Genomic DNA, 54,277 nt, shown 5'->3' with positions numbered 1-54,277 from the left:
ACGAGCTAAAATGAAAAAGAAGCTAAAGGAAAGCAATTAAGAACCAACATAATTAAAATGATAAAAACTCCCGAAGAGGGAGTTTTTTATTGTGAAATTATTAGAGAAATTTAAAAGCTTATTTTTATATTTGTTTAGACTAATCATCAAAATTTACACAATGAAATTCGGACAAGTTGAAGATCCTTCGCAAATAGATTTTACACTACCAAAAGACCATTCAAGAACCAAAGAAATTCTGAAAAAGAATAAGAAAGGTCTTGAAAACATATCAATTGGCTGTGCAAAGTGGAACAAAACAGACCTGAAGGGCTTCTATCCGAGAGGAACAAAAGATGAGCTTACTTACTACGCAAAACAATTCAATTCTATTGAGTTAAATGCTACCTTCTATGGAATGCCAACTCCGGAACAGATAAAAACATGGAAAGAGAAAACACCTCAGAATTTTAAATTTTTCCCAAAAATCACCAATACTGTTTCCCATTTCCGAAGACTTCTGAATATTGATGATGTAGTAACAGAATTTGCAACTACAGTATTAAATTTTGATGAAAAATTAGGAATGGTTTTTCTGCAGTTGCATGATAATTTTAAACCAAAAGATTACGAAAGACTGGAACAGTTTGTCAATAAATGGCCAAAAGAAGTTCCTTTAGCCATTGAACTCAGAAATACAGAATGGTTTACGGATGAAGAAATTTTAGATAAAACCTGTCAGCTTTTTGAGGAAAACCAAATTACCAATATTATTGTAGATACAGCCGGGAGACGAGATATGCTTCATATGAGACTGACGACTCCTCATGCTTTTGTAAGATATGTTGGAGCCAACCATGAAAGTGATTACGAAAGATTAGATGACTGGCTGGATCATCTTACACAATGGAAAAAAGAAGGATTGCAGAATTTATATTTTTTTGTGCATCAAAATGTTGAAAAAGCATCACCGCTTTTATCAGCTTATTTTATTGAAAAAATCAATAAGGAATGGAAAACCGATCTTACCGTTCCAAGAATGGCGCAAGATAATCCGCCATCTTTATTTTAAACTTTCTTTTTTAAATAATAATCCAAGATTCAAAAAAATCAGAAGAAAACAAAGAGTTACCCAAATTCCCAACTGCATACTTTCGTAATTATGGTTTTCAACTTCTTTCTTGGCTATGGCTGAGAGCTTTTCACTCTGATTGATGTAGTTCTGCACCTCAACAATCTGATCCATATTCTTATTGGGCAAAGCATGTTGAGAAAAATAAACCAGATTTTTTTTACCCAGAAAACCTACTACCCAGTATTCATCAGATTTATTCATTTTCAGATACTCAATTCTGTAAAATTCGGGACGAATCTTTCCGATATGCTGCGTTTCAACAGGCAAATTACGATCGAGATTGTTAAGATTAATCACATAAAAATCTAATGTCTGAGGAAGTTTATTGATAACCTGCAACGAAACAGAATCATTTACAATACTAACAGCTGATTTTTTCACAAACCAATAACTAAAAATTGCAATGGAAAAAATAACCGTCGCAAATCTGAAAACTTTCGCATACTGACCTACAGCCCCTTTTTTGATTTTTGACAAAAAAAGCGAAAAAATAAGTGATAGAAAAATGACAAAAATGATAAATCCCATTTGACAAAGATACTTATTAGAAAGTTTCTAATCAACATTCCATTCTCTCAAAAACTGGTCGAGGAAAGCTAGCATAAATTCGTGTCTTTCTTCGGCTATTTTTTTGCCTTCATTCGTGTTCATCAAATCTTTTAACAGCAAAAGTTTTTCGTAGAAATGATTGATGGTTGTTCCATTAGATTTTTTATATTCTTCTTTCGACATATTCAACTTTGGCTGAATATCGGGATGATACATCAGATTATTTTTAAAACCTCCAAAATTGAATGTTCTGCCGATTCCAATAGCACCAATAGCATCTATTCTATCAGCATCCTGCACAACTTTTAATTCAATTGGCAGATTTTCAGAAACTTCTCCTCTATTCTTAAAAGAAATATTTTGAATGATAAAAAGAACCTGATGAATAATTTCTTCACTCACATTCTGAGTTTCTAAAAATTCTTTGGAAATTTTTAATGCTAATGTTTCGTCACCATCATGAAATTTAGGATCCGCAATATCGTGAAGCAAGGCAGAAATTTCTACAACTTCAAGATTACAATCTTTTTCGGCAATTTTTCGGGAAAGCTTCCATACCCTTTCAATATGAAACCAGTCGTGACCGGCTTCAGCTCCCTCCAGCTTTTCTTTTACAAATTTTATTGTGCTTTGTATGATTTTGTCCATTTTAAAATTAACTTTAATGTAATTATTTAAACCACCCCGTCAAAAATTCTCACGAATTTTCACCACCTCTCCATTGGAGGGGAATTTTCACCAATTAACTTCGGATTTCATTTAAGACAATATTCCAAAGTTTTTTGTTGTAGCTTCTGAAAAAATTAATGTGCCCAATTTGACCTTTATCAGATTCCGAAGCCTTCAAAAATCTGTATTCAGGCTTTAAATTGGGATAAGTTTTCTGTAATAAGCTTTCTACTCCTTTTTCCGTAAGCCAATCATCATCTTCAGCATATAAGACCAGAACGTTCTGTATTAATCTGTGAGAATGATTTTCTGTTTCTTCAAGAAGTTTATTGGTAGATTTCCGGTTCAAAATTAAGGTTCTCCAGTCGTAAGCACAATTTTTAGGCAAACTTTCTCCCAAGCCAAACCAATTTGCGGGAAAATATCCCAATACAAAACTTGTGAGTGGTTGTATTATTCCAAACCCAATGTAAGCCTCAATTTTTGTTCTAAACCTTAAATTTCCTACATAAGCATTTTGAGTTCCCACAAAAACAAATTGTTTGAATACATCAGAATTTTTATTCATACCTAATAACAAAGCTCCCACAGAATGCCCGAGACAGAATTTTATGTAATTACTAAATTCTTTTATCACATAATCTGTCACTGCTTTAAAATCAGAATTTCCCCAGGATTTCATAGAGGCATCACAGTTTTTAATTGAGTTAGGTTTTGACATTCCGATTCCGAAATAATCATATGTCATCACCGTAAAGCCACTGTCTTTCAAAAAATGAGCAAATGAAAAATAAATCTGCTGCTTCACACCGGTTGCAGAATTGATGACTAAGAATTTCCCGTTAGACTTTTCCGGCAGAAAAAGATGTGCAGTAAGATGATTTTGCTGATCTGTGATAAGATTAATTTTACGCATGATTCAGAAATAAAAAATCCACATCAAATGTGGAAATTTTAGTTTAAAATTCTTTATGAAAATATATTTTTCAATATGCAGCAAATAAAATTACTTTACATCTTTAAGATAAGGTAAAGCTGTTTGTGCGCCTTTACCTAAAGAAACTTTAGATGAAACAAGGTTTCCGAATTTCACGCAGTCTTCAATAGCATTTTTATGACACATAGCGATAGAAAAACCCGTAGTAAAAGCATCTCCCATTCCCATTTTGTAAATCATATCATCATTTTCATTGCGGAAGTATTTCATCTCTGTTCCGTTAAAATAAAGGGTAGAATTAGTTTCGTCTCTTACAAACAGTTTATTAAAGTATTTTTCGAGCATTTTTTCTCTTTCATCTTCTCCAAATATTACAGAAAGCTCGTTTGATTTGGCAATAATAAAATCAATAGAATTTAAAATTTCATCATTAAGCCTTTTCCCCGGTGACGCGTAAAGTCCAACCATTTTACCATAAGATTTTGCCATTTTTACGGTAAACTCTACCACCTCCATCGGAATTTCAAGCTGTAGTAAAATCAAATCTGATTCTGCAATATACTTCTCTGCATCTTTTACGTTTTCAATACCGAGATAAGTATTGGCGGCAGGATCAACAACGATGGCAAAATCTCCATTACAATTGGTAACATACGCAATTCCTGTTGGAGCCTGATCTGTCTCAGAAACAAAACCTACATTTACATTTTCATTCACCAGATTTCGCATGATTTGCTGTCCCAACGGATCCACTCCTACACAGCCTACAAAATAAACATGAGCTCCCAATCTTGCTGTTCCGACAGCCTGATTGGCACCTTTACCTCCAAAAAAGTTTTCAGAATGATGAGCCATTACCGTTTCGCTGCCACACGGAATTTTATCTGTATATAAAACTAAATCAAGCGAACAGCTGCCTATGACCACGATTTTTGGTTGTTGTGATGAAAATTTCATTTCTAAATCTTAGCTTGTTAAAATATTTGGTCTAAATGTAAGTAATTTTAATTTACCAATATCTCTATAAATTCTGTAACCACCTTTACAGGGACATTTTTTTCATTAAAACCAATATAACTGGCATAAAAGCCTTCTCCGAAACCTGTTTCAAAGGCAATAATATTTCCGGGGTTTTCTTCATTGGGTTTTAAAAATGCAAATTGATCTATAGCTCCGTTTTCATCAAAAAAATGTCCGTGAAAAAATTCTTCGTAAATTCCCATGAAATCATCTCCTTTTCTTTTGAAAAGCTTTTGTTCCAAAAGATTAAGCTGCTCCTGAGTTTCAAAATCCATAAAACATCCCATTCCGCTTTCTACAGGATAACCAAAAACCTCTCCTTCGGCTAAATCTTTTGTATGCTGATTTCCTGTGGTTGCCATTTTCCATGAAGTTATTTTTTCTTCGCTGAAAACAATTTCTGTGTAAGCAACACAATTGCTTTCGCGCTCTTTGTGAAGTATAACCTGAAAATCCCCCTTTGGGAAATTGGCAGAGAACGGCTGCATATCATTCGTGATCAAAGGATCACAAGCAACCAGCTTTCCGGTAGGAAGATATATTTTTCCTACTTCAAAACTTTCCAGTAACGGGCTTTCTACAAAGTCCTTAGAGAAGAGTTTTTGTATATTTTCTAAGTGTGTCATTATTAATTCTAGGCTAGATTAAAATTATTAGTCTATCCGGTTTCAAGATTGTCACGCTGAGCATAGTCTAAGCGTTACAAGCTTTTCAGCTTCTCTTCAAGAATTGCAATTTTATCCTGAGCATCTTTTTGTTTTTTACGCTCTATTTCCACGATTTCAGGTTTTGCGTTGGCAACAAATTTTTCATTGGAAAGTTTTTTATCTACAGAAATCAAAAATCCTTTTAGATATTTTAGTTCTTCTTCTGTTTTAGCTTTTTCTTCTTCAAAGTCTAAATTTTCACTTAGAGGAATTGAAATCTCTGTTGCGCCAACCAAGAATGTAAAGCTAGGTTTATCTGTTTTGGTCGCAAAATGAATTTCATAGACATTGGCTAATTTTTTAATAACATCTTCGTTCTTAAACTCTGTAGCATTGGTAAAGATTTCTGCTCCTTCTCTTGGTGAAATTCCTTTTGTCTGGCGATAATTTCTAATTCCTGAAATCACTTCAGATGCTATTTCAAAGTTTTTAATAATTGCTTCGTCAAACGATTCTGCTTTTTTCTGCTGGGTAATCACCAACGCTTCGTTAGTTTTTCTTTCAGAAATAGCCTGCCACAATTCCTCAGTTAAGAAAGGCATGAACGGATGCAGCAACTTCATTAATTCTTCAAAGAGCTCAATTGTTTTATTGTAGACCTCTTTAGAAATCCCTTCACCATAATTTGGTTTTATTGCTTCTAGATACCATCCGCAGAAATCATCTTTAATTAGTTTTTGAATTAAATTTAAAGCATCAGAAATTCTGAATTTGCTAAATTGGTCATTAATTTCAACGATTGATTTATTCAATTGGTTTTCAAACCATTCAATGGTCTGAATCTCGGTAGAATTTGCAGATTTATCTTCATGATTCCACATATTAATTAATCGGAAAGCATTCCAGATTTTAGTTCCGAAATTTCTTCCCAAATCGCAAAGAGGCGAAGTATAAATTGGATCTTTACCTTCATCCATTCTTTGTTTTATCTGCTTTTCTGTAAGAACATTTCCTTGTTCATCAATTTGTTCAGAATCAAATTTCAGGTCATTTCCCGCAGCAGAACTCATCATAATTCCTACTCTTACGGCATCGGCTCCGTAACGTTCCATCAAATCTAGCGGATCCGGAGAATTACCAAGAGACTTAGACATTTTTCTGCCAATTTTATCCCTTACAATCCCTGTGAAATAAACATTTTTAAAAGGAACTTCTTTTCTATATTCCAATCCTGCCATGATCATTCTGGCAACCCAAAAGAAAATAATATCAGGACCTGTCACCAAGTCTGAAGTCGGATAATAATAATTGATGTCTTTATTTTCAGGATTAAAAAATTCATCATCATTTTCATCAAGTAAGCCATCAAATACAGAGATAGGCCATAACCATGAAGAGAACCAAGTATCCAGAACATCTTCGTCTTGACGAAGGTCTTCATGAGTTACTATGATTCCTTTTTCTTCTTCAAGTTTTGCAACCGCATCATATTTATCAACAGCAACGACAAAATCATTCTCTCCATCACCGTAATAGAACGCCGGAATCTGTTGTCCCCACCAAAGCTGACGGGAAATATTCCAGTCACGGATGTTTTCCATCCAGTGTTTATAGGTATTTTTAAATTTTTCAGGATAAAATTTAACCTCATCATCCATTACAACATCCAAAGCTGGTTTTGCAATTTCAGACATTTTAAGGAACCACTGTACAGAAACTTTAGGCTCAATCACCGCACCTGTTCTTTCAGAAGTTCCTACTTTATTTACATAATCTTCTGCTTTTAGTAAAAGGCCATATTCCTTCAATTCTTCAGCTATTTGCTTTCTAACTACAAACCTATCTTTTCCATTATATTTTGGATTGTCAAAAGTTATACGACCCTCATCGTCCAAAATAATTAAATCTAACGGAAATCCATGTTTTTTCCCTATTTCATAATCATTTAGATCATGAGCTGGAGTAATTTTTAAAGCACCAGTTCCAAATTCCATATCAACATACTCATCCGCAATAATTGGAATTGATCTCAAAGCTATTGGAACATTTACATATTTTCCTATTAAATGTTTATAGCGTTCATCATTTGGGTTTACTGCAATTGCAACATCACCAAAGATTGTTTCGGGACGCGTCGTTGCAACATCAAGAAATTCTTTTTCTGAACCTACAATGAAATACTTCAAGAAATATAATTTTCCGTTTTGCTCTTTAAAGATTACTTCTTCGTCAGAAATATTGGTTTTCGCTTCAGGATCCCAGTTAACCATTTTGTAACCACGATAGATCAGTCCTTTATTGTACAGATCAACAAAAGATTTGATCACCTGCTGAGAAAGTTTCGGCTCCATGGTAAAACGGGTTCTGTCCCAATCACAAGAGCATCCCAATTTTTTCAATTGCTCAAGGATTGTTCCTCCGTATTTATCCGTCCATTCCCAAGCGTGTTTTAAGAATTCCTCACGAGTAACATCAGATTTACTGATTCCTTCAGACTTCAGTTTAGCAACGACTTTGGCTTCTGTAGCAATAGAAGCGTGATCTGTTCCCGGAATCCAACAGGCATTGAAGCCCTGCATTCTTGCACGGCGGACCAGAATATCCTGAATGGTATTGTTGAGCATATGCCCCATGTGCAAAATCCCCGTCACGTTTGGCGGAGGAATTACAACAGTGTAAGGCGGCTTGTCATTTGGTTCTGAATGAAAATACTTGTTTTCCAACCAGTAATTGTACCACTTTTGTTCTGTTTCCTTTGGATTGTACTTTTCTGAAATCTGCATAAATTCTTAATTTCTTTTCTTTATGATTTGCAAAAATAGCTTAAAGTAAAAAAATGTAAGCATTAATTAAAATAATTTTTAACTTTGTTCCTCAAAATTTATCTAACAAACATATTAACATTCAAGAATATGAAAAAATTAATCGCAGGAATTGCACTATTCGGAACTTTTGCACTAGCATCTGCACAAACTATTACTTTTGACAGAACAACGTACGAATATGGTCAAATAAAACCAAATTCTGACGGAAACAGATTTTTCACAGTAACTAATACAGGTGATAAGCCTCTGATTATTTCTAACGTAAAACCTTCTTGCGGATGTACAACTCCTGAATTTAGCCAGGCTCCTATTTTACCAGGGAAATCTGCAAAAATAAAAGTAGGTTACAATACAGCTTCTCAAGGGGCTTTCAATAAAATGATTGAAGTTTTTTCTAATGATCCTGTAAACAGCAGAAGTGTAATTTACATCAAAGGTGATGTAAATCCTAATGCTCCTGATCCTAAACCATTGACTGCTGCTGAAATGAAAGCAAAAGCAAAAGCTGAGAAAAAGGCTGCTAAAACAGCAAAAAAAGTAGCTGCTAAAAATTAATTTTAAATTATTATAATATCTAAACCGTCTTGATGAGACGGTTTTTTTTGTTACTTTAGATAAAAAAATAGGAATGGATAAAAATTTTTCAGATGATTTTATGGTGAAAGAAAATTTTTCGATCAAGAAAATATCAACCCGATATGAAGGTTCGCTTACAAAAGACGAGGGTATCACCATTCTTAATGAAGAAAAACAAAAACTCAGAGAACATCAGGAAAAACTGTATGCAGACGGAAGCCAATCTCTTTTGGTGATTCTTCAGGCAATGGATGCAGCGGGAAAAGACAGCCTTATAGAACATGTTTTTGGCGGTGTAAATCCACAGGGATGCAATGTAACCAGTTTTAAAACTCCCAGTTCAAAAGAATATTCTCATGATTTTTTATGGAGACATTATTTAGCGTTACCTCAAAAAGGAATGATCGGAATTTTTAACCGTTCGCATTATGAAAGCGTTTTGGTCTGCAAAGTACATCCAGAATATAATTTAAGCGAAAAAACATGGCAATCAGTAAATGATTTCGATAAAAAATTCTGGGAAAACCGTTACGAAAGCATCCGAAATTTTGAAAAACATCTTGCTCAAAACGGAACCACCATTGTTAAAATATTTCTTCATGTTTCAAAAGACGAACAAAAGAAAAGACTTCTTGACCGAATTAATGAGCAGGAAAAAAACTGGAAATTCTCTGCTTCTGATCTTCCTGAAAGAGCTTTATTTGATGAATATATGAAGTATTACGAAGAAGCCATCAACGAAACATCAAAAGATCATGCACCTTGGTATGTAATTCCTGCTGATAATAAATGGTTTGCAAGACTTTCTGCCATACAGATCATCATTGATACTTTGAAAAAAATGGATCTGAAATTTCCTGAACTCTCGAAAGAAGATCTAAATGATCTGGAAGAGGCTAAAAAACAGTTGGAAAACGAATAAAATAAGAAAGCTGGGAGTTACTAATTGTATTTAAAACTTCCAGCTAAAAATCACGAGAAAATCTATAAGCCGGATTTTGTACTTTAAAAAAAGTGCCTGTTATTTATCTGCGTTTTACATTACTGCAAAACTTGAGCTGATTACCCCTCGGTTTTCAGGACGAGCCGCCCCTATTTTCATTACTGAAAAGAACCGATATACTTATCATTGCACCGCAAAGAGTTTACCTGGTTTCACTACAGCCGAACTGTACCTGCTTTCTGTTGCACTTGTCCTATCCTCACGGATGACGGATGTTATCCGCTTTGCTGCTCTATGGTGTCCGGACTTTCCTACCCTCAATTGAATGAGAATCAACAAGCCGATTTTCTCGTGGCTGCAAAGATATGTAAAATGTGAATAGTAATTCATATTTTGTGAATGATGAACAGTCAATTCACTTCGTTGTCAATTTTTGAAACTTTTCAATTGAATTAAAAAATAAAATTTACAATTCACTTACGAAGTAAAATCACAATTGACTAATAATTATTATCTTCGTGCAGTTATAAAATTTGTTTTGGCTTCAAAAGAAAAAGAGTTTGCGCAGCTTGTAAAAGATAATCAGGGATTGATTATCAAAGTTTCGCGTCTTTATACCAATTCTCTTGAAGACGAAGAAGATCTTTTTCAGGAAATTGTACTTCAGCTTTGGCGGAGTTATGACTCTTTTAAAGGTAATTCAAAAATTTCAACATGGATGTACCGTGTAGCGCTCAATACCGCTATTACTCTTTTCAGAAAAAAAACCAAAAGTATACAGACCAACGAGCTTGACATCAATCATCGGGATTTTGTAGAAGATGATGATGAAAAGCAACATCAAATTTCACTTCTTTACACTGTTATAAAAACTTTGCCGAATGTAGAACGAGCCATTGTGATGATGTATCTGGACGATTTGCCGTACAAAGATATTGCAGAAAATCTGGGAATTACCGAAGTTAATGCGCGGGTAAAAATGAACCGACTCAAAAAAGTCCTTAAAGAAAAAATGGAAAAACATGCCTGAATTTGATTTAGACAGCTTTAAGAAAACATGGCAGGAACAACCTGTACAGTCAAAATATGATCAAAATGAGATCCTGAAGATGCTCAATAAAAAATCGCGCAACTACATGAAGTATATTTTCTGGATCAGCGTGGCCGAATTTTTATTTTTTAGTATTTTAGGGTTATTTTATATCGTTAAAAGCAATGATTCACAAAGTTTTCTTTCAATTTTAGAAAAAATGGGAGTTCAGAAAAATATGGAACTCGAAAATAAGCTCGATAATATTTATTTATTGATCAAAATTCTAAGTCTGCTGGTAACCGGCTTTTTTGTGGTTATATTTTACCTGAATTACCGAAAGATAAAAATTGAAGAAGATCTGAAGAAATTTATCATCAGGATCATCACATTCAAAAAGACAGTAAACGCCTTTATCCTTACCAATATCGGCTTGCTTATCATCTTAATTTTAGTTTTAACTGGATTTGTATTTTATATCCTGAATACACAGCACATCAAACTAAGCGGATCGGAATTTACCGGATTTATCGTTGGGATAATTGCAAGTACAGTTTTGTGTGTAATGCTGATCTGGATTTATTATAGGCTAGTCTACGGAATCATCATGAACAGATTAGATAAAAATTTGAAACAGCTTAAAGAAATTGAATCCCAGGAAAATAAATAATCAAAAAAAGTGATTAATCAAAATTTTGAGGCGGAGTTTTATCGTCTTTTCCTCTATTCATAATAATCAATCCTAAAGACAATCCTATAACACCTGCTCCGGCAATCATCAATGCTCTTTCCAGCTTATCTGCTTCGCTGTTGCCTAAATAATTCATCAAAAAAAGAATGACAAAGGTAATTGCAGAAATGATAAGATGGTTTTTTCCAAATAGTTTCATTTGTAGATATTATTTTTAGTTAAATAAATATAATTATTTCAGACGGTAAGAAATCATTATTCCGCCACGATAAGGGAGTATTTCTCCACTTCTATTGTAGCCGTCAGGTTTTTCGTCATATCTTTTTCCTGATATTCTGTCGTACCCTTTATAAAAATCCTGCGACGAACCTACTGTTCCGTATACATCCATCCGCCAGTTTTCAGAAAGTTTAAACTGATAACCTAACGTGGCTCCAAACAAAACAGAATATCCTTTTTGGTAAAAATTTGATTTGATAAAAGTTACACCTTCCTCGTTTTTGCTTGGATAAAGCTCATCACTCCAGTAATTCCATTTTTGAAGCACAAAAGATGATGCCGCAATATTAGCACCAACAAACCACCCTTGGAAAGATTCTTTAAAATAATACCGTCCTTCCAATGATAACGAGTAATACTGAAACTCATGTCCTGCAAAAGATTTCCAGGGAGAAATTAAAACGTCGCCCTGCATCGTAAATTTATGATTCAGCTGATACTCCAAGCCTGCATTTACAATCCCGATCGGAATAAGTAAAGCATTACCTTTTATATAAAGTTTTTTTTCTGAATTATCAATATTCTGAAAATCAGATTTTTCCTGCGCCTGTGTTTTAAAAAAAGAAAGCATTGCAAAAAGCAGAATAAAAAATTGAATCTTCATTGTCTTTTATTTTATCTGGGTAAGAAGACTTTGAGCTAAACCTGAGTCTTTTCCTGTTTTTGCAGCAATATCCTTCGATAGTTCGGCAAAGTTTTTAGCCAGATCTTTGTTACCCAAACTTAAATAAATTTTTGCCAGAATATAGGTATTTTCTGAAGTCTCACCTCTCATAACCGATTTTTCTGCCCATTCTGCTGCTCTTTTGAGAGATGATATATTTTTAACATGATCAGAAAAAATCCATGCAGCTTTTAATAGTTCGTTCGTATCGAAAGCATCTGTATTTTTATAATATTCCAATGCTGCTTTTTCATATTCCTGAAAATTTGCATTTTGCTCATAATAAGCTAATTTCGTCTGATTAAGCTTCAACAAGGCTGTTTCCTTTCCAACAAGAGGTTCGGCAGTTTTCAGGAAATAATTATCGTTGATTTTTTTATTTTTTTCATCAACAGACTCTTGAACTACTTTTGCCAAAACAAGCTGATTTTTAAAATCATTATAGTTCTGCTCCGGAAAATACTGTATAATATCTGATTTTCTGTCTAAAAATATTTTATAGTTGGAATCTTCAGTTGATTTCAGAAAAAAAAGTAAAAATCCGACCTCATCTTTTGTAAGGGATTCTGTTTTAGATTTATTAGAGAAATATCTTTCAGAAGCTTTTTTAGCAAAATCAACATCAGAATTAGAATTAAGTTTCATGATGGTTATCAAAAATTCAGGATCATTTTCTCCTTTTGCGAATCTTTCTTTTAACGAACCTTTTTTATTCATTGGAGAATCTATATTTTGCGCCATAGCAACAAACATATCTTGTTCCATATATCCATAATTCTGAGAAATCAGTTCACCGTCACCATTCAAAAACAAATAGGTAGGATAAGATCTTACTCCATATTTGGCAGCAATTTCTCTTCCTTCTCCTTTTTCCATATCAATACGTGCATTCACAAAATTTTTATTGTAAAAATCTCCTACAGATTTCTGAGGAAAAACATTTCTTTCCATCATTTTACACGGACCACACCATGAAGCATACGCATCTACAAAAACAAGCTTATTTTCCTTTTTTGCTTTGGCAAGCATATCTTTAAACGGAATTTCTTCAAACTTAATTCCTTCCTGAGCTAATATAAGAACAGTAAAAAAAACAAATAATCCGGAGATTAATCTTTTCATTGTTAAGTATTTTTAAAAAGCGAAGATACTTATTTTTGGATTTATATGAATAATGAAGAAGATAAAGAATAATACAGTAAGCGAGATAAAATAAAACCTCTGAAAATCTAAAGATTTCAGAGGTTTTTTTGTACCCAGGACCGGGATCGAACCGGTACTCCTAAGAACTGGTGTTTGAGACCAGCGCGTCTACCAATTCCGCCACCTGGGCTTGTGTAAATCGGTGTGCAAATATAGAAACTTTTTTTACTATTCCAAAAACTTTTTATCAAATTTTCTTTAAAAAATAATCTCCAAACCATCGTAAGCAAGGCTGATTCCCTCAGGAAGTTCTTTATTTTCAACATCATGCAGCCCAAAATGATGACTGATATGGGTTAAAAATAATTTCTTGGGTTTCAGCTCTTCAAATAATTCTAAAATATCCGGCAGAATAAAATGTGCTGGATGAGGATCAAATTTTCGTATACAGTTTAAAATTAAAACATCCAGATTCTTCAGTTTTTCTTTTTCTATGTCAGAAATAGAGCCTGCATCGGTGATATAAGCAAGATTTTTAAATTGATATCCAAAAACTGATATCTTAAAATGGGTAACTTCAATGGGAAGTATTTCTGTATCTAATACTGTAAATTTTTTATTTTCTATCTCATGCAGATCAAAAGCCGGCGCCCCTGGATATCTTTCATCAGCAAACGCATAAGGAAAACGGTTTTTAACTTCCTCTCCTACTCTCTTCATGCAATAAATAGGCATATTTTTACCAGTTTTAAAAATCAGAGGACGCATATCATCCAATCCGATCACATGGTCATTATGCTCATGGGTAAGAAGTGTTGCATCAATATGATTTTCATGATTTAAAAGCATCTGCTGTCTGAAATCCGGTCCGCAATCAATAAGAATTTTTTTATTCTCGTCGGTTGTTATCATCACCGATGCCCTAAAGCGGGTATCTTTCGGGTTTTCTGACGTACAGACCTCGCATTGGCAACCTATCACCGGAACACCTTGCGATGTTCCTGTTCCTAAAAATTTCAACTTCATTTCTTTTGAGGTTGTTTTAATTTTGGTAAATTTACGAAAAATTTAATGTCCTAATGTATCAGAAACTAACTCCTAAACAAAAAGCATTAACAATTAACTTAGATCCTACTATTTATGGTACTTTCGCAGAAATTGGAGCTGGACAGGAAACCGTTCGACACTTTTTTAGAGCAGGAGGAGCTTCGGGTACAATTGCAAAGGCAATGTCGGCTTACGACAAAGATTTCAGTGACGCTATTTACGGAAAAGAGGTAAAAAACAGATATGTTACCCAAAACCGACTCAGAAAAATGCTTCGTTATGAAGTATCACTTATTGAGGAGAGAATTTCCAGAGACAGCAATCCCGGAAGAAAATATTTCTCTTACGCCAATACCGTTACCACCATCAATTTTGACAAAACAGTAAAAGGTCATGGCTGGGTTGGAATCCGTTTTCAGGTAAAGGAAAATGAAGATTATAACGAAATTGTTATTCATGTAAAATTTAAAGAAAATGATGCCACTTTACAGCAGGAAACTTTAGGAAATCTTGGTGTAAATCTTATTTTCGGGGCTTTTACTTATTATGACAATCCAAGAAGACTCATTGAGTCTCTTTATGATGATATCGCAACAGATAATCTGGAAATTGATATGATTGACTTCAGCGGACCGGCGTTCGCTTATGTTGATAACAGACTGATGTCTCTACAGCTCGTTAAAAACAATATGACCGATGCTGTGATTTTCAATTCTGAAGGAAACAATATGCTTCCGGCAGATATTTTATACAAAAAAAATATTTTTGCGGTAAGAGGAAGCTTCAGACCGGTAACAAAGGTAAATATTGATATGCTCCGAAATGGAATGGATATGTTCCTGAAAGATGCTATCTGTACTCATGAAGAAACCGAAATCCTGATAGAAATTACCATTTCCAATTTACGAGCAGACGGAGACATTGATGAAAGAGATTTTCTTGACCGTGTGGATGTATTGGGTAAATTGGGTTACACAGTAATCATCTCTAATTTTTCTGAATACTACAGGCTGATTGATTATTTTTCACATTATACCAACGGCGATATCGGTGTTGCAATGGGAGTAAATAATCTTCTGATGGTGTTTGATGAGAAGTATTACAAAGATCTTTCAGGAGGAATTCTGGAAGCATTCGGGAAGTTTTTCCGAAACGGAATGAGAGTTTATCTCTATCCTTATAAAGACCCTGAAACACACGAGCTTTTGGACTCTTCTAATCTGAAAGTAGAGGAAAATCTGAAAGAACTTTACAAATATTTCAAACTCAACAACCGTATTGTAGATATTAAAAATTACAATCCGCAGTTTTTGGAAATTTATTCACGAGAGATTCTCAGAAAAATCTCATGCAATATGAACGGATGGGAAAATCAGGTACCGGAAGGTGTCGCAGAAATGATTAAGGAAAGAGGAATGTTCGGCTTTAAAAATGAGCTTTCCCTTAAACAATTTTCATAAAAATTATAAAAATGTCTGAATTAAAAAAAAGACTTTCATCTATTTTGGAAAGTCCAAAACATAATACTGAAGAAAAACTTCAGAAAGTTTGTCACTTACTGGATCAGGAAATTTCTTACTTCAACTGGACGGGGTTTTATTTCAAAAACGGCGATAAAAACGAGCTGAAATTAGGTCCTTATGTAGGAGCTGAAACCGATCATACCATTATTCCGTATGGGAAAGGAATCTGCGGACAGGTAGCCGTTTCCAATGAAACATTTATAGTGCCTGACGTACATTTGCAGGACAATTATCTAAGCTGCTCTATTGATACAAAAGCGGAAATTGTAGTTCCGATTTTTAAGAATGGAGAAAATATCGGGCAGATAGACATTGATTCTCATACTTTAGATCCTTTTACAAAAGAAGATTTAGAACTGTTGGAATGGCTTTGTAATGAAGTTTCTAAGATTTTGTAATTTTCATTTCATTCTAAAAATAAATAAAGCGGCAGATAGATCATTTCAGCCGCTTTTTGTTTAATTATTTTTAAGCTGCAAAAAAAGTGATTCGATTTTTTTAATATACTGACCATAAAATCTATTGAACCACCATTTTCCAAAAATGAAAAGCAGAAAAATACTGACAATTAATGTCGTAATTAAAGTAACAGCAATTTGCAAATCAGACAACGGAACCGGTCGCGGAATAAACTCCAGAACAATCAGCAGTTCGCAAACCAAAAAAGGAGCAAAAGCGACATAAAAGGATAAGTAATACTGCTTATTCAGCTCAAGTTGAAGCATGAGATCTTTTAAACCTTCAAGAGTATTGAGGTTCATATTGGTCATATTTCGGTAAAGTTTGAAAAACTTTGTGAAAAAAAATACCGTCACAAAAATCATAGAAGCAATAAGGATTGATATGTAAAATTTAAACTTAAACGGAGCTTCACAAAAAGTAATCAGCGCAAAAGCAAAAATAAAAATACCAAGAGTAGACCAAAACTCCATTTTCATATTCTTTCTTATCTTTTCTAAAGGAAGATGAATGCGGTTTTTATCTTCCATATTGATTTCCGGAATCTTTTCAGACTGATCGTCATTCCACATATTTTTCAGTTCATCTATATTCATATCAATAATTGTTATAATATTACCCGATTTTTAATTTAAAAGTTCTTTGAGTTTATTTTTTGCACGGTTCATTTTTACCCGTACATTTCCTTCTGATATTCCCATTTGTTGGGCGATTTCTTTTCCCGAAAAATTTTCCAGGTAGTAAAATATAAATGCTTTATCAATGGGATTAAGTTTATTGATAGCAGAATACATTTTTGAAAGCTTCTCTTCTTTTTCATCATCATATTCTTCGTCTTTGATTCTATAGTCCGAAAAATCATCATTCGTTATAAAACTTCTTCTTTTCTCAGATCTCAGAAACATAATCGCAGTATTAAGAGCAATTCTGTAAAGCCAGGTAGAAAATTCGCTTTCTCCCTTAAAACCGGGGTAGGCTTTCCAAACCTGATAGGTAATTTCCTGAAAAAGATCTTCCCGATCACTCTGATCGTCCATATACATTTTAGAAATCTTATAAATGATTCCTTTATGCTTTTTAATCTTTTCTAAAAAATTCCCTTTGTTGTAAAGTCATTCTGATTGTACTCTGTAGAGTTAGTATCTGTGGAATAAAAATGTTACAAATTGTTATAAAATTAGCATAAAAGACAGCAAAGATTAAAATAACACTTCAGCTGGCTCAAAATTTGTGTTGAATGTATCACACCAAAAAATATAGATATGCCTTACATTACAAAACAAAACGACAAAAGTTTTGAACTTTACTATGAAGATTTTGGATCAGGACAGCCTATTATTCTTATCCACGGATGGCCGCTGAGCGGAAAATCCTGGGAACTTCAGATTCCTGTACTTCTTGATTTGGGTTATAGAGTCATTACCTATGACAGAAAAGGTTTCGGGAAATCTTCACCTACTTTAGATGGATATGATTACGATTCTCTTGCAGCAGATCTGCATGAATTAATTTCTCAGCTTCAACTAAAAAATGTTATTCTTTTTGGGTTTTCCATGGGTGGCGGAGAAGTTGTACGTTATCTCACCAATTATGGCTCTGAAAACATTGATAAAGTAGCATTAATCTCTTCAATCATTCCTTTGGTTCAACAGAAAGAAGACAATCCGCACGGAGTTCCACCGGAAGATTTGGCTGAAATCATGAAGAATTTAAAGCAAGACAGAGTCTCCTTTCTGGAGACATTTCACAAAAATTTCTATAATTACGGATTGCTTACTCAAACGGTAAGCCAGAAACAATTGGATTTCGACTGGAATATTGCTTCATGTGCATCACCAATAGCCACCTTAAAATGTGCGGAAAGCTGGGCAAATACAGATTTCAGACCAGAATTGGCTAATGTTACCGTGAAAACGCTTATTGTACACGGAAACAGTGACCAGATTGTTCCTATTGAAACCGCCGGTAAACAGGCTGCACAAGGAATTCCCGATAATCATTTTATGATAGTTGAAGGCGCACCTCACGGTTTAAATGTTACCCACTCTGAAATACTCAACGAAATAATTACTAAATTTTTATCATAGTTTTTTTACAGTTTATAGTTTTTATTAAGTGAGCTGCAGTATTTATACTGCGGCTTTTTATTTCAGAAAAGAATTTTTATAAGTTTTGGGCAAAAAAAAGACAAACCTTTACAGATCTGTCTCTAAAAATATATCGTTTGTTTTATTTTTATTCTACATTAACTACCTTTTCAATTTCGGGAGCGTGTTGTTTGATGGTGTTTTCTACGCCTAATTTAAGTGTAGAAAAATTAAGAGAACAGCCTGAGCAATTACCTAGAAGTTTAACAAAAACTGTTTCATCTTTCACATCAATCAGTTCAATATCTCCACCATCCTTATTAAGAAACGGACGAATGCTGTCTAATGCCTCCATCACTTTAGTTACTGTATCTTCGTGTGTTGTTTTTATTTCCATATTTGGTTTGGTTTTTCAAAAATTATATTTGAAATTACATTATTTTTTTGGTGAACAACCTGCCATAGTTGTAATTTTTACGGCTTCTGTCGGAGGAAGAAATTTATTTCTTTCAACCAGGCTTTCTACCATTTTTCTTGCAGTTTCTGTGTAAATGTCAGCAATTTTTGAGCCTTCCTGCAATGCAGCCGGTCTTCCGACATCTCCTGCTTCTCTGATGCTCTGAATTAGAGGAATTTCTCCCAAAACAGGAATTCCTAAATCATCTGCCAAATACTGAGCTCCCTGATTTCCAAAGATATAATATTTGTTGTCTGGTAATTCTTCCGGTGTGAAATACGCCATATTTTCCACTAATCCAAGAACAGGAATATTGATACTTTCCATCTGGAACATCGCAATCCCTTTTCTCACATCCGCCAAAGCAACATGTTGAGGGGTACTTACAATCACCGCTCCCGTTACGGGAACCTCCTGAATGATAGACAAATGAATATCACCAGTTCCCGGAGGAAGATCAATTAACAAGAAATCTAATTCTCCCCATGCAGCATCTCTGATCATTTGATTCAGAGCTTTTGAAGCCATGGGACCTCTCCACACTACTGCCTGATTTGCTCCTGAAAAATATCCAATAGAAAGCATTTTCACACCGTAGTTTTCAATAGGCTTCATTAAATTTTTTCCGTTAACTTCTACAGAGATTGGTTTTTGTCCTTCCGTATCAAACATTGTAGGAACTGAGGGTCCATAAATATCTGCGTCTAATAAACCTACTTTAAAGCCCATTTTCGCTAAAGTTACCGCAAGATTGGCAGAAACTGTTGACTTCCCTACTCCTCCTTTTCCAGATGCAATAGCAATGATATTCTGAATTCCAGGAATTTGCTTGCCTTTGATCTGACTTTGCTGAATTTCACTTGGTTCAGGCGAAACTATTTTAAGTTTTAAATTAATATCTTCTCCAAATTCGCTTGCGAAAGCCTGCTTCATTGCAGCTTCAAGTTTTTTCTTTTCGTGCATTGCCGGGGAATGAGCAGTCATATCAATATAGACATCATTTCCCATAATCTGAAAATTATTTACCAAATCATCTACTTCTATTTCTTTAAGGAAATTCTGAACCTTTTCTTTAGTCAACATAAAATTTAAATTGGCTACAAATTTACGCAATTTTTAATTATTTAGAATCAATAAACTTATCCATAGATAAATTCTTTTACATCCCTAAAATTTATGTATTTTAGGACGATTTTTAAATTGATATCCATGAAAAAAATAGTAATCATTCTTTTAGGATTTATTGCTCATAGTTTCTTTTCACAAAATTTTTCACAATATGTAAATCCTTTTATCGGAACAGGCGGTCATGGTCATACTTTTCCCGGTGCTATTGTGCCTTTCGGAATGGTTCAGCTTTCTCCGGATACCAGAATTGACGGAAGCTGGGACGGCTGCAGCGGTTATCATTATTCCGATTCTGTGATTTACGGTTTTTCGCATACCCATTTAAACGGAACCGGAGTTTCAGATTACGGAGATATTATGTTGATGCCAACCATGGGAAAAGCGGGTTTAACACCGAAAGAATATTCTTCTAAATTTTCTCACAAAAACGAAAAAGCCAAAGCAGGTTTTTATTCCGTTAAATTGGAAAAACACAATATTGATGTTCGTTTAACCACAACCAAAAGAGTTGGCTATCATGAGTATACATTCAATAAAGCTGGAAACGCCAATATCATTTTAGATTTAAATCACAGAGACAAATTGCTGGAAGGTGAAGTAAAAATTATCGATAGCAAAACGATTGAAGTTTTCAGAAGAAGTGAAGCTTGGGCAACCAATCAATATATTTATGCAAGAATTGAATTTTCAAAACCGATGTTTGAAACCAAATCATTGGTTGAGAGTCCATCACAACCTGGTGTTGCTAGTACAAATTATAACGGAACAAAAATTCAGATTGCATTTTCAAGCAAAGTTAAAAAAGGCGAAAAAATTCTTGTAAAAGTGGCGATTTCACCTACAGGCTATGAAGGTGCAGGAAAAAACATGCTGGCTGAAGGAAATTCAAATGATTTTGATTTAATTAAAAAACAGGCAGAAACCGAATGGAATAAAGAACTTTCAAAAATTGAAGTTAAATCTGACAACAAAGATAAACTGACGATTTTCTACACCGCACTGTACCATGTTTTTACACAACCCAACATCAATATGGATGTGGACGGAAAATACCGTGGAAGAGACAACAAATTCTACATGGCAAAAGATTTTGATTACTACACTGTTTTCTCGTTATGGGACACGTTCAGAGGTGCGCATCCTTTGATGACTTTAATCGACAGAAAAAGAACGGCAGATTTCATCAACACCTTTATTAAACAGCGCGAACAAGGCGGAAGAATTCCTGTTTGGGAACTGGCTTCCAACGAAACCGAATGCATGATTGGCTATCACGGTGTTTCTGTAATTGCAGATGCAATGGCAAAAGGAATTACAGGTTTTGATTATGAAAAAGCTTTCGAAGCTTCAAAAAATTCAGCAATGCAGGATATTTTCGGATTAAATGCTTACAAACAGAAAAACTATATCAGTATTGATGATGAGCATGAAAGTGTTTCAAAAACTTTGGAATATGCGTATGATGATTGGTGCATTGCTCAAATGGCAAAGATTTTAGGCAAAAAAGATGATTACGAATACTTCATGAAACGTTCTCAGAACTGGAAAAATCTTTACAACCCGAACAACGGTTTTATGCAGGCAAGAAAAAACGGAAACTGGTACGAGCCATTTGACCCAAGTGAAGTTAATAATAATTATACAGAAGGAAACTCGTGGCATTATTCTTACTTCGTTCCGCAGGATATCCCGGGATTAATTCAGGCTCATGGCGGTAAACAGAAATTTGAACAGTTTATTGATGCAATTTTTTCAGCATCAGACAAAACAACAGGAAGAGAACAGGTGGATATTACCGGACTGATCGGACAATACGCCCAAGGAAACGAGCCAAGTCACCACATTGCCTATCTCTATAATTTCGTAGATAAACCACAAAAAACGGAAGAAAAAATAAAATTTATTCTTGATAATTTTTACAAAAATGCTCCGGATGGTTTAATCGGAAATGAAGACTGCGGGCAAATGAGCGCCTGGTTTATTTTGAACTCTATGGGAATTTATTCCGTGACTCCGGGAAAGCCTGAATGGGAAACGGTAACGCCTTATTTTGATGAAATAAAATTACACTTAGAAGATGGAACAACAAGAATCATCACTAAAAACACTCCAAAAAGCGAGCTTAAAAAATTGGGTTTTGAAGATATAAAAACAACTAAAGAGTTAAAATACACTGAGCAGACTGCATCTCCTGTGATTGATGCCGCCAGAATTTTTGATTTTAGCACTCAGGTAAAAATTACTCCTTTAAATGAAAAAGATAAAGTATATTATATGACATTGGATGAAGACGATAAAAATGTCAGAAAAACTTTTAAGGTATATAAAGAACCTTTCATCATCAGCAAAACAACTCAGGTCTCCACTTATGCAGAAAGAAACGGTGAAAAAAGCTCAATTACAACAGCTGATTTTAACAGACGTCCTAACTATTGGGATATTATCATCAATGCAACAGCAAATCCGCAATACACCGCAGGCGGAAAATTAGCAGTTATTGACGGGATCAGAGGTGACACCAACTGGAGAAAAGGCGAATGGCAGGGATATCAAGGACAAACTTTTGAAGCAATTATAGACTTTCAATCACCACAACCCATCAACTATATTTCTTCCACTTACTTACAAGACAGCAGAGCCTGGATTTTGATGCCTAAGAAAGTAGAATATTATGCTTCAATGGACGGTAAACACTTCATTTTGCTGAAAACTTTAGAAAATAATATTGATCCTAAAGACACCCAAGTGCAGATTAAAGATTTCTCAACAGATATTTTCCCGACAGAAGCGCGGTTTCTTAAAGTGAAAGCTTATCATTTCGGAAAACTTCCGGAATGGCATCAGGGCGCTGGCGGAGATTCTTATATTTTTGTTGATGAGATTTCCGTGAAATAGCCTGCATACCCAGCAATATAAACAATCCTCCATATTTTGGAGGATTATTTTTATATATTTCCAGATTTCAATTCATTGATTAATTAACCATTCTCTCCGACCAGTTTAAGTTATCCGGCAAGTCTCTATCAGAAAACTCAATATGAATCACTCTTCTTTTATTTCCGTTGGTAGTACGGTTTGAACCGTGGAGAAGAAAAGGTTTCATCAGCATAATTCCACCTTTTTCGACATTACAGAGGGTTTCGGTTTCCACATTCCAGTCGATGGTTTCAGGTCTATAAATTCCTTTTACGTGAGACTTCGGAACAACTTTTAAAGCTCCATTATTTTCGTCTGTATCATCCAGATGAATTCTAATGGTAAAAATGTTTTCAAGAATATCTAAGGGAGGCTGTACTGCAAACTGGTTTTGCTTTGTCGTCCAAGATCCGAAATTTTCCAGTTCTAATTTCTTATCAACAGAAATCGTTAAATCCTGATGATAAGCGACATACCAATTCGATTTTTCTGGCTTGTCAAAGTAAATGCTTTTTACGACAAAATAATTTTCACCAAACACTTCTTTGATAATCGTTTTTAAATTTTCATTAAAAATCAAATCTTTCACCTCCGGAATTTCTTTTAAAAATTGCCTGATCGCAAAAAGATCTTCTGATTTTCTGAAGTTATCTTTTGAAGTATCTATATTTTGAATAGCCTCACTTATTTTTTCAATTTCTTCTTCAGAAAAGATATTATTGATTACAGCAAAACCGTTGTCAGTAAGTTCATTTTTATAAGTCTTCAGATTTATCATATTGAACATTAGTATTTAGATTTGATTGTAAATCAAATACGTTTTTTCTAAATTTATCTACTAAAGTAATCATAATTCTTAAATCGTGATTAATTTTAATTACTTTTGAAAAATGTCAAAAGATCTTAAGATTCTATGGTTTTTTTACAAGAAACTTCTTATTCCGGGAGTTTTATTTTCTTTTTTATTGTCATTTATGATTGGTTTCAACACCAGAATTTTCGGATTGAGTTTTATGTTGATATTTCCGCTTCTCCATTATTTTATTTATGAATTGAGATTCAGAAATGAATATATTTTTTATGCTAATTTCGGATTTTCCAGAATTTCCCTGTGGACAATTACAGTCATTATCTCTGTTGTTTTACAGTTCGCAACATGCTTATTATGAGTACACTTCACATCGACAGCATCACCAAGTCTTATGGTGAAAAAGACATTCTTAGAGATATTTATTTAAGCTGCGAGACAGGAAAAATTATTGGGATCTTAGGAAAAAATGGTTGCGGAAAATCTACTTTACTACAAATCATTTTTGGAACAGTAAAAGGAAACAGTCAATACATAAGGTGGAATCATCAAATCCTGCAAAAGCAATCTGACAGAAAAAATATCATTGCTCATTTACCTCAATATACTTTTCTTCCCAAGGATATAAAAATCAAAACACTCATCACTCTTTTCTGCAGTAATCAAAATAGTGGAGAGCTTTTTCAAAACGACTTAATAAAACCGTTTCTTCACAAAACTCCTAAAAATCTTTCTGGCGGAGAAGTCAGACTTATAGAAATTCTGCTCATATTGTATTCAAATGCAGAATTCATCCTACTCGATGAGCCATTTCAAAGTTTATCTCCCAAAGTAGTTTCGGAAATAAAAACAATCATCAGACAGCATACTCAGAATAAAGGATTTATAATTTCTGATCATCAATACCATGAGGTTATTGATATGGCTGATGAGCTGCATCTTCTTTCTGAAGGCTGTTTGCGACCAATAAAAGATTTATCTGATCTGAAACGATTTAATTATCTTCAAAAAAATATTTAATTTATATCTTTGGACTATAATATTCTAATGAAAATGAAATTTATCAGTAAAACAATATACTCATCTATATTTAGTATTTTTTCTATCTGTTTAATACAAGCACAGAATAAAATTCCATTTGGAGTGGTAAAAGCCGAAGAAGGATATGCGATGGTGCGGGTTCCCAAAGATGATTACCGAAAAATAGTAGACAAAATAAGGATGAAGAAAGGTGATGTGTTCGTATACGTAAAACCTGCTCCCGGAGAAACGGATTGGATCTGGATAAAATATCCTGAAAAAGATGAAATTCCGAAATCTTTTGTAAGATATGACAGTCTTACAAAGGAAGGCATGGTCAATAAAGAACGGATCACTTTCATTGATCAGCTTCCAAAATTTACTCCGTCTAAATCTAAGAACGGAAGATCAATAATATTTACAGATGACACCAATCAGAAAATCCCAACCAACCAGCGTACAAAGGTGATTATTGACGTTTATCCTTCCAGCGCAAAATTCAAAAAACAAGAAAAAGATTCAGAAGGGAATATCATCAAGATTGATAAGCAAAAAACGTGGGGAATTGGTAAAGAACTTCCTGAAGGACTTACGGAAGTGAAATCTATAAGAGTACAGCAGCCGGGAAGAGGATCAGTTTTTGTAAGAGAAGCCATCAAAAATATGTTTCAGCCTACCATGGATTTTGACAAAGCCGGAGTTTATGCTATAGATAAAGATTATATTTTTTTATATATGATCAACGGTTCCGGAGAAAACAGATATACCACCTTCTGGACGATCAAAGAAGGAAAAGTAATTACTCAGATTGTATATAATAATCCTGAATAAATCTGAAATTAATTCTTATTTTTGCCTCAGAAAGCACATCAGCTTTCGGAAAAATGGTTTTGCCTAACCGCAGATGAAAAGGGAATCGTGTGAAAATCACGAGCTGTCGCGCAACTGTAAATAACGCTAATCTTTATCATAAACCACTGTGCTCAGAGCATGGGAAGGTGATAAAGAAAGTTATCAGCCAGGAGACCTGCCAATTTTTCTTTAAACAAAAAACTTTCGCGATTTGAAGTTTTTGATTAGCAGACCTTCGGAGATTTTTATCTCTGATGATTTTCTGTTGGTTTAAACTTTCATTTTGCCTTAAATTTAATAATGAAATGACAACAGAAGAAAGAATTGAAGCCTCAGAAACCAGAATTTTCAAAGCAGTTTTCCCGAATACGACCAATCATTACGATACCCTTTTTGGAGGTACTGCCATGCAGCTGATGGATGAGGTAGCTTTCATTGCAGCTACAAGATTTGCCAGAAAACGTGTCGTAACTGTAAGCAGTGACAAAATTGACTTTAAAAAACCAATTCCTGCAGGAACAATCATTGAACTAATCGGAAAAGTTTCCCATGTTGGAACAACCAGTATGAAAGTAAACGTAGAGATTTACACCGAGCAAATGTACTCTTATGAAAGAGAAAAAGCTATAACGGGAGATTTTACCTTTGTGGCGATAGATGAGTTTAAGAAACCTATTCAGATATTATAAAAAAATTCGGAGGGTTTTTGATCCTCCGATTTTTTTCATATTACTTTAATACTTTTTCATTTTCGAGATTCGTATTCAACAACTTGTGAAAAGCCTCTCCCATTTCGTCGGATGCTCTGCATATTGCATTTTCAAGCATGTTTCTGATCTGAAGTTCTGTGACCTTAGCTTCAGTCCAGCTTTTTCCTGAGGTATGGGAATTTAGAATAAACGGCATAATTCTGTCAATAGCACAGGCAAAGATAGCATCCGGAGTCTGCTCTTCTTCAAACTCCAGCCAGAGATTAAGAAATTCCAAACGAAGAGGTTCCTCCAAAATTCCGAAAATTTTCTGCGCAGAAAGTTTTTCTCTCTCAAATTTCCCCACCATTGCAGCTTCATCAAAAATAAAGGTATCACCAGCTTCAATCTCTACTAAATCATGAATAGAAAGCATTCTAATCACTCTCAACAAATCAATATCCGCCCTGTTTTTTGCATAAGGAAAAAGAATCTGAGCCAGAATAATGATCTGCCATGAATGTTCTGCCGTATTTTCTCTACGCGCATCATCTGCATTGTAATTTCTCCGCTGAACATTTTTTAATGCATCTACAGCCAGTATAAAATCTATTTCTTTTTGAATTTTCATCCTCCAAAAATAAAATTGTTAATTTTTATTTTTTAATAATTTTTTTGGTTGTCGAAATTCCTTCTTTGTAGTTAAGTTTTAAAAAATAAGTACCTGCAGAAAGATTTCTAAGATCTATTTTATCATTATTCATTCCAACATTGCTAATAAATGTTCTTCCGCTCATATCCAAAATATCTACAGAACTGATCGTCAATTTTGTTTTAATAGTTACAAAATCGGAAGTAGGATTTGGTGAAACAAAAGCATCCCCAATTGTTTTTGCATCTGCAACACTTAAATTTTGAGGAATCAGGGTAAGAATAGCTTTGTATTTTTTTCCCTGCACCTGAGACGTTGATGTAGACGTGGGACCTGTATATTCAGTTGGAGGATTTAGCGGATCTGGATTAACATTATCGTTTCTGTTAATCAAACTTACATCGCCGGAATAGTCAACCGTCTGATAAAACGGATAAGAATTTCCGTCGTCACCTGATTTGTTTTCATCAAATGTAATAACCAGATTATCAGTACCATTGTAAGCGAAAGGAGTACTTAGTATTACTGTAACCTCATTAGCATTATAGGTTACGCTGCCGCTTGTTAAAACTTTTTGTTGCTGAGAAACAGGGATCCAACCCGCACCCGTTGCACTTACTACATTCTGAAATTGAGTAGAAGTGGTGTGACCTATCCATACATCAATCTCACCTGTATTTGAAAGAGATGTAATGGGATTCTTTACATAAAACTTCAATGCCTGAATATTCATTGGTGCCCCGATTTCGCTCGCCAGGTAAATTTGCTGTGTTAAACTGTATCCATAGTAAATAGATATAGGAGTGGATAAACCTACATTAGAATCGACTCTGGTTCCGGTTCCGATCGTAACCTGAGAAGATAACAGACCTGTAACTAGAACGCTTAAAAAAAATAAAGTTTTCTTCATTTTATTGTAATTAATTATTATTTGATCAAATGTAAGATTTTTTAATAATTTTTTCATCATAAATCGTGATTTTCACTAATTAAACCTTAATACTAAAATAATAAAACTACTAAATTAAAAATATATTAAACTGATAATCAATTAAATAAATTAAAAGCAAGAAAAATTTTACTACTTTGTATTGCATAATACCATTTTAATTACATATCTTTGTATTATAAAATCAGAATAGGTTCATCTAGCTAGGAGCTGAAATCTGGAAAATGATATAATCAATTAATAAAAACCAATTACAATGAATACCGAAAATACCAAAGCGCAAATGCGGAAAGGGATTCTGGAATTCTGTATTTTAAGCCTCATCAATTATCGAGAAATGTATGTTTCTGATCTGATTGATGAGCTCAAAAAAGGAAAACTGGATGTCGTGGAAGGAACACTCTACCCTCTTTTGACAAGATTGAAAAACGGAGAATTTCTCTCCTACAGATGGGAAGAATCAACTGGTGGCCCGCCAAGAAAATACTACCAGATTACTGAAAAAGGCAAAACTTTTCTGGCCGAACTTCAGAATACCTGGAAAGAACTGACAGATTCTGTAAATCAAATCACTCAAAAAAATTAAAAACAAAAAGCTATGAACAAGACACTCTCAATAGGACTCGCAGGTTTTTCTTTTACTATAGAAGAGCATGCATATATAAAGCTCAGCGATTATCTGAATGCTCTGAGAAGCTCTTTAGATATTTCTGAAGCAGATGAAGTAATGAACGACATAGAAATAAGAATGGTTGAAATCTTCAAAGATTCTTTAGGAAGACGCGAAGTAATCAATGATGCTGATGTAGAAAAAGTAATTGCACAGATCGGCTCACCTGAAAAGATTGAAGAGCAGGAAGAAGCATATTACTCAGAAAAAAACTCTAAAGCAAAAAGCTCAGGAACTTATTATACAGATAAAAAACAATTGTTCAGAGATCCCGAAAAACAAAAAATAGCAGGTGTATGTGCAGGTTTGGCAGCTTATTTCGGTCTGGAAATCAGTTGGATGAGATTAATTTGGGTAGGAGCATTTATATTGTTGTGGATTGCACCAGGATCATCATTTTTAGTAATAATACTTTACATTATTCTTTGGGCTGTACTGCCAAAAGCAGAAACTGCATCCGATTTTTTGAAAATGAAGGGCAAGCCGCTCAATTTTGATAATTTAAAGGAAGAATCCAGCAAAATTGTACAGTTTGCCAACGAAACCACAACAAGAGCAGGAGAAATCTATATTGAAAATAAACCTTACGTTAACAAAGCTGGAAGCGGAATCTGGAATGTTTTGAAATACATCATCGGGATTTTCTTCGCCATCATGGCAGTAAGCAGCATTATCGGGGTATTCGTAGTTTTTGGACTTTTCGGCATTGATTCTAATTTTCCGGGAGCCAATGAAATGAAATTTTATTTTGACGATAATGGTCTGTATAATGTTCTGGCTGCATTAATCATCATCGGATCTTTGATTCCTGCAATTCTATTCAGTTTACTGAGCATCAAAATTTTTTCTCCGAAAACAAAGTTGAGAAATATCGGATGGGTTTTAGGGGCTTTATTTCTTACCGTGATTGGATTGGGAACCTATTTCGGAATTAGTATGGCAAAAAGAGAGATGCTTTTTACGGGTCATAAGGAAGATACAGAAGAAATTGCCATCAACACTCAGTCTGATACCCTTTATGTAGATGTAAAACAAATTACCATCCCACAAAATTTTGTAGGCTATGATGATGATCTGTACTCTGATAAAAGCTATGTTTATAAAAAAGACTGGATCAATGTAGATATTACCAGAAAACCAGATGTTAAAACTCCTTATCTTATCATTAAAAAAGATGCGAAAGGATACAATATTCCTCTGAATGTACATATTCCTGTAGAAATCATGGACAATAAAGTAATCCTTCCTAATTATGTAAAATACCCTTACGATCATCGTTTCAGAGAATATCATATTGATTACGAATTAGTTATTCCAGAAAACTCAGTAATCATTTCATTGAAAAAGAACGAAATTAATATGAATGGTGATGCGGATGGAAATGGGATTAATGATGATGACGAGGATAATGAGCATGAAGAAGAAAGCGAAAATGTGATCAAGATTAATGGTTCTACCATAGAATACAATTCTGATGATAAAGACAGTGTGATCATCAACGGCAAGAAATATCCTAAAAGCGAAGCAAAGCATGTTATGGATACAATGAAGGCAAAAATTGGTAAAATTGAAAATGTAGATATTAAAATAAAGGACGGCAAAAAAGAACTATCTATTAAAACCAAATAATTAAACTTTAGAGAGTGCAGGAGGTGTGAATGGAGAGCAATCGTTTGAAATTCACACTCTTCTTCTCTCAAAAATTTAAAACAATTTTCAATATAGAGTGTTTTATTACAAAAAAATTCTTATATTCGTACTTTAATATCACAAATTATAAACGCAAAAAAAATTAACCCATGGTACAAGTAGTTTTAGAGATCGCAGTAAAAATCGCAGATTTTATCAGCAGTTTATTTTAAGAGCAACAATATTTCGATATATTTGTAAAGTATAACCATTCTTTGGTTATACTTTTTTGTTTTAAACCGAAAAAAAATGAGAAAACTGATTGGCAAACTGCTGCTGAAAATTCTTGGATGGAAAGTTGTGCTGCAAGGAAATGTTAATAATCTTGACCGATGCATACTTGTTGTAGCTCCACATACTCACAATATGGAATACCTGTTGGGAAACCTTGCTTATTGGTCTTTAGGAAAAAAATTAAAAATAATCATCAAAGATGACCATACCAAATCATGGTATGGATCTATCGTAAAAGGTTTGGGCGGAATAGGAATTGACAGAAGCCAAAAAAACGACTTGGTAAATTTTGTTGCCAGACAATTTGCAAAAGAAGATTTCAGTCTTGTCATTACCCCGGAAGGAACAAGAAGCTGGGTTCCGAAGTGGAGAAAAGGTTTTTACCATATGGCATTAGCAGCAAAAGTGCCGATTGTTTTGGCAGCCGGAGATTTTAAAAGAAACATCATCTATCTGGGATATCAGATTCCTTACGAAAGATTAGAATCTGCAAGTTTTGCTGAAATCATGGAGGAAATTCAGAATTATTACATCAATAATGATATTGGTCCCAAAATTCCAGCTAACTGGAATCCGAATATTATGGGAAACGAAGCAGAAGTTAGAAGTTAGAAGTTAGAAGTTAGAAGTTAGAAGTTAGAAGCAAATTTACTTTTACTTTTTACTTATCATTTATTATTCATAAAAAATGTACATACAAAATAAATCTAAAGAAGAGATTCTGGAATTTTTAAATAATTGGGGTGGTGAAATCACTTTAGCCAAAACTCTGGAAATAAAATTTACAGATATTGACCTCGAAAATGAAACACTTACTGCAACAATGCCTGTGCAGCCTAAAGTACACCAGCCTTTCGGAATTTTACACGGCGGTGCAAGCTGTGTTTTAGCCGAAACAATGGGTTCAAGCCTGTCTAATTTATTTATTGACGGCAGCAAATATTATGGGGTAGGAACCAATATTAATTCTAATCATCTCAGAAGCAAAAAAGACGGTACAGTCACTGCGGTTGCCCGATTTATCAGAAAAGGAAAAACCATGCATGTTTCGGAGATTGAAATACGCGACGAAAAAAAGCAGCTCATCAATCATACAACAATGACCAATAACATTATCAACCGGTAATTTTAATCTAAAATACTAAAGACTCAAAAATTTTTGAGTCTTTTTTTCATATTTCGCTGCAACCTTTTGATTTTTTTTCATCTTATATAAAGAAACCCTTAAATTTATAGATCATGAAAAAAATTCTATTCTTATTACTAGCTTCAATATTATTTATCAATTATTCTTGTGATAATAAGGACGAAAATATTGAAAGTAAAACGCAAATTAATTTCCAGTTAATTGGAAAAGGAGAACTAATTGGGCACGATCTGCCACAACAAAATCTTGTCATTACAAATTCTGCACAATGGACTGCTCTTCTGAACAACTTAGATAACAGTAATAATGTTTCAGGAGGATTTACGGAGACCAATATTGATTTTAATCAATACATGGTTATTGCGGCTATTGATCAAACTTATCTTAATGGTGGTCATTCAATTGACATTGTTTCAGTTGATGAAACAGCATTAAATATTGAAGTAAATGTAGAAAATTTATCTCCTGGAAACCTCACTACGGTTGTCACTCAGCCTTATCATATTGTGAAAATCCCTAAAATTGCAAAACCTGTAACATTTTATTAAATCTACTGCAACCTTGTTGTAATTCTTCATCTTAATAGAAAATAATAACCATGAGAAATTTAATTTTACCGTTTATTTTGTTGTTAACTTTTGTATTTTCTTGTAGGGAGAATGAAGCTGAAGGTCTTGAACAGAAAAACGCATCTTATGATGTATATATTGCTGGTCAAAAAAATGGCGTTGCTTGTTACTGGAAAAACGGAAACAGAACCGATTTAACTAATGGTTCAGGCATTACCGCAGTAAAAATTTTAGTTGAAAATAATGATATTTATGTTTTCGCTATCAGCAATTCCGGACCTTCAAATTATTACTTTTGGAAAAATAATGTGAAAGTTGATATTCATCAATACATTGGTCTCAACATCAATACTACAAATCAATCAGATTATTTTCATAACATAAACGATTTTCTAGTTGATCAAGGAAATGTATATTTTTTTGGAAGTATAAAAAGTCCGACTGTTCAGATACCTTCAACCTGGACTTATACAAAAGAGCTTTGTTATTGGAAAAATGGAGTTAAAACCGTGTTATTTACAGAAAATCCTCCTTTTACTCAACAGTATGTCACTACAAGAAATTTTACAATTTATAATGGGGATGTTTATATTCCTGTAAATAAAATGCTTAATAACTTTATTGACGCACCCGTTGAAGTAGGGTATTTTAAAAATAATATTTATACGGTTATTTCTCCCTTTAACGGACAGAAAAATTTCATGCATATTTCGAGCAATTCTAGTGGAGTATATTTATCAATAAATGATAAACTTTTGAATAATACTTTTTATAAAAATATTTCATCAAATAACGACCTTTACATTTCTCAAAGCGTAAAAGGAAGATTTAAAATTGATGGAAATGATATTTATGATTTTAGTAACGGTCAAAATTATTTAAAAAATGATATTCTTACTGTTTCAAACTATGCTTCTGGATTTAATAATATAGAAGACTTATATGCTCTTGACCAAAATGTTTATCAAATTAGGTCCAACTATATTAATGACAAAAAAGAAGCTTATAAAGCTTACATTAACAATACCGAAATTCAGCATATTGATATTTCAGATGGAATTTTCAATTCTATATTTGTTAAACAAAACTAAATGCAAAAACTCAACTGGCAAAAAATCTACCTCAGCTATTCCCCAAAACTTTTGGGGATTTGCCGGCGTTATGTAGCAGATCTTCAGGCTGCTGAAGATATTGTTCAGGACAGTTTTATGACTGCTATTGAGAAAAACCAACAGCTGAAAGATGAAAAGGCTGTTTTTGGATGGCTCAGAAAAATTGTCATCAACAATGCCCTGCAATACATCCGAAAAACAAGTGCAGAAAATTTTGCAGCCACAGAAATATCAGAAATTGCCGAAATAACCGATACAAATCCCGCAATGGACGAAAAAAAACACATCCTTATATATGATTTCACGAGAGAGGAGCTGTTGAAATCTATCGACAGCCTTCCTTCTCATCACAAATCTGTTTTCAATCTATATTTTATTGAAAATTATACCCATTCAGAAATTGCAAAGCTGCTTCAGATCCCTGTAAATACTTCAAAATCTCATTTATTGAGAGCTAAAAAATCTGTTCAGGATTATCTGATGAAAAACTTTGGAAACAGGGAAAACACCAAAAACAAAACCGCTCAGATTCTTGTTTTTCTTGGCTTGGGCGGACTTTTGTGGGCACAGACTTTTCAAAATAAATTTTTAGATTTTAAAATTCAGCCGCAAAAGCAGTCCGAATTTACTGGAAGTATAAGCTTGCAGAATTATTGGGGTTTCAATCAGTATTTCAAAAAAAATTTAGTTATTGCTGCAACTTGCTTAATCATGATTACAGGATCAGTATTTTTATTCAGACCCATACCTTCACACTCTTCAATAAAAACGATAACAGGCACATCTGAAAATAATATAAAACAAAATAAAACAGATAATATATTACCGGAAAAAAAAATAAAAACAGTACCGATTAATGCTGATTTAAAAGAAATTCCGGAAATACCCGTGCCTAAATCCAAAATCACAAAAAGCAGATTAGCACAAGATGATTCTGAAAAAAACAAAAAAATAATTCCTCATCTAAAAGAAGAAAATACTGCTCCTGTGATTATAGTTAAAAAAATCGTCCAGAGAGATACTATATTTGTAGAACGATAAACCACTCTGCTTTTGAAAAAACTATTATTTTTTTTATTCATACTATTTTCCATTGGCTTACAGGCTCAGAGAAAAAAAACTGATACCATCTATATTTACGAAAAAATAATCGTGTATGATACCATTTATATCGAAAAAGCCATCAGTTTACCATTTAAAGATATACAGTTTTCAACACCGCAAATAGCTGCAATAGAATTGAATGATTTGCATTTGCCAAATAATTTTCAAGATAATTCTCAAAACCTTCTTAAAAAATCCGGCAATGGTTTTCAATACGGAATTGAAGCAGGTGTTGGTCTAAAAAAAGTAAGCTGGGCAAATGACTTTTCAGATAATCCCTCTCAGTTTGGTCAAAATCTAGGAATATGGATTTCAAAAAATCTATTTCTCCCTCAATTATCCGTTTTATTTTCTGCCAATATTCAAAATTGGAATTCCAACTTTGATTTAGATGCTAATAAAGAAGAAACTTATCTGAATGGTTTTTATTTCACGAAAAATAATGAACCTTTACTATTTCAAAGATTTAAAAATCAGCATTTTGAATACCTCATCCATCTAAAACTACTGTACGAATGGAAAAAATTGCGCCCATTTGTTGGAATTGCAGTCAATAAAAACATCTACAAAATGCAATTTATGGTTCCTGAAAACGATGTACTGAATAGATTGGATGATTTCAAAAGCAAAAATATCAACTTTGGGTATACATTGGGAGTTCAATATCGTTTGTACGGTCGTTTATTTCTTAATTTCGAATATCAGCAATTCATAATCAAGAATCTTTCTCTAAAAAACTCTGCATTTGATTTTGACATATTTAAACCGAATAATACCTTTGCTGAAAGAAAATTTTTACTCGGAATTTCTTACCAGATCAGATAATTCAGAAAAGCACAAATCAAGAGAATAATATCTAAAATAATAAAACAGCCTCTTACAAAAATTGTAAAAGGCTGCTTTTTTTAGATTAATTTTGCTGTATTGATTCAGTTAACTTTGTTGTAGTGCTTGTACTTTTGTGACAAGAAAGATGACAATCTGCAGAACATAATGAAGCGCCTAAACTTGTTGGTTTTCCATAACAATCATTCGCGCGGTGACATTTAATTACACAAATTGCAGGATCATCACCAGAGCCTGCTAAACTCATATCTTTTGTAGACTTAATATGCAGAATTTCCTTACTTATATAGATCAAATGCTTTTTAGTTTTTTCACTTAGAATATTACTATCCTCTGCAATATAAGTAGCCACAGGTTTTTGACTTTTCTTATCAACAACTACCTTAAAATAGAATCCTTTTCCTTCCGTATCCTCTTTGTAAATTGTATAATATTCAATATTGTTTTTTTCCAAAACAAAGTTATCTTGTTCTGTTAGTAATGAAAATGATTTATTTTTAGGCTCTTCATTTTTTCTAAAACTACTAAAGTATTCTTTATCGTTATCTGTGTTGTTTTTTGTAGCGGCATAAGAAAATAGGCTACATAAAATTAGCATCAATAGCGTTACTGTTTTTAAAAGATTTTTTTTCATAATTGTTAAGGTTTTAGTTCTATTTTATTTTGTTTTTTAAACATTTCTATTAAACTTTTTTGAGTATCATTAACTAATTTTCTCATGTCTACAACATTACCGTTTTTATCAGCTCTTTCATAGATTTGAGTAGCATTCATTAACTCTTGCATCCTTTGTGTAGGATTATCCTCATAATTTTTTCTCAAATCATAATATTTTTTTCTAGAAGTTTCTATAAATTTAGTAGTACTAAGATCTAAAGTGATATCATTTCTATCTGTAGAAATACCCATAATACTAAAACAATGCTTATTTTCGGTGTCATAAATTTCCAAAATTAAGCCTGGTAAACCAAAAAACTTATATGGACCTTCCTGAATAGGTATTTGTTCTGTAAAATAAGCCTCATAACTTCTTCCTGCATAAGAAGTTTTTGCTAGAACAGCATTATATCCTAAGATTTCTTTTTTTGTATTAGTAATAATCCATTTAAAATCTGGTTTTTCAGAATATTTGAATTGTTTATCCATAAAATCATTAGAATAAAAAACAACTTCTCTTTTTTCTAAATCTTTACCTATAATACCTCCAAGATAATCTTCTGGTAAAGCTCTGAAATTGGTTATTTTATTGTTCTTAGTATCTGCAATCATAATAGAATCTGACAAGTATTCGCCTTCACTAAAAAATAAAGATTCTTTTTCATCAATCCGAAGAAATGCTGTCTGAGATATTATTGTGGTATCTTCAACATTTTTTTGTTTAGAATACTTATACTGAACAACTAAATTTTGTGAAAATAAACTGCTGCAACAGAAGAATAAAAAAATTATACTGATTTTCATTCTCAAATTTATATAATTTATTGTATTGATGCAGTAAGAGATTTTACTGGTTTAGAAAGCATATAACATTCAATGAAACAATCTGTAGCACAAAGCATAGTTCCTACTTGGGATGGTTGATCATCACATTTCCATTTATTATTACAGTCCGAAAAGCAGTTGGCTCTTATGTCTGTTGGTCCTCCATCACCTGAACTTTTTACACTATTAATGTGATAAGTAATGAAATCAGAAACTTGTTGAGTTGCAATATCAATGTTTATGATATTTTCTAATTTTTGGTCAGAATCCAATACTTCGATTGAATAAGAGGATATTTTACCATTTTCAGCCTCTCCTACATAAACTTTGAGCTTTTTTCTCATACCATCAGCAACCGTCCTGTACACAATTTTTTCATGCACATTAATCTCTCTTAGCTGTTCATTCTTATACAGCTCAACTCTATCTCCTGCGAAGCAAAAAGAAGTAATAAATAAAACGAATAATAATGTTAAATTTTTCATTTGAAATAATTTTTATTGGTTAACAGTTCAAAACTAAAACAAATATTTCACACTATATATGAATATTATTCCACAAAATATGTGGAACTTTTTGGACATTTTTTATATTTTTGTAAAAAATCTTGTATGGTAGGAAAAAAATTAAGAATCCTTAGAACTAAAGCAGAAATCTCTCAGCAGGACTTAGCAGATTTTATAGGTGTTGACAGAAAAACATATATTAACTGGGAAAATCAGATTAGTGATGTTAAATCGGAATACATCCCTAGATTAGCAGAAAAATTAGGTGTAGAAATTAAAGAACTCTTTGAGGATACAGCTTCTACAAATGTTAATCAGAATGTTAATGATAATACATTTAATAATAGTGTTATGATTATGATGGTTACCGACAAAAAAGTAATGACAGATGTATTAAAAGTTTTGAAAAGAGATAACAATCCTGAATAAAAATAAATTCGGATTTAAGAAAAGCATAAGTCTATGATTTACTTTCAGTTTCCTTTTGATAAAAAATTCTATTCTACCGATGAAAAATCTGAGATACATCCTATAGAATTTCATTCATTTGACAATTCGGAAATTAAAAATTTTAAAGGAAAAATCGTGGAAATCAGTCAGGAAGAATTTAATACACTCCATATAAATTCTGCCAATCTTTATGATGAAGAAATAAAATATAATGCAGAAAACAAGCAGGAATATTTGAAAAAACTTGAAAAAGTAATCCAGATCATCAAAGAAAACAAACTGCCAAAACTTGTTCTGTCGAGAAGAAAAATGATCCGTGATTTTAATTCTTTAGATCTTACCAAAAGTTTTTCAAATCTTTGCCTGAATTATCCAAATGCTTTTAAATATATGTTTTTTGACGGAAAAGATTCCTGGATGGGTGCTTTTTCAGAAGTTTTAGGGAAATTCAACAAAATAACTCAGCAGTTTGAAACGATGAGTCTTGCAGGCACTATTCCTGTGAATGAAAACTGGTCACAGAAAGAAATTGAAGAACAAAAGCCGGTTTCAGATTACATCCGCAATATTCTACAACAGTACGATGCCGAGAACACTTTACAAGAATCTGAAATCTATGATCATATTTCAGGAAATATTAAACATTTAAAAACAGATTTTAAACTGAAAATTAATCCTGAAAATCTGGACATGATCATCAGCGAACTGCACCCTACTCCGGCGGTTTGCGGTATTCCCAAAGATTTTTGTGCAGATCAGATTGAGAAAACCGAAAAATTTCCGCGCGAGCTGTATGCAGGATACATTAAGATTGAGACAGAACATCACATTCAGTTTTTTGTTAATCTGCGTTGTGCCAAGTTGTATAAAAATGCCGTTCACCTCTTTGTTGGTGGCGGAATCACCGCAGAAAGCAGCCCGGAAAAAGAATGGAACGAAACAGAACTCAAGTCGGAAGCTGTTTTAAAAAACCTTGTGGTGAATTGATTTACTCCTAGTAAAATCTGAGTTACAAAACAAATCTTCCTGAGATTATCGGGAGGATTTGTTCTTTTTATCTCATTTAAGCATTCTTCTACTTGACAAAAATACTAATTTCAAACTGCTGATTGACAGGAATACCATAAGATCTGCCGTTTTTTCAGCTTTTCACAAGGATCAATCGTAAAAGGTAAGTTTGGCAAGCTCGGCAAACCAATCGTACAGCCGTTCTCATCGATAAAACCAGATTGTGGGTCGGTGGGGATGATTGTTCCTGTACATTTTTGGGACAACCAACAAACGCCCTGGAAAAGGGCGCTTATTTACTGTTTCGTTAGCACAATATCTCTTGGGAAATTAACCGGAAAATCATTTCCCTGCATGACAGAGTTGTAATAGGGGCAACTATCATTAATGTAAGAGGGATCATAGACAAAATGCAAGGTCATTTTATAGTTAATCTCATCGAAATCTGTGATATGAAAGAGATGCGGTCTTTCTGCACATATTATCTGGATAAAATGTTATCATTTTTTTTCCGGGATATTTTAAACTGTTAAACATACCCCTAAACTCGGAATCTTCATTATTGAAATTAGTGATCCTATCTATTTCCACCACGCCGCCAGAATTTATTATTTTTCTTTCGCCAAAAATTCTATCCATATAAAGTTTACCCATTTGAGAATAATATTTTATTTTTCTCAATTCCAAATAAACTGTTTTACCATTCCAGCTCCCTTTCCATACACCTACATACTTGTCCAGTTCATTATTTGTATCTTTTATATAACCATTGTCAGGAACATCGCTTGGGCTTGTATTTAGCGGATAAATCTGTGCTTTGCAGGATAGTGTCAGCAACAATATTGTAAATAAGATTATATTTTTCATTTAATTATTTGTTTTAAAATTAAGGACATTTTTTTGTTTTTCTGTTTCCATTTTCTAAGTATATTTTAACCATTGTCAGGAACATCGCTTGGGCTTGTATTTAGCGGATAAATCTGTGCTTTGCAGGATAGTGTCAGCAACAATATTGTAAATAACCTGAGTTCGGTTTAAGCAAAGTTTAAAAATAGTTGACCGTCATTTACCTTTTTCAAGTTGAGTGACGGTTTCTTTGGAAAGAAACAATATGCTGTTAGCCCTCCCAAAATATTTATTATAAAATTGTTCACACTTCGGTGTCTGGTGTGCTCAACCTGACAATGATTTTTCAGTTCGTCATTTATGGTTTCAATGATAGCTCTTTTTCTGAGCAAAATCTTGTCTTCCATTGTCATAATATGATTTTTCATATTCTTTTTAAGCTTGGTAAAGAGCTGGATCCCATCTGCAAAAAGCATCTCCCACAAGGCTTTTGAGAGATATCCTTTATCGGCAAACAATTTTCCAAACAGTTCCCTGGTCATCTTCTTGATATGCTTTGGATTTCTATCGTCCACATTTCCTTTCGTCAAATAGAAAGATAAAAGTTCTCCTCTTTCATTGCATATCAAATGTAGTTTGAAACCGTAAAACCAACCCATTGAGGACTTTCCGCGTTCTGCCAAACCTTTGAAAACTTTATGGCTATGTATTCTTTGATTTCTACAGACTTTCAAAGTTGTACTGTCCATAAAGCTGATTCCTGTACATTTTCCCAGGCATTTCTCTTTTAAGAATAAACCAAAAACAACAAAACATCTTTGTTGAAGCTCAATAAACCTGTTATAGGAAAGCCTATTTGGAAACAGATCTTTCCAATATCCACAAACGATTTCCTGATAATAATGTTTAAACGTTTTGTGGGCTCCTAAATGAAAGCCTATCATAATTGTGATAATTTCAGAATTAGACATTTTTGAATTTCTGTTTCTTCTTTTCTTGCTGTCTCCCAAGGCTTCCAGCTTTAATTTTTTAATTTGAACATCAAACTCTTTACAGAAATCATCAATTTGTACAAAAATATTTGTAATTTGGTCTTTTAAATTCATAGCAATAAATCGTTTAAATATTTGAATGTCAGAAACTTAAATATACGAATTATTGCTATTTTTTACAAAGTTTATCTCAATTATTATCCCGAACTCAGGTTAATTTAGCAGGAAAACATTGGGGTTTATTTGGAACAAATGCAAGAAACGGAACAAGACCCCATAAAGGTTTAGATTTATTTGTAATACCAGGTTCTTCTGTATATTCTTGTGTCAAAGCAGAAGTTACAAATATTGTATATCCAGCTGCTGTGGGATATGGTATATCTTTGACATTAAAGGTTTTAGATAAAGAAACTTTTTTGGCACATAAACGAGATTATCAGTTAAAATATCCTGACAAAGAAGATAAAAAAGATTCAGGATATAATGAAGATGGGGATATATACTTATTCTATGGACATTTACGAAAAGTACTGGTAAGTAAAGGAGATGTAATAGACGATATATCAAAACCAATAGCATTAAGTGGCGTTTCAGGTGTTCAAAGTGGTGGGACTTGCGCACCACATGTACATTTTGAAATAAGAGATGCAAGTAAAAAAAGATGCAACCCTGGTTATTATGTATATTATAAATCCTATGATGACCAAAGTCAAATAGAAAGAGACATTCAAATAAAAACAGCACAAAATGGAAAAATTAATGAATTCGGTGGTAAAGAATAAAATATTATTTAATTTATTTTTTATTTTATTTTCTATAAATATTCTATGTTCTTGTAAAAAGGATGTTGATAATTATAATCCAAATTCAACTTTTGTTGAAGCAAATCAAACGATTTTTAAGGAAGTAAAAAGTCTACAAATAAATAATAATTACTCAGCAGATTCTGTAAAGAGTCTAGATGTAAATTTTCAGGATTATCATTTTAAAATTAAATATATTGAGGATAGGGCTTACATACAATATTCCTTTGGAAATAAACTGATTCAAGATTGGCAGCCGTTTAATATTAATTTTTATTATGACAGCTCTTATGAATTTGCTGAAAAAGATATTCATTTACTTTATAACTCTACAATTTCAGAAGGAGTACTATTAATCCCCAGTTTTACTGAAGAATTTCCATCTTATTTTCTATATAAATTTGACTCGAATAAAATTCAATATTTAAAAGATATTGAATTAAATACAGGTATTCAACTAAATAAAAATGGTCACTATCAAGCTGTTCAACAAAATGAGAAAATAAATGTTAGTTATGTTATTAAAAATCGAACTGAATTTAAATTTGTTGATAGAAATGATCAACAAAATATCATTAATCAAACAATTATAAAAGATGATATAAAGCTTATCAATGGTTTAAAAAGTGAAAATTCTGATAATATAATTGGTTTATGGCAACTTGATTGTTCCGTACAAAATAGTGGTATTGAAATTTATCAAAATAAAAATCGCTTTACTGGTACTTTAGCACTAGCTCCACCTGCAATTTTTATAAATGTTACCCTGGAAAAGGGTATAGAAAATAATGTTTATTATTTAAAATATGTTTCACAAGATATGTCTCCACCAATGGCTTCCGAAAATGAAATTGATGAAGAAAATATTTCAAAAAAAGAAAATATAGGAAAAATTGTTAAAAACAATGAAGAGTTCGAATTAACGTGGTATGGACTAAGCAATATCAAAACATCAAAAAAAACACATATAGTTACTCAGTTTAGTAGTTCAGAAAATGCAAAGCCTGTAAAATTAAAAAAATGTGAGAATTAGCAAGAATCACAGAAGGTTTCTGGAATGACTTTGGAGGAAGTGAGGTAAGCCGTGCGAGATGGGGACAAACCGTAGATTATTGCATAAAAGGAGAAAATATAGAAGGAGAGAAAATTGAACTAGAGAACCACCAATATTGCTTCCGACGAAGTGAAATTATATGCCAAAGCCAAACTCATTGGTTTTAATACCTCTTTAACAGATGTTACCGAAAAGAAAGACACTCAAAAACATCTTACAGTCAATAATGAAGAAGAAGTTTACCGTGCAATAATAGGAGATAAAGATGGAAGAGCAAGGCACAATCCTGTAGATTATGAGATCATAAGTTGGGTTTATGCAAACACTACTTATCCGAAAGATACAAAACTGAAAGTAAAGATCTTTGAGAATACTCCATGGTACGAATTTGATCAAAAATGTGATGAGCTGGAAGCTACAGGCACAGTAAAAGAAGATGGAACTTTGGTCACCGAAATTAATTGGAGCAAGTTAAAAGATGCCAAACAAAATAAGAAAACCAAAAATTACTATGCCAAAATCTATAATGAAGACGATGATGAGTTATTAAATGGGAAGGACAGTGATATATTGTGTTCTACAGTTCTTACGCCTCAAAGTGATTTGTTGAAAGAAGCTAGTTATGTAGGAGCTGTGACGAATGGAAGCCAGAATATAGAACAACAAAATAATGGAGCTTGTGTTTGCCAACAGAATAATTTGGTTTGGGGGGGCATCCAAATGTAACCTGTGAGTTTAGAAAAAAAGTAGTTGAAATAAGTAAAAGACAAAATTTTGACCCTAATGATTTAATGTCGGTCATGAAAGTTGAAACTTCAGGAACATTTTCTCCATCCAAAATTGAAATAAAGCCCACAAAAGAAAAAAGGAAGGATGGCACATTTAAAAGAGATTACAGAGGTCTAACAAAAGATGAAATCATGCAACTTCCCGAAAATTTTGCTGGAGCAGTTGGATTGATTCAGTTCACTCCTGTTGCCATAAGTTCTTTAAATACAAGCTATAATTTTTCTTTGACGAAAAGGAAATTAGCATTGATGTCTGCATTGGATCAATTAGATTATGTAGAAAAATATATTGAATTATGGAAAAAAACTAAAAATATAACAAGCAGAATATCTATATCTGATTTATATGTACTCGTTTTTGCCCCAAATTACTTTGGATCTAGCGATGATACTACATTATATAGAGAAGGTTCTGATTATTATAATGCAAATTCAAGTGTTGATACGGATGGTAAAAATGGTATTACCAAAAAAGAAATCGCTGCAAGGGCAATTTCTGCAAAAACTGAAGGATTTGTAAATAATGAGGTTACTTTTGAGTGTGGAAATAATGGTCAAGCTGATATTCAAATAAATGCAAAAGATATTGTAACTTATCATATCTATGAGAATGGAAGAATAGAAAAGCATATCCCCAAAACTATTAAAGAAGAATACAAACAAAAATATAAATATGTTTATCATGATAAAGATAAAAACGAACATGAAATATGTATTGTGGATTGGTTTACCGTAGATAGAAGGAATAATGGACAGAGAATTTCAACCATTCCTGCGGGTTATATAAATACATATAGCTATCCTTCAGGAGGAAACGCACAAACAGCATACTTATATTCAAATGGGGACATCTGTGTCTCGGGTACAAGGTATGGCTATAGAAAATATTCTAAAGGGCAAGGAAAAGTCCCTCTTGTTAGAATGATGGATAGTTTAAGCTATGAAAAAGGTTATATTAAAATATTTTACACATTTCAAAATTCGCAAAGGCGATATTGTAATCCTGATGCCTATGCTGGTTTTATAGGAGCATTAGCCAAATTAGGAAGAGAAGATGTTTTGTGTACGGGTATGTGTTTTGCAGATGCAACAAGCTATCCAAGTGTAACACATCCGAATGGAGATTGTGCGGATACAGCTTATTATGCTACTTTAGAGCTTGAGCAAAAGAAAGTAAATGCCTTCAAGGAATTTCATTTTGAAAAAATATACAGGGGTAGTGGAAGTTGGTATTCTAGATTAGTTGGAACTATCTATTCTTCTGGTCATGAAGATCATCTACATTCTGGAGAATTTAATTCAAACATTATTCAAACAATAGAAGAAAAATGAAAAAAATAAAATTGTTATCATTCTTATTATTTGGGTTTTTAAGTTGCCAAAAACAAGGTCAGAAAGATATGGTAGCTTCTAATACGAAGGAAATAATTAATGTTGATAAAATAAAATTTGAAACGGTTGGTTTTTCAGATAAATATGATTTGCTTCCAAAATTGAATCTTAAAGAAATTGATGAAAAAGAATTTAATCAATTAAAAAATTTTAAAAATGACCTTATTAAAAAACCATTAATAGAAGACAAGGGGAATTATTATTTTGAAGTTGGGTCTAAAACTATAAAGTTAAAAAAAAAGGAAGGAACTATATGGTACAATTACTTAGGGTTTTATACATCATTAAATATGTATGCATTTTCCTGTAATTCTGTAAGTGAAAGTTTAGGGTTTAGTGATTTTGAATTAATAAATAAATCAAATGGGAAAATATATAAAATAGTTTCACCAGGTGATGATAAAATCGAAACTCCTATTTCATCCCCCAACATAAAATACTTAGCGTATTTTTATAATCAAATTTATAGTGATAACAATAGTTTTTTAGGGATTTTAAAAATTGACTCACATAAGAATTTTCAAGAATTTTCAAGTTTTACTTCTGAAAATTTTAGAATACATCAAATTGCTTGGTCTATAGATAATTTGTTATTAGTTAAGACGTCATCTGATAATAAAAGAAATTTTAAGTATTATAAAAGTGATCTTACATTCAAAAAAAATGAGGAAGCAAATTTAATTTCAAACAAATGGTTTGGTAATTATACTGCATGGTTTAGTTATGGTGAAATAGGAGGACAGAATGTTGGTTGGGAGTTAGAAATAGAAATAAACAAAGAAAATATCATAGCTTCAGGAAATGGTTATCAAATTGGTTTTACGGATGAGTTAAATGCTTTAGAAGACGGAAACAAATTAATTCTGAAACATAAAAAAAATATAGATGGATACACTCTTGGAGAAAATATGGATACTGAATTTGTTTTAATAAACGACAATGGAAAATATTTCATTCAGTCGAAGTGGATTGACTCAGATATTCTTACGAAACCAGATCAGAAAGGGTATAAAATCAGTAAAAAATAATTGATTGAAGCATTCTGTAAAATGGCAAATTCTTTTGGTTCAAAAGCGAAACATGAGGAAGATGACTGGCATTTTGAAGTGAAGCATAATGATATTATAAGCTATCAGAAAAGTGGTTCGTTGAAAGTAGGAAAAAGTGTTCGTTTTAGTATTGGAAATAATGATTTAATTTTTAAAAATTTAGCTAGCAACGAACAAATTTACTGGAACTTGGGAGGAAAAACGTTTCAGGGGCAGTATGCAGATTATACACCCACAGTTTCTGGAGTTGTAACTGTAAAATGTTTTGTTAATTCCCAAAATGGCATTACAAAATCAGAACCCATTGTAGAAGCCAAAATAACCGAAGGCTTTTGGAATGATTTCGGAGGCAGCGAAATAAGCCGTGCAAAGTGGGGACAAACCGTAGATTATTGCATAAAAGGTGAAAATATAGAAGGGGAGAAAATTGAACTTCATATTTATGATGATGATAATCCACCTAATGACGATGATTTTGCTTACTCTAATACCGAAAATAAAAAAGATATTTTAGGAAGCAAAAATGGAGGCTACACCTATCATAGAATAGAACTTAGTGATACAATAAAGGATAGAACCACCAATTGCTTCCGACGAAGTGAAATTATATGCCAAAGCCAAACTCATTGGTTTTAATACCTCTTTAACAGATGTTACCGAAAAGAAAGACACTCAAAAACATCTTACAGTTAATAATGAAGAAGAAGTTTACCGTGCAATAATAGGAGATAAGGATGGAAGAGCAAGGCACAATCCTGTAGATTATGACATCATAAGTTGGGTATATGCCAACACAACGTATCCGAAAGATACAAAACTGAAAGTAAAGATCTTTGAGGATATCAATTGGTCAATAGATAAGGAATGTAAAGAACTTGAAGTAACCGAAACCGTAAAGGAAGATGGCACATTGGTAGCAGAAATCAATTGGGGCAAGTTAAAAGATGCCAAACAAAATAAAAAGACAAAGAAATACTATGCTGTCATTTATGATAAAGATGACAATGAATTATTGGATGGCAGTGATAGTAGCACATTATGCTCCACTGTACTTACCCCACAAAGTGACTTGTTGAAAGTAGCAAGTTATGTAGGTGCGGTTACGGTGGGAAGTGATACGGTGCAAAATGGTAATGGAGCTTGTGTTTGCCAACAGAATAATTTGGTTTGTGGTAAAAAAATTGGATGTAATGAAAGAAAAAAAGTTGTTGAGGTTGCAAATAATTTGGGAGTTGATCCTAATTGGTTAATGACGGTAATTGCGTTGGAAACAGCAGAGACTTTCAGTCCATCAATAGACAATGGAGTTGGTTATGTTGGTCTCATACAATTTGGTGTAGGAGCAGCAACAGATGTAGGAACTACACAAGAAAAACTAGTTAAAATGTTTTTTATAGAACAAATGGATTATGTTGAAAAACATTTAATGAAAAAGAAAGCTAAATTTAAAACATTGGCGGATTTGTATTTAGCAGTATTATATCCTAGTGCTTGTGGACACGGTAGTGAAAAAGACTATGTTGTATTACATGGAGCTGCTTATAGAAGTAACCCATTATTCTTTAAAGAAGAAGGAGAATGGGAATGGGCAACGAAAGTAAATAGTAGAGGTAAAACGATAAAATATAAAAAACCAACAAATCCTAATGGAAATACTTATGTTTGGGAAATAGCAATGGTAGCTCAAGAAGTGTATACTAAAGGATTAGGATTGAAAGAAAATGAATTTGGTTGTGGAGCATCTATTACTCCCGCAATACTTAATGCAAAAGATATTATAACTTATCATATCTATGAGAATGGAACAATAGAAAAGCATATCCCCAAAACTATTAAAGAAGAATACAAACAAAGATATAAATATGTTTATCATGATAAAGATAAAAACGAACATGAAATATGTATTGTGGATTGGTTTACCGTAGATAGAAGGAATAATGGATTCAAATGGGGACATCTGTGTCTCGGGTACAAGGTATGGCTATAGAAAATATTCTAAAGGGCAAGGAAAAGTCCCTCTTGTTAGAATGAAGGATAGTTTAAGCTAAATATTCTTTCTCAAGCAATTCCATAATCTTCAAATTTTCTTCTTTTTCTACATTCGGTTTATAGTACAATTCGCTTCTGTGAATGGATAGTAAATTGAATTGTTTACTGATAGTCAATGATTTATCATTTTCATCAATGCGTTCTCTACGTTCTTGTAAAGGCATCACCTCAAGTTTTTTTTAGAAAATCTTTCTCTACTTTTAGCTGTCCAATTTGGGCATAAAGTTTTTCTATGTCGATGGATTTTTCTTTTTCATTTGAAATTTCTGCCTGAAAAAAATTCCCAAAATTACTTAATGTCTGGGATTTTCAAAGACTGATTTGAGAGTGCTGTAACTCGTATTTCTTGGCGATTTCCTCTATGGTAGTGCGTTTCTTCAACGCTTCCAAAACTACTTTTGATTTGAATTCTTTACTGAATTTTCTCCTTGTTGACATAAATTATTTGATTTTAAAATTAATTTTTTTTCGTTAATTTCATATCTTAAATTACGGTCTTAATTTGGGGGAGTATTATACTCCGAAAAATATCAAAAGAAGAAAAGTATTTTGTCATTTCTATTAAAGATTACATTTACATTTCTGAATTCATTTTCAGTGCTGATGTAAAATTTTTAAAAAATCTGTCTTTGAAATCATTCTTGCGCCCAAACTTTCAAGATGATGAGTATGAGACTGGCAGTCTATTAAGGTGAAATCGTTTTTGTGTTGTTGCACGAAATGTATAAAGCCTGCTTTTGATGCATTGCTTACTTTAGAAAACATACTTTCTCCACAAAAAACATTACCAACCTGCAGGCCATAAAGTCCGCCAACAAGATTGCCTTCCATCCAGACTTCTACACTTTTTGCCAGGCCATAACGATGCAGTTGCCTGAAGGAATTCATAAGCTCCTCAGAAAGCCATGTTCCGTCCTGGTCCTTTCTTCTTATAATACTGCAATTGTATATAACTTCGTCAAAGTTTTGATTTTCAGTAATAGTAAAAATATTTCTGTTTAAAATCTTTTGCATTGATTTCGATACTTTCAGCTCATTCGGAAATAAAACAAATCTTGGATCAGGACACCACCATAGAATTTCTTCGTCAGGATTAAACCATGGAAAAATACCATTTTGATACGCAAACCAGATTCTTTCTACAGATAAATCTCCGCCGAAAGCAATAATGCCTTCATGACCGTCATATTTTGCCGGATCCGGGAATGAGATTTCGTTTTTGTTAAGTCTTACCATTCGCAGAAAAAATCCTGCCTTTTAAAAGCAGGATTTTTATTAAGATTTATTTTTTGATTAGAATGGTAAATCATCATCGTCATCATTCGCAAAAGGATTCTCGTTAGAAACCGGTGCCGCAGATTGGGAAGGCGAAGCTTGTGTAGGTTCTGATCCGTTGTCTATAACTTTTTCTACTCTCCATCCCGTAATAGAGTTGAAATATTTTGTTTCGCCTTGTGGAGAAACCCATTCTCTACCTCTGATATTGATTCCTACCTTTACATTTTCACCTTCTTTTAAAGAATCCAGTAAATTTATTTTATCCTGTAAAAATTCGATGTTAATCGGCTGAGGATACTGTTCTTGTGTAAGAATAACCATTTCCTTTTTCTGAAAACCGCTTGCAAATGTTTGTGTTTCAGAGATTTTCTTTATCGTTCCTTGTAATTCCATATCATAAATATTAACTGTGTAAAAGTAATAAAATGAAATTTAAAAAAAATGGTTTCAAACAATTTTTAGAAAAATTTATTTTTTTTTAAAAATAATTCTTGCAATTACAAATAATTGCCCTATATTTGCACTCACAAAAACGAAAGAAGTTCTTTAAAATATTTCAGTAACCATGCGGATGTGGTGTAATTGGTAGCCACGCCAGACTTAGGATCTGGTGCCGTGAGGCGTGGGGGTTCGAGTCCCTTCATCCGCACAAGTTTGCGAAAATAGCTCAGCTGGTAGAGCACAACCTTGCCAAGGTTGGGGTCGCGGGTTCGAATCCCGTTTTTCGCTCCACACCATGCCCTGGTGGTGGAATTGGTAGACACGCAGGACTTAAAATCCTGTGTCCGCAAGGACGTACGGGTTCAAGTCCCGTCTGGGGTACAAAAAACGCTGTTAATCTGTTGATTTTCAGCGTTTTTGTTTTTTAGGGGTGGCTAAAAGGGTGGCTTTTTAGTAATTCGTTTTTAATTCCCAGATATTCCATTCACAAAAGTATCTACAAAACTGATTATTTTATGTAAGATTCTGTCTCCGATTTCTTTAGATTGTAAAACACTTGGTCTTCCCTCATTTCTTAAATCCAAAATTTCTTGACGTATGGGCTCTCGTTCTGTAAAAAGATAGTTTTCTATTAACCTTTCTGTTTTTTCTTTCGTTAAATTTTCTGTTTCGATTAATTCTTTGAGTGCTTTTTCTTGTTCAACGCTCCAGAATTTTTCAAACTCTTCCGATATAGTGTCTGTATCTTCAATATATGGCAAATTTTCTTGAATAAATTTTTCAATTAACGCTCTTTTGCTTCTTAGTGAAACATCTGTGTTTAGTAAGTTGAAAATATCTTTTTCAATACTTTCTTTGTCTTTTTTACTGTGTTTTGACTTCAAATTAATCAATAACTGAACAATGTAGGTTACATTAATGGTATCACGCCTTATTAGTTCCAATTCAAAATCAATATCATTCAGAATTGATGTTTTTTCTGGTGAAGAATGAGGACCAATTTTTTCTTTTAGATCAAGATATTTACTGGTATAATCAGCAAAAAGCTGCTCTTCCATTTGCAAATCCTCCCAAGTAAATTCGGTGTAATGGCTCATTTTTTTGTGCAAACGCATTAAGTTACGGAACGCCAAAATAAACTGCAACTGATCTTCTTCGGTAAACAATCCGTCCACCGATTTCACTTCCGGAACAATGGTTAATAATTTTTCTACTGCTTCATTAAATTGCTCTACATATTTTTCATAAGGCTCTACAATAATTTCATCAATTGCTTCTTTGTTGCTGAATAACGCAATGGCTTCGTCTGTTTTATCTTTTAAATTTCGGAAACAAACGATATTTCCTTGTGTTTTGTTCTTATCTAAAATCCGATTGGTTCTACTGAATGCTTGTATCAATCCGTGATATTGTAAATTTTTATCTACATACAATGTGTTCAGATGTTTGCTGTCGAAACCTGTCAAAAACATATTGGCGACTAACAAAATATCCGTTTCGTTTTGCTTCGATTTTTTGGCAACAGCATTGTAATAATTGTAAAAGCTTTCGGTGTCTTTGATGTTGTGTTTTTCTCCAAATAGTTCATTAAAATCTTCTACATAATGTTCTAAAACTTCTCTACGATGTGGCTTTGGATTGCCATATTCTGCTTGGTCTTCTGCAACCATAGCGAGTTGAGAAGAAGTTGCGTCTTCCATTTCGTCTTCATTTTGACCAAAACTAAAAATGGTGGCAAGTTTTAAATTATGTTTTCCGTTTTGTTTTTTGCGTTTGAAAATTTCATAGTACTGAATCACCGCATCAATATCTTGCACACACATCATTGCACAGAATTTTCTGCTTTGTGTTTTTTGATCGTGATGTAGAATGATATAATCTACAATGGCTTCTTTACGTTCAGGTGCTTCAAAAACTTCTGTTTCGTTGATTTGCTCTACTTTCAAATCAATAATTTGTTCTTTCTGCTTGAAGGTTTGAATGTATTCTACCGAAAATTTCAACACATTTTCATCTCGAATAGCATCGGTAATCACATATTTATGCAAGCATTTTCCAAACAAACTTGCTGTGGTTTTTTCGCCGTTTGCGTTTTCTGCTAAAATAGGTGTTCCTGTAAAGCCAAACAGTTGAATATTGGTAAAATAACTGACAATGTTTTTATGCGTATCCCCAAATTGCGAACGATGACATTCGTCAAAAATAAAAACCATTCTTTCGTTCTGAATTGATTTCATTTTCAATAAATTTCTGCCCGAAATAGCGTTGTTCAGTTTCTGAATGGTGGTAACAATAATGCGAACATTCGGGTCGTTAAACTTCTTGATTAAATCATCGGTATTGGTGGCAGAACTTACCGAACCTTTGCTGAATTTATCATATTCCTGATTGGTTTGATAATCCAAATCTTTTCTATCCACCACAAAAACCACTTTTTTAATAGCAGGAATTTTAGATAAAATCTGGCTGGCTTTGAAGCTAGTTAATGTTTTTCCACTTCCCGTTGTATGCCAAATGTAGCCGTTCTTATCAATGTTATAACCGTTCAGAATTTCGTTTTCTTTTACTTTTTTGATAATGCTTTCTACGGCGTAATATTGATATGGGCGAAGCACCATCAAGGCTTTAGCGGTTTCATTCAGGACAATGTATTTACAAATCATTTTACTGATGTGACAAGGCTCTAAAAACGCATCTGTAAACTCTTCCAACAGATTATTAAGTGGTTTGTTCTCCTCATCTGTCCAATGAAAAGTTTGTAAAAATTCTTGCGGATGCAAACCAAAGTTGCTGAAATATTTGGTATTTACACCGTTACTGATAATAAACAATTGCACAAAATGAAACAAACCTTTTCCTGCACCAAAACTGTGCTTTTGATAACGATTGATTTGATTGAACGCTTCCTTCATTTCCAATCCTCTACGTTTCAATTCTATTTGAACCAATGGTAATCCATTAATCAACAGCGTCACATCGTAACGGTTTTCATATTTTCCTTCTTGCGTAATCTGGTTGGTTACCTGATATTCGTTTTGACACCAGTGTTCTACATTCAAAAACTCAAAATATAGGTTATCACCATTATCACGAATGATATGATGTTTCTTTTCTCTTAGTAGTTTGGCTTTTTCAAAGACAGAACCTTTGTTGAGAATATTTAGAACTTTCTCAAATTCACTGTCAGTAAATTGGATATGATTGTGCTTTTCTAATTGTGTTTTAAGGTTTACCAATAAAGCTTTTTCATCTTTTATGGAAACATATTGATACCCTATTTTTTGAAGTTGGATTAACAGTTGTTCTTCCAATATATGTTCTGATTGTTTACTCAAAATAATTATGAATTAGGAGGTTATTATGGTTTTTCAACTACTTACAAATTTAGTAAAATAAAATATTCTCCCAATTCATAATTTAGAACTTATCTCAATGTCTTAAACATCTGCTCAATGGCTTTCTTCTTTTGTTCCATATTTGGGTGAACATATAAATTTAAAGTGGTACTGATGTTGGAATGTCCGAGTAATACACTTACCGTTTTGTAATCGCAATTGCTTTCGATACAACGTGTGGCGAAACTATGTCTTAATCCGTGAAATTTTATTTCTGGGATTTCTAAATAACGCATTAAGTTTTTGTAAAAACTTCTATACGTTCTAGGTTCTGTAGGTTTAGCATCATTGGTGAGTACAAAAAAAGAAGGATTTACTATTTTTTTGATGGGTTTTATCAGTCGAATTAAATCTCGGTTCATCGGGATTTCGCGAATGGAATTTTTGGTTTTTGGCGTGTCTAAAATGAGTTCTGTTTTTCGGGTTCCTTCTTCTATCACGTAGATTCGTTGAATGGTGCGGTTCACGCTGATGACTCCGTTGTCGGTATCAATGTCCTCCCAAGTTAAAGCACAAATTTCTCCAATGCGCATTCCTGAAGACAAACAGATTAAAACACCTAAATTCCGAAAGGTAAAATGCTCTTGTATGTAATTCATTATTTTTTTTTGGTGCGTTCTTGAAAGCACTTCTATTTGCTGACTTTCTCGGATGGTAGGATATTGAATTTCGAAGGATTCGTAAGCAATCCATTTGTTTTTTGCCCCGAATTTTAGCACCATTTTCAAGACGATTAAAATGTCTTTGATGGTTTTTTGGCTTAAACCAGCTTCTAATTTTTGCAACACAAAAGTTTGTACATCGGCTTCCTGAATTTCGTATTGATTGCCAAAAGAGGGTAATAAATGATTTTCGATGAGTAACACATACGCCGAAAACGTTGATTTTTTTACATAGTTTTTTTTGTCTGCTTTCCATAGCGCAATGACTTCTGAGAGTTGTTTTTTACTATTCATTTTTATTTAATTTTTAAAACATCTCAAAGGAAAGAAATTGAGGATTAAGGATTGCAAATCTTTTAAATTGAGGTTTAAGAATCCTTAATTCAAATGTTCCAAATAACCCAAAGCAAATCCCTAATCTTAGATTTCCTGAGTTCGAAGGAGAGTGGGAAGTGAAGAAGTTGGGGGAGATTGCTACATTTTCAAAAGGAAAAGGGATTTCTAAAAGTGAAATTGAAGAAAATGGAATTACTGAATGTATAAGATATGGCGAACTATATACACATTACAGAGAAGTCATTAACGAAATAAAATCTAGAACTAATGTAGATAAATCGGCTTTAGTATTAAGTGAAGAAAATGATGTTATCATCCCAGCATCTGGAGAAACAACAATAGATATTGCTACGGCTTCCTGTGTTTTGAAGCCAGGTATTGCATTAGGAGGAGACTTGAATATTATCAAATCCAAAAATGATGGAGTATTTTTATCTTATTATTTGAACAGCAAGAAGAAAATGGAAATAGCAAATTTGGCTCAAGGCATTTCTGTAGTGCATTTATATTCAAGTCAGTTAGCTTCTCTTTCATTGAGTTTACCAACTAATCAAGAACAAGAGAAAATATCAACTTTCTTGGCAAAAATATCTGAAAGGATTGACTGTTCAATTAAAATAATTAACGATTTAAAAACTCTAAAAACAGCCACTGCAAAAAAAATATTTTCACAAGAATTGAGGTTTAAAGATGATAATGGA

At 33.1% G+C, this 54,277-nt stretch carries 59 protein-coding genes, 4 tRNA genes, 1 other RNA gene and 1 riboswitch; of the genes, 34 read left to right on the top strand and 30 right to left on the bottom strand.

From position 1 onward, the window contains the following. Positions 1–160 precede the first annotated feature (160 nt). Positions 161–1,051, top strand: coding sequence for a DUF72 domain-containing protein (locus FOL89_RS17015; protein WP_144283949.1), 891 nt, complete (start codon positions 161–163; stop codon positions 1,049–1,051). Here the strand turns inward: FOL89_RS17015 and FOL89_RS17010 are convergent. The 6 genes from FOL89_RS17010 to FOL89_RS16985 all read right to left on the bottom strand — a co-directional run bounded on the left by FOL89_RS17010 (position 1,043) and on the right by FOL89_RS16985 (position 7,719). Beyond that, on the bottom strand, positions 1,043–1,591 hold the full coding sequence (locus FOL89_RS17010) for a hypothetical protein (RefSeq protein ID WP_228444951.1): 549 nt from the start codon (positions 1,589–1,591) through the stop codon (positions 1,043–1,045). The two genes, FOL89_RS17015 and FOL89_RS17010, sit on opposite strands and share 9 nt — an antisense overlap. A 78-nt stretch (positions 1,592–1,669) precedes the next feature. Continuing rightward, on the bottom strand, positions 1,670–2,311 hold the full coding sequence (locus FOL89_RS17005; protein WP_144283947.1) for an HD domain-containing protein: 642 nt from the start codon (positions 2,309–2,311) through the stop codon (positions 1,670–1,672). Between the two features lie 94 nt (positions 2,312–2,405). Then, complete coding sequence (locus FOL89_RS17000; protein ID WP_144283946.1) at positions 2,406–3,248, bottom strand: alpha/beta hydrolase family protein; 843 nt, start codon at positions 3,246–3,248, stop codon at positions 2,406–2,408. Positions 3,249–3,338: 90 nt separating this feature from the next. Continuing rightward, on the bottom strand, positions 3,339–4,226 hold the full coding sequence (locus FOL89_RS16995; RefSeq protein WP_144283945.1) for a ribokinase: 888 nt from the start codon (positions 4,224–4,226) through the stop codon (positions 3,339–3,341). Positions 4,227–4,273: 47 nt separating this feature from the next. After that, complete coding sequence (locus FOL89_RS16990) at positions 4,274–4,915, bottom strand: DUF4241 domain-containing protein (protein ID WP_144283944.1); 642 nt, start codon at positions 4,913–4,915, stop codon at positions 4,274–4,276. A 74-nt stretch (positions 4,916–4,989) separates the two neighbouring features. Continuing rightward, complete coding sequence (locus FOL89_RS16985) at positions 4,990–7,719, bottom strand: valine--tRNA ligase (RefSeq protein ID WP_144283943.1); 2,730 nt, start codon at positions 7,717–7,719, stop codon at positions 4,990–4,992. Between the two features lie 129 nt (positions 7,720–7,848). On the opposite strand from FOL89_RS16985, the gene FOL89_RS16980 reads away from it, so the two are divergent. Continuing rightward, positions 7,849–8,316 carry a DUF1573 domain-containing protein gene (locus FOL89_RS16980; protein ID WP_144283942.1) on the top strand — a complete coding sequence of 156 codons (468 nt, stop codon included), beginning with the start codon at positions 7,849–7,851 and terminating at the stop codon, positions 8,314–8,316. Between the two features lie 73 nt (positions 8,317–8,389). Then, a complete protein-coding gene (locus FOL89_RS16975) occupies positions 8,390–9,259 on the top strand; it encodes a polyphosphate kinase 2 family protein (protein ID WP_144283941.1) in 870 nt (289 codons plus the stop codon). A 49-nt stretch (positions 9,260–9,308) separates the two neighbouring features. Here FOL89_RS16975 and rnpB read toward each other — a convergent pair. Further along, positions 9,309–9,632: RNase P RNA component class A (gene rnpB, locus FOL89_RS16970), an RNA gene on the bottom strand. Positions 9,633–9,818: 186 nt separating this feature from the next. Here rnpB and FOL89_RS16965 point away from each other — a divergent pair. Then, on the top strand, positions 9,819–10,310 hold the full coding sequence (locus tag FOL89_RS16965; RefSeq protein WP_144283952.1) for an RNA polymerase sigma factor: 492 nt from the start codon (positions 9,819–9,821) through the stop codon (positions 10,308–10,310). Beyond that, the gene (locus tag FOL89_RS16960) at positions 10,303–10,980 is read left to right on the top strand and encodes a beta-carotene 15,15'-monooxygenase (RefSeq protein WP_144283940.1); all 678 of its coding nucleotides are present in this window, start codon (positions 10,303–10,305) and stop codon (positions 10,978–10,980) included. The genes FOL89_RS16965 and FOL89_RS16960 overlap by 8 nt, the downstream gene beginning before the upstream one ends. A 13-nt stretch (positions 10,981–10,993) precedes the next feature. On the opposite strand, the gene FOL89_RS16955 is transcribed toward FOL89_RS16960, so the two are convergent. The 5 genes from FOL89_RS16955 to FOL89_RS16935 form a co-directional block, all read right to left on the bottom strand. Continuing rightward, a complete protein-coding gene (locus FOL89_RS16955) occupies positions 10,994–11,200 on the bottom strand; it encodes a hypothetical protein (protein WP_144283939.1) in 207 nt (68 codons plus the stop codon). Positions 11,201–11,233: 33 nt separating this feature from the next. Then, positions 11,234–11,884, bottom strand: coding sequence for a DUF3575 domain-containing protein (locus tag FOL89_RS16950; RefSeq protein ID WP_228444950.1), 651 nt, complete (start codon positions 11,882–11,884; stop codon positions 11,234–11,236). Positions 11,885–11,890: 6 nt separating this feature from the next. Further along, positions 11,891–13,066 (bottom strand): thioredoxin family protein, encoded by a 1,176-nt coding sequence (locus tag FOL89_RS16945; protein WP_144283938.1) that lies wholly within the window; start codon positions 13,064–13,066, stop codon positions 11,891–11,893. A 131-nt stretch (positions 13,067–13,197) separates the two neighbouring features. Then, positions 13,198–13,277, bottom strand: a tRNA-Leu gene (locus tag FOL89_RS16940). A 68-nt stretch (positions 13,278–13,345) separates the two neighbouring features. Then, on the bottom strand, positions 13,346–14,113 hold the full coding sequence (locus FOL89_RS16935) for an MBL fold metallo-hydrolase (RefSeq protein WP_144283937.1): 768 nt from the start codon (positions 14,111–14,113) through the stop codon (positions 13,346–13,348). Between the two features lie 53 nt (positions 14,114–14,166). Here FOL89_RS16935 and FOL89_RS16930 point away from each other — a divergent pair, with 53 nt between their 5' ends. Together FOL89_RS16930 and FOL89_RS16925 are read left to right on the top strand one after the other, a co-directional pair. Next, positions 14,167–15,594 (top strand): TonB-dependent receptor, encoded by a 1,428-nt coding sequence (locus FOL89_RS16930; protein ID WP_143885618.1) that lies wholly within the window; start codon positions 14,167–14,169, stop codon positions 15,592–15,594. An 11-nt stretch (positions 15,595–15,605) separates the two neighbouring features. Beyond that, entirely contained in the window at positions 15,606–16,055 is a 450-nt protein-coding gene (locus FOL89_RS16925) for a GAF domain-containing protein (protein WP_144283936.1), read from the top strand. Positions 16,056–16,115: 60 nt separating this feature from the next. On the opposite strand, the gene FOL89_RS16920 is transcribed toward FOL89_RS16925, so the two are convergent. Next, on the bottom strand, positions 16,116–16,712 hold the full coding sequence (locus FOL89_RS16920; protein WP_144283935.1) for a hypothetical protein: 597 nt from the start codon (positions 16,710–16,712) through the stop codon (positions 16,116–16,118). Positions 16,713–16,742: 30 nt separating this feature from the next. Beyond that, positions 16,743–17,153 carry an RNA polymerase sigma factor gene (locus FOL89_RS16915; RefSeq protein WP_394344724.1) on the bottom strand — a complete coding sequence of 137 codons (411 nt, stop codon included), beginning with the start codon at positions 17,151–17,153 and terminating at the stop codon, positions 16,743–16,745. Positions 17,154–17,378: 225 nt separating this feature from the next. On the opposite strand from FOL89_RS16915, the gene FOL89_RS16910 reads away from it, so the two are divergent. Next, positions 17,379–18,203: an alpha/beta fold hydrolase gene (locus FOL89_RS16910; protein WP_144283933.1), complete on the top strand. Its 825-nt coding sequence runs from the start codon at positions 17,379–17,381 to the stop codon at positions 18,201–18,203. A gap of 148 nt (positions 18,204–18,351) precedes the next feature. Here the strand turns inward: FOL89_RS16910 and FOL89_RS16905 are convergent, their stop codons facing one another. After that, on the bottom strand, positions 18,352–18,600 hold the full coding sequence (locus FOL89_RS16905) for a NifU family protein (RefSeq protein WP_144283932.1): 249 nt from the start codon (positions 18,598–18,600) through the stop codon (positions 18,352–18,354). A gap of 39 nt (positions 18,601–18,639) precedes the next feature. Beyond that, entirely contained in the window at positions 18,640–19,743 is a 1,104-nt protein-coding gene (locus FOL89_RS16900) for an Mrp/NBP35 family ATP-binding protein (RefSeq protein ID WP_144283931.1), read from the bottom strand. Between the two features lie 93 nt (positions 19,744–19,836). Here FOL89_RS16900 and FOL89_RS16895 point away from each other — a divergent pair, with 93 nt between their 5' ends. Beyond that, the gene (locus FOL89_RS16895) at positions 19,837–22,683 is read left to right on the top strand and encodes a GH92 family glycosyl hydrolase (protein WP_144283930.1); all 2,847 of its coding nucleotides are present in this window, start codon (positions 19,837–19,839) and stop codon (positions 22,681–22,683) included. Positions 22,684–22,762: 79 nt separating this feature from the next. Here FOL89_RS16895 and FOL89_RS16890 read toward each other — a convergent pair whose 3' ends face one another. Beyond that, a complete protein-coding gene (locus FOL89_RS16890; protein ID WP_144283929.1) occupies positions 22,763–23,482 on the bottom strand; it encodes a phytanoyl-CoA dioxygenase family protein in 720 nt (239 codons plus the stop codon). Positions 23,483–23,594: 112 nt separating this feature from the next. Here FOL89_RS16890 and FOL89_RS16885 point away from each other — a divergent pair, with 112 nt between their 5' ends. From FOL89_RS16885 to FOL89_RS16870, 4 genes are all read left to right on the top strand, one after another. Continuing rightward, the gene (locus FOL89_RS16885; RefSeq protein WP_144283928.1) at positions 23,595–23,873 is read left to right on the top strand and encodes a hypothetical protein; all 279 of its coding nucleotides are present in this window, start codon (positions 23,595–23,597) and stop codon (positions 23,871–23,873) included. Continuing rightward, the gene (locus FOL89_RS16880) at positions 23,870–24,532 is read left to right on the top strand and encodes an ATP-binding cassette domain-containing protein (RefSeq protein ID WP_185147003.1); all 663 of its coding nucleotides are present in this window, start codon (positions 23,870–23,872) and stop codon (positions 24,530–24,532) included. The genes FOL89_RS16885 and FOL89_RS16880 overlap by 4 nt, the downstream gene beginning before the upstream one ends. Positions 24,533–24,565: 33 nt before the next feature. Next, positions 24,566–25,363, top strand: coding sequence for a hypothetical protein (locus tag FOL89_RS16875; RefSeq protein ID WP_144283926.1), 798 nt, complete (start codon positions 24,566–24,568; stop codon positions 25,361–25,363). A 37-nt stretch (positions 25,364–25,400) separates the two neighbouring features. Next, positions 25,401–25,581, top strand: a riboswitch (cobalamin riboswitch). A gap of 108 nt (positions 25,582–25,689) precedes the next feature. Then, positions 25,690–26,073: an acyl-CoA thioesterase gene (locus FOL89_RS16870; protein ID WP_144283925.1), complete on the top strand. Its 384-nt coding sequence runs from the start codon at positions 25,690–25,692 to the stop codon at positions 26,071–26,073. A 40-nt stretch (positions 26,074–26,113) separates the two neighbouring features. On the opposite strand, the gene FOL89_RS16865 is transcribed toward FOL89_RS16870, so the two are convergent. Both FOL89_RS16865 and FOL89_RS16860 read right to left on the bottom strand, forming a co-directional pair. Further along, positions 26,114–26,704, bottom strand: coding sequence for an HD domain-containing protein (locus tag FOL89_RS16865; RefSeq protein ID WP_144283924.1), 591 nt, complete (start codon positions 26,702–26,704; stop codon positions 26,114–26,116). A gap of 25 nt (positions 26,705–26,729) precedes the next feature. Further along, positions 26,730–27,635: a T9SS type A sorting domain-containing protein gene (locus FOL89_RS16860; RefSeq protein WP_185147002.1), complete on the bottom strand. Its 906-nt coding sequence runs from the start codon at positions 27,633–27,635 to the stop codon at positions 26,730–26,732. 295 nt (positions 27,636–27,930) lie between these two features. Between FOL89_RS16860 and FOL89_RS16855 the strand changes: the two genes are divergently transcribed. The 8 genes from FOL89_RS16855 (at position 27,931) to FOL89_RS16820 (ending at position 35,024) form a co-directional block, all read left to right on the top strand. Beyond that, positions 27,931–28,260, top strand: coding sequence for a PadR family transcriptional regulator (locus FOL89_RS16855; RefSeq protein WP_144283922.1), 330 nt, complete (start codon positions 27,931–27,933; stop codon positions 28,258–28,260). 12 nt (positions 28,261–28,272) lie between these two features. Further along, positions 28,273–29,973 (top strand): PspC domain-containing protein, encoded by a 1,701-nt coding sequence (locus tag FOL89_RS16850; RefSeq protein WP_144283921.1) that lies wholly within the window; start codon positions 28,273–28,275, stop codon positions 29,971–29,973. Positions 29,974–30,282: 309 nt separating this feature from the next. Continuing rightward, the gene (locus FOL89_RS16845; protein WP_144283920.1) at positions 30,283–30,879 is read left to right on the top strand and encodes a 1-acyl-sn-glycerol-3-phosphate acyltransferase; all 597 of its coding nucleotides are present in this window, start codon (positions 30,283–30,285) and stop codon (positions 30,877–30,879) included. A 76-nt stretch (positions 30,880–30,955) separates the two neighbouring features. Further along, positions 30,956–31,393 (top strand): PaaI family thioesterase, encoded by a 438-nt coding sequence (locus FOL89_RS16840; RefSeq protein WP_394344723.1) that lies wholly within the window; start codon positions 30,956–30,958, stop codon positions 31,391–31,393. Positions 31,394–31,506: 113 nt separating this feature from the next. Next, positions 31,507–31,962, top strand: a complete 456-nt coding sequence (locus FOL89_RS16835; RefSeq protein ID WP_144283919.1) for a protease complex subunit PrcB family protein — start codon at positions 31,507–31,509, stop codon at positions 31,960–31,962. Positions 31,963–32,012: 50 nt separating this feature from the next. Further along, positions 32,013–33,074, top strand: coding sequence for a hypothetical protein (locus FOL89_RS16830; RefSeq protein ID WP_144283918.1), 1,062 nt, complete (start codon positions 32,013–32,015; stop codon positions 33,072–33,074). After that, positions 33,075–34,136 (top strand): RNA polymerase sigma factor, encoded by a 1,062-nt coding sequence (locus FOL89_RS16825; RefSeq protein WP_144283917.1) that lies wholly within the window; start codon positions 33,075–33,077, stop codon positions 34,134–34,136. It begins immediately after the preceding gene. A gap of 12 nt (positions 34,137–34,148) precedes the next feature. Continuing rightward, complete coding sequence (locus FOL89_RS16820; protein ID WP_185147001.1) at positions 34,149–35,024, top strand: outer membrane beta-barrel protein; 876 nt, start codon at positions 34,149–34,151, stop codon at positions 35,022–35,024. 85 nt (positions 35,025–35,109) lie between these two features. On the opposite strand, the gene FOL89_RS16815 is transcribed toward FOL89_RS16820, so the two are convergent. The 3 genes from FOL89_RS16815 to FOL89_RS16805 are packed head-to-tail and all read right to left on the bottom strand — an operon-like array spanning position 35,110 to position 37,012. Then, positions 35,110–35,679, bottom strand: coding sequence for a hypothetical protein (locus FOL89_RS16815; RefSeq protein WP_144283915.1), 570 nt, complete (start codon positions 35,677–35,679; stop codon positions 35,110–35,112). 5 nt (positions 35,680–35,684) lie between these two features. Then, complete coding sequence (locus FOL89_RS16810; RefSeq protein ID WP_144283914.1) at positions 35,685–36,506, bottom strand: GLPGLI family protein; 822 nt, start codon at positions 36,504–36,506, stop codon at positions 35,685–35,687. Positions 36,507–36,523: 17 nt separating this feature from the next. After that, positions 36,524–37,012 (bottom strand): hypothetical protein, encoded by a 489-nt coding sequence (locus FOL89_RS16805; RefSeq protein WP_144283913.1) that lies wholly within the window; start codon positions 37,010–37,012, stop codon positions 36,524–36,526. Between the two features lie 126 nt (positions 37,013–37,138). Between FOL89_RS16805 and FOL89_RS16800 the strand changes: the two genes are divergently transcribed. Both FOL89_RS16800 and FOL89_RS16795 read left to right on the top strand, forming a co-directional pair. Beyond that, entirely contained in the window at positions 37,139–37,462 is a 324-nt protein-coding gene (locus tag FOL89_RS16800) for a helix-turn-helix domain-containing protein (RefSeq protein ID WP_144283912.1), read from the top strand. Positions 37,463–37,495: 33 nt separating this feature from the next. Then, the gene (locus FOL89_RS16795; protein WP_144283911.1) at positions 37,496–38,470 is read left to right on the top strand and encodes a chorismate-binding protein; all 975 of its coding nucleotides are present in this window, start codon (positions 37,496–37,498) and stop codon (positions 38,468–38,470) included. A 456-nt stretch (positions 38,471–38,926) separates the two neighbouring features. Here the strand turns inward: FOL89_RS16795 and FOL89_RS16790 are convergent, their stop codons facing one another. Together FOL89_RS16790 and FOL89_RS16785 are read right to left on the bottom strand one after the other, a co-directional pair. Then, positions 38,927–39,358, bottom strand: a complete 432-nt coding sequence (locus FOL89_RS16790) for a DUF6705 family protein (protein ID WP_144283910.1) — start codon at positions 39,356–39,358, stop codon at positions 38,927–38,929. Positions 39,359–39,525: 167 nt separating this feature from the next. Then, on the bottom strand, positions 39,526–40,443 hold the full coding sequence (locus tag FOL89_RS16785) for an IS982 family transposase (protein ID WP_144283909.1): 918 nt from the start codon (positions 40,441–40,443) through the stop codon (positions 39,526–39,528). 251 nt (positions 40,444–40,694) lie between these two features. Between FOL89_RS16785 and FOL89_RS17625 the strand changes: the two genes are divergently transcribed. From FOL89_RS17625 to FOL89_RS16750, 7 genes are all read left to right on the top strand, one after another. Then, positions 40,695–41,111 carry a M23 family metallopeptidase gene (locus FOL89_RS17625; RefSeq protein WP_185147000.1) on the top strand — a complete coding sequence of 139 codons (417 nt, stop codon included), beginning with the start codon at positions 40,695–40,697 and terminating at the stop codon, positions 41,109–41,111. Beyond that, positions 41,077–42,165, top strand: a complete 1,089-nt coding sequence (locus tag FOL89_RS16775) for a hypothetical protein (RefSeq protein WP_144283907.1) — start codon at positions 41,077–41,079, stop codon at positions 42,163–42,165. The genes FOL89_RS17625 and FOL89_RS16775 overlap by 35 nt, the downstream gene beginning before the upstream one ends. Positions 42,166–42,315: 150 nt before the next feature. Further along, the gene (locus FOL89_RS16770) at positions 42,316–42,912 is read left to right on the top strand and encodes a hypothetical protein (protein WP_144283906.1); all 597 of its coding nucleotides are present in this window, start codon (positions 42,316–42,318) and stop codon (positions 42,910–42,912) included. Beyond that, positions 42,891–44,306, top strand: a complete 1,416-nt coding sequence (locus FOL89_RS16765; RefSeq protein WP_144283905.1) for a hypothetical protein — start codon at positions 42,891–42,893, stop codon at positions 44,304–44,306. Before FOL89_RS16770 ends, FOL89_RS16765 begins: the two co-directional genes overlap by 22 nt. Continuing rightward, positions 44,303–45,394: a hypothetical protein gene (locus FOL89_RS16760; RefSeq protein WP_144283904.1), complete on the top strand. Its 1,092-nt coding sequence runs from the start codon at positions 44,303–44,305 to the stop codon at positions 45,392–45,394. The genes FOL89_RS16765 and FOL89_RS16760 overlap by 4 nt, the downstream gene beginning before the upstream one ends. 21 nt (positions 45,395–45,415) lie before the next feature. Next, positions 45,416–46,051 carry a hypothetical protein gene (locus FOL89_RS16755; protein ID WP_144283903.1) on the top strand — a complete coding sequence of 212 codons (636 nt, stop codon included), beginning with the start codon at positions 45,416–45,418 and terminating at the stop codon, positions 46,049–46,051. After that, positions 46,014–47,402 (top strand): hypothetical protein, encoded by a 1,389-nt coding sequence (locus FOL89_RS16750; protein ID WP_144283902.1) that lies wholly within the window; start codon positions 46,014–46,016, stop codon positions 47,400–47,402. The genes FOL89_RS16755 and FOL89_RS16750 overlap by 38 nt, the downstream gene beginning before the upstream one ends. A gap of 52 nt (positions 47,403–47,454) precedes the next feature. Here FOL89_RS16750 and FOL89_RS17620 read toward each other — a convergent pair whose 3' ends face one another. The 4 genes from FOL89_RS17620 to FOL89_RS16735 form a co-directional block, all read right to left on the bottom strand. After that, positions 47,455–47,628 carry a hypothetical protein gene (locus tag FOL89_RS17620; RefSeq protein WP_185146999.1) on the bottom strand — a complete coding sequence of 58 codons (174 nt, stop codon included), beginning with the start codon at positions 47,626–47,628 and terminating at the stop codon, positions 47,455–47,457. A gap of 145 nt (positions 47,629–47,773) precedes the next feature. Then, entirely contained in the window at positions 47,774–47,902 is a 129-nt protein-coding gene (locus FOL89_RS16745; RefSeq protein ID WP_144283901.1) for a transposase, read from the bottom strand. A 156-nt stretch (positions 47,903–48,058) separates the two neighbouring features. After that, on the bottom strand, positions 48,059–48,700 hold the full coding sequence (gene aat / locus FOL89_RS16740; protein WP_144283900.1) for a leucyl/phenylalanyl-tRNA--protein transferase: 642 nt from the start codon (positions 48,698–48,700) through the stop codon (positions 48,059–48,061). 57 nt (positions 48,701–48,757) lie between these two features. Then, positions 48,758–49,135, bottom strand: coding sequence for a DUF3127 domain-containing protein (locus FOL89_RS16735; RefSeq protein ID WP_144283899.1), 378 nt, complete (start codon positions 49,133–49,135; stop codon positions 48,758–48,760). A gap of 174 nt (positions 49,136–49,309) precedes the next feature. Between FOL89_RS16735 and FOL89_RS16730 the strand changes: the two genes are divergently transcribed. The 3 genes from FOL89_RS16730 (at position 49,310) to FOL89_RS16720 (ending at position 49,564) form a co-directional block, all read left to right on the top strand. After that, a tRNA-Leu gene (locus FOL89_RS16730) sits at positions 49,310–49,391 on the top strand. Between the two features lie 7 nt (positions 49,392–49,398). Next, positions 49,399–49,474: transfer RNA gene (locus FOL89_RS16725), tRNA-Gly, on the top strand. 6 nt (positions 49,475–49,480) lie between these two features. Beyond that, a tRNA-Leu gene (locus FOL89_RS16720) sits at positions 49,481–49,564 on the top strand. 83 nt (positions 49,565–49,647) lie between these two features. On the opposite strand, the gene FOL89_RS16715 is transcribed toward FOL89_RS16720, so the two are convergent. Both FOL89_RS16715 and FOL89_RS16710 read right to left on the bottom strand, forming a co-directional pair. Continuing rightward, positions 49,648–52,518 carry a type I restriction endonuclease subunit R gene (locus FOL89_RS16715; RefSeq protein WP_144283898.1) on the bottom strand — a complete coding sequence of 957 codons (2,871 nt, stop codon included), beginning with the start codon at positions 52,516–52,518 and terminating at the stop codon, positions 49,648–49,650. Between the two features lie 89 nt (positions 52,519–52,607). Next, a complete protein-coding gene (locus FOL89_RS16710; protein ID WP_144283897.1) occupies positions 52,608–53,534 on the bottom strand; it encodes a tyrosine-type recombinase/integrase in 927 nt (308 codons plus the stop codon). A gap of 158 nt (positions 53,535–53,692) precedes the next feature. Here FOL89_RS16710 and FOL89_RS16705 point away from each other — a divergent pair. Then, positions 53,693–54,277: restriction endonuclease subunit S (locus FOL89_RS16705; RefSeq protein WP_228444949.1), on the top strand; the 585-nt coding region annotated here is incomplete at its 3' end.

This window comes from Chryseobacterium echinoideorum, assembly GCF_007474535.1.
Classification (GTDB): Bacteria; Bacteroidota; Bacteroidia; order Flavobacteriales; family Weeksellaceae; genus Chryseobacterium; species Chryseobacterium echinoideorum.
The sequence above is the reverse complement of the archived record's forward strand: the minus strand, read 5'-3'. Positions and strand labels throughout refer to the sequence as shown.

Excerpts from the sequence above, each read along its gene's own strand:
- FOL89_RS16845 (WP_144283920.1), top strand. The coding sequence starts at position 30,283 with ATGAGAAAACTGATTGGCAAACTGCTGCTGAAAATTCTTGGATGGAAA.
- FOL89_RS16935 (WP_144283937.1), bottom strand. The coding sequence starts at position 14,113 with ATGAAGTTGAAATTTTTAGGAACAGGAACATCGCAAGGTGTTCCGGTG.
- FOL89_RS16950 (WP_228444950.1), bottom strand. The coding sequence starts at position 11,884 with ATGAAGATTCAATTTTTTATTCTGCTTTTTGCAATGCTTTCTTTTTTT.
- FOL89_RS16710 (WP_144283897.1), bottom strand. The coding sequence starts at position 53,534 with ATGAATAGTAAAAAACAACTCTCAGAAGTCATTGCGCTATGGAAAGCA.
- FOL89_RS16915 (WP_394344724.1), bottom strand. The coding sequence starts at position 17,153 with ATGGACGATCAGAGTGATCGGGAAGATCTTTTTCAGGAAATTACCTAT.
- FOL89_RS16975 (WP_144283941.1), top strand. The coding sequence starts at position 8,390 with ATGGATAAAAATTTTTCAGATGATTTTATGGTGAAAGAAAATTTTTCG.
- FOL89_RS17005 (WP_144283947.1), bottom strand. The coding sequence starts at position 2,311 with ATGGACAAAATCATACAAAGCACAATAAAATTTGTAAAAGAAAAGCTG.
- FOL89_RS16835 (WP_144283919.1), top strand. The coding sequence starts at position 31,507 with ATGAAAAAAATTCTATTCTTATTACTAGCTTCAATATTATTTATCAAT.
- FOL89_RS16855 (WP_144283922.1), top strand. The coding sequence starts at position 27,931 with ATGAATACCGAAAATACCAAAGCGCAAATGCGGAAAGGGATTCTGGAA.
- FOL89_RS16865 (WP_144283924.1), bottom strand. The coding sequence starts at position 26,704 with ATGAAAATTCAAAAAGAAATAGATTTTATACTGGCTGTAGATGCATTA.
- FOL89_RS16960 (WP_144283940.1), top strand. The coding sequence starts at position 10,303 with ATGCCTGAATTTGATTTAGACAGCTTTAAGAAAACATGGCAGGAACAA.
- FOL89_RS16930 (WP_143885618.1), top strand. The coding sequence starts at position 14,167 with ATGTATCAGAAACTAACTCCTAAACAAAAAGCATTAACAATTAACTTA.
- FOL89_RS16905 (WP_144283932.1), bottom strand. The coding sequence starts at position 18,600 with ATGGAAATAAAAACAACACACGAAGATACAGTAACTAAAGTGATGGAG.
- FOL89_RS16795 (WP_144283911.1), top strand. The coding sequence starts at position 37,496 with ATGATTTACTTTCAGTTTCCTTTTGATAAAAAATTCTATTCTACCGAT.
- FOL89_RS16785 (WP_144283909.1), bottom strand. The coding sequence starts at position 40,443 with ATGAATTTAAAAGACCAAATTACAAATATTTTTGTACAAATTGATGAT.
- FOL89_RS16800 (WP_144283912.1), top strand. The coding sequence starts at position 37,139 with ATGGTAGGAAAAAAATTAAGAATCCTTAGAACTAAAGCAGAAATCTCT.
- FOL89_RS16870 (WP_144283925.1), top strand. The coding sequence starts at position 25,690 with ATGACAACAGAAGAAAGAATTGAAGCCTCAGAAACCAGAATTTTCAAA.
- aat (WP_144283900.1), bottom strand. The coding sequence starts at position 48,700 with ATGGTAAGACTTAACAAAAACGAAATCTCATTCCCGGATCCGGCAAAA.
- FOL89_RS16815 (WP_144283915.1), bottom strand. The coding sequence starts at position 35,679 with ATGAAAAAAAATCTTTTAAAAACAGTAACGCTATTGATGCTAATTTTA.
- FOL89_RS17000 (WP_144283946.1), bottom strand. The coding sequence starts at position 3,248 with ATGCGTAAAATTAATCTTATCACAGATCAGCAAAATCATCTTACTGCA.
- FOL89_RS16925 (WP_144283936.1), top strand. The coding sequence starts at position 15,606 with ATGTCTGAATTAAAAAAAAGACTTTCATCTATTTTGGAAAGTCCAAAA.
- FOL89_RS16990 (WP_144283944.1), bottom strand. The coding sequence starts at position 4,915 with ATGACACACTTAGAAAATATACAAAAACTCTTCTCTAAGGACTTTGTA.
- FOL89_RS17620 (WP_185146999.1), bottom strand. The coding sequence starts at position 47,628 with ATGCCTTTACAAGAACGTAGAGAACGCATTGATGAAAATGATAAATCA.
- FOL89_RS16995 (WP_144283945.1), bottom strand. The coding sequence starts at position 4,226 with ATGAAATTTTCATCACAACAACCAAAAATCGTGGTCATAGGCAGCTGT.
- FOL89_RS16895 (WP_144283930.1), top strand. The coding sequence starts at position 19,837 with ATGTATTTTAGGACGATTTTTAAATTGATATCCATGAAAAAAATAGTA.
- FOL89_RS16860 (WP_185147002.1), bottom strand. The coding sequence starts at position 27,635 with ATGAAGAAAACTTTATTTTTTTTAAGCGTTCTAGTTACAGGTCTGTTA.
- FOL89_RS16880 (WP_185147003.1), top strand. The coding sequence starts at position 23,870 with ATGAGTACACTTCACATCGACAGCATCACCAAGTCTTATGGTGAAAAA.
- FOL89_RS16830 (WP_144283918.1), top strand. The coding sequence starts at position 32,013 with ATGAGAAATTTAATTTTACCGTTTATTTTGTTGTTAACTTTTGTATTT.
- FOL89_RS16755 (WP_144283903.1), top strand. The coding sequence starts at position 45,416 with ATGGCAAATTCTTTTGGTTCAAAAGCGAAACATGAGGAAGATGACTGG.
- FOL89_RS16775 (WP_144283907.1), top strand. The coding sequence starts at position 41,077 with ATGGAAAAATTAATGAATTCGGTGGTAAAGAATAAAATATTATTTAAT.
- FOL89_RS16810 (WP_144283914.1), bottom strand. The coding sequence starts at position 36,506 with ATGAAAATCAGTATAATTTTTTTATTCTTCTGTTGCAGCAGTTTATTT.
- FOL89_RS16840 (WP_394344723.1), top strand. The coding sequence starts at position 30,956 with ATGTACATACAAAATAAATCTAAAGAAGAGATTCTGGAATTTTTAAAT.
- FOL89_RS16805 (WP_144283913.1), bottom strand. The coding sequence starts at position 37,012 with ATGAAAAATTTAACATTATTATTCGTTTTATTTATTACTTCTTTTTGC.
- FOL89_RS16890 (WP_144283929.1), bottom strand. The coding sequence starts at position 23,482 with ATGATAAATCTGAAGACTTATAAAAATGAACTTACTGACAACGGTTTT.
- FOL89_RS16910 (WP_144283933.1), top strand. The coding sequence starts at position 17,379 with ATGCCTTACATTACAAAACAAAACGACAAAAGTTTTGAACTTTACTAT.
- FOL89_RS16885 (WP_144283928.1), top strand. The coding sequence starts at position 23,595 with ATGTCAAAAGATCTTAAGATTCTATGGTTTTTTTACAAGAAACTTCTT.
- FOL89_RS16825 (WP_144283917.1), top strand. The coding sequence starts at position 33,075 with ATGCAAAAACTCAACTGGCAAAAAATCTACCTCAGCTATTCCCCAAAA.
- FOL89_RS16945 (WP_144283938.1), bottom strand. The coding sequence starts at position 13,066 with ATGAAAAGATTAATCTCCGGATTATTTGTTTTTTTTACTGTTCTTATA.
- FOL89_RS16955 (WP_144283939.1), bottom strand. The coding sequence starts at position 11,200 with ATGAAACTATTTGGAAAAAACCATCTTATCATTTCTGCAATTACCTTT.
- FOL89_RS16760 (WP_144283904.1), top strand. The coding sequence starts at position 44,303 with ATGAAAAAAATAAAATTGTTATCATTCTTATTATTTGGGTTTTTAAGT.
- FOL89_RS16980 (WP_144283942.1), top strand. The coding sequence starts at position 7,849 with ATGAAAAAATTAATCGCAGGAATTGCACTATTCGGAACTTTTGCACTA.
- FOL89_RS17015 (WP_144283949.1), top strand. The coding sequence starts at position 161 with ATGAAATTCGGACAAGTTGAAGATCCTTCGCAAATAGATTTTACACTA.
- FOL89_RS16735 (WP_144283899.1), bottom strand. The coding sequence starts at position 49,135 with ATGGAATTACAAGGAACGATAAAGAAAATCTCTGAAACACAAACATTT.
- FOL89_RS16850 (WP_144283921.1), top strand. The coding sequence starts at position 28,273 with ATGAACAAGACACTCTCAATAGGACTCGCAGGTTTTTCTTTTACTATA.
- FOL89_RS16875 (WP_144283926.1), top strand. The coding sequence starts at position 24,566 with ATGAAATTTATCAGTAAAACAATATACTCATCTATATTTAGTATTTTT.
- FOL89_RS16985 (WP_144283943.1), bottom strand. The coding sequence starts at position 7,719 with ATGCAGATTTCAGAAAAGTACAATCCAAAGGAAACAGAACAAAAGTGG.
- FOL89_RS16920 (WP_144283935.1), bottom strand. The coding sequence starts at position 16,712 with ATGAATATAGATGAACTGAAAAATATGTGGAATGACGATCAGTCTGAA.
- FOL89_RS16790 (WP_144283910.1), bottom strand. The coding sequence starts at position 39,358 with ATGAAAAATATAATCTTATTTACAATATTGTTGCTGACACTATCCTGC.
- FOL89_RS16745 (WP_144283901.1), bottom strand. The coding sequence starts at position 47,902 with ATGTCAACAAGGAGAAAATTCAGTAAAGAATTCAAATCAAAAGTAGTT.
- FOL89_RS16900 (WP_144283931.1), bottom strand. The coding sequence starts at position 19,743 with ATGTTGACTAAAGAAAAGGTTCAGAATTTCCTTAAAGAAATAGAAGTA.